This is a genomic window from Pyruvatibacter sp. HU-CL02332 (assembly GCF_040362765.1).
GTDB lineage: Bacteria > Pseudomonadota > Alphaproteobacteria > CGMCC-115125 > CGMCC-115125 > Pyruvatibacter.
Window position 1 is genome coordinate 965,951 of record NZ_BAABWK010000002.1, and the last position, 57,671, is coordinate 1,023,621.

Genomic DNA, 57,671 nt, shown 5'->3' on the forward strand with positions numbered 1-57,671 from the left:
CCGCTGACAGATCGAGCAGAAAACGCGTCCCACCCTCACCGTGAAGGGTGATCCGTCGACGGTGACGGTCCTCATAGTTCAGCACTACCGTGTCAACGATGTCACCGGCCCAATCAGACACAACGGACAAACCACGCAGCATCATTACCTCAGAACAAAAAGTAGCGTTGCGCCATGGGAAGGACTTCGGCGGGTTCGCAGGTTATCAAATCACCATCAACCCGGACCTCGTAGGTTTCAGGATCCACATCGATATTGGGCATCAGATCATTGTGGACCATATCAGCCTTGCCGACGCTGCGGGTGTTCTCAACGGCGACCATACCCTTTGCCGTACCAAGGCGGTCCTGCAGACCATCCTCAATGGCTGCGCCGGAAACAAATGTCACGCTGCTTTCAAGACGTGACTTTGCGAATGATCCAAACATCGGACGGTAGTGTACCGGCTGGGGCGTGGGAATTGATGCATTGGGATCGCCCATGGGCGCAGCTGCAATCGTGCCGCCGACAATAACCAGCGCCGGTTTGACGCCGAAGAAAGCCGGGTCCCACAAGACGAGGTCGGCTCTCTTTCCAGGTTCAATTGACCCGACATGTTTTGAAAGCCCCTGAGCGCGCGCCGGATTGATTGTGTATTTCGAGATGTAGCGCTTCACTCGCATATTGTCGCTTGTCGCACTGTCTTCAGGCAGCGCACCACGCTGTCGCTTCATCTTGTCAGCGGTTTGCCAGGTGCGGATCAATACCTCGCCAACACGGCCCATGGCCTGACTGTCGGACGAGATGATTGAGAATGCCCCCATGTCATGGAGGATGTCTTCGGCAGCAATCGTCTCACGCCGAATGCGGCTTTCCGCAAAGGCAATATCCTCAGGGATAGACGGGTCGAGGTGATGACACACCATGAGCATGTCGAGATGTTCATCAAGGGTATTGATCGTGAACGGACGCGTGGGGTTGGTGGAGGATGGAATGACGTTCGGCAAGCCACAGACCTTGATGATGTCCGGGGCGTGGCCACCCCCTGCCCCCTCGGTGTGATAAGCGTGGATTGTGCGGTTCTTGAAGGCGGCAATGGTATCTTCAACAAAACCACTCTCATTCAAGGTATCCGTATGGATCATCACCTGAATATCGAAGCGGTCGGCGACCGACAGGCAGCAATCAATTGCCGCCGGTGTTGTGCCCCAGTCTTCATGGAGCTTTAGCGAACAAGCGCCTCCCCGAATCTGCTCTTCCAGCGCTAATGGAAGTGATGAATTTCCCTTGCCAGAAAAGCCGAGATTTACCGGAAACCCGTCTGCGGCCTGAATCATGCGGCCCGTATGCCATGCGCCTGGCGTGGCGGTGGTAGCGTTTGTCCCGGTTGCTGGTCCAGTGCCGCCACCAAGCATGGTGGTGACACCTGACATGAGGGACTCTTCAATCTGCTGTGGGCAGATGAAGTGAATGTGAGCGTCTATGCCACCAGCGGTGAGAATTTTTCCCTCACCGGCAATAACCTCCGTAGACGGACCAATAATAATATCGACATTGTCTTGTGTATCAGGGTTACCGGCCTTGCCGATGCGTTCAATCTTCCCATTGCGCAAACCCACATCGGCTTTCACAATGCCCCAGTGATCGACAACAACGGCATTTGTGACGACTGTATCTACAGCACCTTCGGACCGTCCAAGTTGCGATTGCCCCATACCGTCGCGAATGACTTTGCCGCCGCCGAACTTGACCTCGTCTCCGTAGGTCGTGAAGTCTTTTTCAACTTCGATAAAGAGCTCAGTGTCAGCAAGCCGCACCCTGTCTCCGGTCGTTGGACCGAACATGTCTGCATATTGCGCCCCGGAAAATCTGACCGCCATTATGTGCCCTCCACAGGCCCCATGACTTTCTGCTGAAAGCCGTAAATGTGGCGACGCCCTCCGAAATTCACCAGCGTGACGTCGCGTTTCTGGCCCGGCTCGAAACGCACTGCTGATCCGGCCGCAATATCAAGCCGCATGCCCAGTGCCTTGTCCCGGTCGAATACCAATGCATTGTTGGTTTCAAAAAAATGATAGTGGGATCCGACCTGGATCGGCCGATCGCCTGAGTTTTTTACCACCAGATCAACTGTTGGTTTGCCATCATTGAGAACAATGTCCCTGTCGGCGGCTATGCATTCGCCCGGTTTCATACATCATCTCTTTTGGCTTGATTGCGTGCGGCCACAATGCCGATACCAGCCCCAAGAACCGTGCTGGCGATAATCAATCCAACAACGACCTCGATGGCGAAATTTCCATCAGAAACGCCGTGGGGATGCGCGTGGGGTGTGGCTCCCACATGTGCCAAGGCGCTGGTGGTGGCGGCACACAGTGCGGCGGTTCCGAGCGTTGTTCCAAGAGTTCGAAATCTGATGCGATGTGACATCTATCTGCTTCCTCGTTTGGCTACTGGCTTAAAGCCGGAATCGTTAGCGAATGGGTTTGTGAACGGTTACGAGTTTGACGCCGTCAGGGAATGTCGCCTCGACCTGAATGTCATGGAGCATGTCAGCGATGCCCTCCATCACTTGATCCTTCGACAGCACATGCGCTCCGGCCTCCATGAGGTCTGCGACACTGCGCCCGTCGCGGGCACCCTCAACAACAGTGTCAGAAATCAATGCCACCGCCTCCGGGTAATTCAACTTCACGCCGCGCTTGAGGCGCCGCTCGGCCACCTGGGCTGCCATTGCGATCAGGAGTTTGTCTTTTTCTCGTGGCGTTAGGTTCATCGTTTCCTTCTCTTCCTCAGATAGACCAGACCGCTGGCATTCTCGTGTTCCGGAACCGATCGAGCACGTGATGAATCCCTTTTGTCAGGTCATATCCGTCTCTGGCAGCAAATCGCGCGATCAGCATACCGTTCCAGGCGCTTGCGGCGGCCCGGCCTGGAAAGTCGGACAACAAGTCGCGCAGCTCTTCGAGCCGGGCTTCTGCATCGGTTGCGACATAGCGTAAAGTCGCCATTGCACGATTGGGCCCAAGAGCTGCCGGGTGGCCCAGTGTCTGAGACACATTGCCTGCAACAGCAAAGGTGTCCGTATGGATGAGATCACCATCGCGACGGATTTCCCAACAATCTGTCAGATCGCCACGTTGGACGCTTTCTCCCATCGCTTCGCGACCAAAAATGAAAGCCTCGATCCCAAGAAACGTCGCCGTGCCCGACAGCGCAACACTGGTCCGCCGACGCAAATGCCCCCCGTCAAAAACGATTGTTGGCTGACCCAGCCACTCAAGGGCTGCGCCGTCGCTGACGTCCAGCGTGACATTGACCACAGCGGGAGTGCCAAGGGATCGATAAATCTTTTCGCACGCCTGCGTGGTGAGAACAGCTTCCGCTCCTGGTTGAACAAAAGCGGCAAAGCTGAGCTTGTCACCACCCGTGAGCCCGCCACCGAGATTGATCATCACAGCTTCCAGCGGGGCGCCGTCGCGCGCATTGGGAAAACGGATCTTGAGCGAGCCGCTTTGGTAAATGTCTGAAGGTACCGTCGAGGTGCCATCCAACCGGCACTTTAAGACGCCTTCGCCCTTGCATCGCTGGAACTGCGCCTGAAGACGAGTTTCCCCACCAGCATCCTCGGCTACCGGAGGCAAGGACCGCGTTGCGGTGCCGCTCTCGGGATCGTCTCCTGTCGGCTCATACAGTGAGGAGTTTTCGTACACTTTCTGTCCCCATATCATCCTGCACACCGGACGCGACCACGCGCCCTCTGTCCAGGACTATGAAAGTGTCGGCTAGCTCTTGGGCAAAATCAAAATATTGCTCAACGAGAAGGATAGCCATGTTCTGCTCATCACGCAGATAGGTAATCGCGCGGCCGATATCCTTGATGACGGAAGGCTGAATACCCTCGGTTGGTTCGTCCAACACCATGACATCCGGCCCCATAACCATGGCGCGAGCAATAGCCAATTGCTGTTGCTGGCCGCCAGACAAGTCACCGCCACGACGCGACAACATGCTTTTTAGAACGGGGAACAGCTCAAAGACATCCTCCGAGACAGTGGTGTTTCTGCCTGTGGCAAACGCAATCTCGAGATTTTCTTTGACCGTAAGCAACGGAAATATCTCCCGTCCCTGCGGCACATAGGCGATCCCCATTCTGGCCCGTGCAGACGCTGTTGCATTGGATATCTTCTTTCCCCTTAGCGTAATGGTGCCGCTCTTGACGCGCTGTTGTCCGACAATGCCGCGCAGAAGAGTGGTTTTTCCCACGCCGTTGCGCCCCATGACGCAGGTTACTTTGCCCGCTTCGGCAGAAAGGTCCACATCCCAAAGAATTTGGGCAGCGCCATAACTGAGATTGAGTCTGCTGATGTTGAGCAATTTATCTCCCCAGATAAACTTCAATGACGCGCTCATCGGAGCTGACATGATCGAGCGAGCCTTCCGCCAGCACAGACCCTTCGTGCAGCACGGTCACGCGCACGTCGAGATCACGAACAAACGTCATGTCGTGCTCCACGACCACGACGGTGCGTGTCTCATTTATCTTTCGCAGCAACTGAGCCGTCTGGGCCGTCTCGGCGTCGGTCATCCCAGCGACCGGCTCATCCACCAGCAGTAACGCGGGGTCCTGTGCCAGAAGCATCCCGATCTCCAGCCACTGTTTTTGACCGTGGGATAGCTCAGATGCCATGACCTGTCCGACATCCTTAAGATGGGTGGTCTCCAGGATCTCTGAAATCCGTTCCCGCTTTTCCACAGTGGGTCTTGCGAAAAGGCGTGAGATCACGTCCCGCCGGTCTTTAAGGGCGAGCAGCAGATTGTCAAAGACGGTGTGGCAGTCAAAGACCGTTGGTTTTTGAAACTTGCGACCTACGCCGAGGTTCGCAATCTGCGATTCACTCAACCCGGTCAGGTCATGACGATCCTTGAAGTAGGCGGTTCCGGAATCGGGCCGGGTCTTGCCGGTGATAACATCCATCATAGTTGTCTTGCCGGCACCATTTGGACCGATGATGGCGCGCATTTCGCCCTCGGCGATTGCCAGCGACAGATCATTGAGGGCCTTGAACCCGTCAAAGCTCACACTAATGGCATCAAGATTGAGGAGATGCGGGGTGGTGGATGTTGTCATGCACCTGCTCCCGGTGCTTGCTTGGTTTCCACAACATCCTGGTCACCGTCTTCTGTATCCCTGACCTCAGTTGCCCCATGGGCCTTTGCATTGCGCGCGGGGAAGAAAGATCTCGCAGCGCCGACAATACCGTGCGGCAAAAACAATGTGACCAGGATGAAGAGAGCACCAAGAGCGAACAACCAAATCTCAGGCATTGCCCCGGTGAACCAGGTCTTGAAACCGTTGACAACAATCGCACCGATAATGGGCCCCACCAATGTGCCCCGGCCACCGACAGCAACCCAGATTACGGCTTCAATTGAATTGGCCGGCGAGAATTCACTTGGGTTGATGATACCCACCTGCGGTACGTACAAGGCGCCAGCTACGCCCGCCATACATGCAGAGACCACCCATACGAACAGTTTGTAGTTTTCAGCGCTGTAACCAAGAAAGCGCGTGCGGCTTTCAGCGTCGCGCACCGCCAGCAACACCTTACCAGCCTGGGAGTTCACAATGGCCCTGCAGATAGTCAGGCAAGCAGCAAGAGCCGCGGCTGTTGCGATGAATAGCCCCACGCGCGTTCCGTCGGACTGTATGTCAAATCCGAGGATTTCCTTGAAATCCGTCAGGCCATTGTTGCCGCCAAGGCCAAGTTCGTTGCGGAAGAATGCGAGAAGAAGCGCAAATGTCATCGCTTGCGTGATGATCGACAGATAAACGCCCGTCACCCGCGCGCGGAAAGCGAAAACGCCAAACGCGAAGGCGAGCAACCCCGGCACAAACAGTACCATCAGCATGGCAAACGGGAATATATCGAAGCCCTGCCAGTACCATGGCAGCTCCTGCCAATTCAGGAACACCATGAAGTCAGGAAGAATTGGATCGCCATACACCCCACGTGGCCCGATCATCCGCATGAGGTACATCCCCATGGCGTAGCCACCGAGCGCGAAAAAGGCTCCGTGTCCCAGGGACAAAATTCCGCAGTAGCCCCACACTAGGTCGAGAGCCAAAGCCAGCAAAGCATAGCAAAGATACTTGCCGATCAAAGTGACGGAGTAAGTGGAGAGATGGAAGATTGAATCTTCCGGTACGAGCAGGTTGCACAGTGGAACCAGAATGCAAGCAATCAGGAGCGCGATGTAGACGCCACTTGCAAGGCCCCAGGAGATACCGCTGAGTCTGCGAATGATCATGAGTCCACAAACCGTCCCTTAAGTGCGAAGAGCCCTCGAGGACGCCACTGGATAAACAGGATGATAAAGATCAGGATCAATATCTTGGCTGCAACCGCGCCGGCGAAAGGCTCAAACAATTTGTTTGCTACTCCGAGGGACATCGCCCCAACGAATGTGCCCCACAAATTGCCCACGCCCCCAAACACAACCACCATGAAACTGTCGATGATATAGGCCTGACCCAGGTTGGGGCTGACATTGTCGATTTGCGACAGGGCAACGCCGGCTATGCCCGCAACGCCGGAGCCAAGGCCGAAGGTTAGTGCGTCCACCCAACTGGTTTTGACGCCCATGGATTCAGCCATTTGCCGGTTTTGAGTGACCGCACGCATCTGAGAGCCAAATCGCGTACGCCGGATGAAGGTCAAAAGCACTCCCATCACGATGAGAGAAAAGACAATGATCCAAAGACGCGATTCCGTGATCGTCAGCTGACCCACTTCGAATGAGCCGGACATCCAGCTCGGCGCCTGGACCGGTTTGTTGGTCGGACCAAAAATGCTGCGAATGAGCTGCTGCAAGATCAAGGACAGGCCCCAAGTCGCCAGCAGCGTTTCCAATGGGCGGCCATACAGAAACCGGATAATAGTCCGCTCGATTAGCATGCCTGCGGAGCCGGATACGATGAAGGCTGCGGGGATTGCGAGAAGCAACGATATTTCAAGCAAACCGGGCGCAACCGACATCAACACCTGCTGAACAACAAAGGCGGTGTACGCCCCCAGCATGATCATTTCGCCATGGGCCATATTGATGACGCCCATCACACCAAAAGTAACGGCCAAACCAAAAGCTGCCAGGAGCAGAACCGAGCCAAGAGAAATGCCGAAGTACACATCCTGCGCCAACTGCCAGTACGACAGTGTCCGCTCTATAGCCTCAATGGCCTCGAGCCTTGCCGTTTCCATTGTCGGATCGTCTTGTGGGCCAAGGCGCAACAGAGAGTCGAGTGCCGTGCGATCGCCGCGGTCTTTGAGTACAGCCATGGCATCCATAACTGCAGCTGGATCTTCTGGTGGGCTGGCCAAAATCATGACTGCTCGCGCTTGTTGGAGCGCGTTGGCAATCTTTGGATCCTGTTCAGCCGCGATCGCTTCTTCGATAAATGGCAGGGTCTCAGGATTTGCGCCTGTAAAGGCGTTCTCGGCAGCCGCCAGGCGGATATCTGGGTCTCCTGAAGTCAGCGATATCCGGGCGATCAGATCACGGAGTACACGTCGCAATTTGTTGTTCACGCGTACTTTTTTGAGATCACCAGGGACAGCCTGCAGGACTTCACCTGTTGAGGCTGATCTAATCTCACCATCTTTCCCATCCAGTGCAATCACGATGGGACCATCGGCGATGGCAAACAGTGTTCCCTCGGCTAGCGCTTTGAGGATCGGCAACCCCATTGGATGGTCGAGGGCTGCTATGCGCGCAACAATTTCAGCTTTCTTCGAAAACCCTGCAACACGCATTTCGTCCAACAGCTGCGGAAGAACCGGCTGGGGCTCAGACTCCAGAGGTCCGGTGATTTCTGTCTCTTGGAGTGGAGTGTCGATTGTTCCGACAGGATCACCCAGCGCGCCCTGGCTAAAAGCCGGCTGCGTCAATGCTGCAGCAATTCCTACGGTGGCCAGCCACAACATGGCGCTTCGCAGTATGATCAACTGCCTTGGCATCACGTGCGCCCACTGGCGAGTTGGGTAGATGTTCATTTTTGGTGCCGGCATCCATTGTTGAATCTTATTCCGCCGACGGACGGAAACGAAATGGCAAGCATGTCAGGGATCTAGCGACATGCCTGCCATCCGCTTAGAGGGGTCGCTGTCGGCGCGAAACAGGTAAAGCGACGAACAGCGACCCTCGATTGGCCTATGCCTTTACGTCAGTGCATTTCTGCAAGACCAAGGCACTTTTCTGTCGTGGTGTCGAAGTTCCCGCAGTTGAGCTCAACCCAGTCGGACTTCAGGTCCTTGGAACCTGGAAGGAAATCCGTCCATGCGTCGCCCGGCACGAGACCTTCGGTTTGCCAAACAACATCGAACTGGCCGTCAGCCTGAATTTCGCCGATGAGGACTGGCTTCGTGATGTGATGGTTTGGGAGCATCACTGACATACCACCTGTGAGGTTAGGCACTTCGATACCCGGCATGGCTGCAATTACTGCATCAACATCTGCAGTGCCTGCTGCTTCCACAGCCTTCACCCACATGTTGAAACCAATGTAGTGGGCTTCCATCGGGTCATTGCTGACGCGATCAGGGTTCTCGGTGAACTCTTTCCATGTCGAGATGAACTCGGCGTTCTCAGGAGAGTCAACGGACTGGAAGTAGTTCCAAGCCGCGAGGTGACCGACCAGCGGGCCTGTATCAAGACCTGCCAACTCTTCTTCACCCACAGAGAATGCAACCACCGGGATGTCTTCAGCCTTGATACCCTGATTGGCCAACTCCTTGTAGAAAGGTACGTTTGCATCGCCATTGATGGTTGAAACCACGGCTGTCTTTTTGCCGGCTGACCCAAACTCGCGAATGTCAGAAACAATCGTCTGCCAGTCAGAATGACCAAATGGCGTGTAGTTGATGAGGATATCTTCTTCAGCAACACCCTTGTCCTTGAGATACGCCTCAAGGATTTTGTTGGTCGTACGCGGATACACATAGTCCGTGCCGGCCAGAACCCAACGTTCGACGCTCTCTTCTTCCATGAGATAGTCAACCGCAGGGATTGCCTGCTGGTTCGGAGCCGCGCCGGTGTAGAACACGTTGCGGGAGCTCTCTTCACCTTCGTACTGCACTGGATAGAAAAGGATGCCGTTCAGCTCCTCAACCACCGGGAGAACGGATTTGCGAGATACCGATGTCCATGCGCCAAAGACGACAGACACTTCATCTTCGGACAGAAGCCCGCGCATTTTTTCAGCGAACAGAGGCCAGTTGGAAGCAGGGTCAACCACCACTGGTTCGAGCTGGCGACCAAGGACACCGCCCTTGGCATTTTGCTGCTCGATCAGCATCAGCATGGCGTCTTTGAGAGTCGTCTCACTGATCGCCATAGTGCCGGACAGGGAATGCAGAATACCAACCTTGATTGGGTCTTCTGCATAAGCAGCGCTTGAGGCCATCGTCAATGCGAGGCCGGCAATCGCGCCTTTCACAATCTTCATAGATAAACTCCGATACTTGTACTGGATAAACGGCCGAGCGACTTAAAAGGCCATCGAGATGCCGACAGAACCGGTGAGGAACGTGTCATCAGGGTTGCCTGGAATGGCGTCATTGTCGGTTGTGTAACCGACCAGATCGAAATTCATCGACCAGGAGCCGTAATCGTCAGCGATAAAGGAGAGTGGGACACCGACGGATGCGCCAAGGTAAGAGTAGGCATAGCCACCTTCAGTGCCGCCCTGGAAATCATCGTCAAGGAAGATCCCGACGCCAGCCGGGATGCTGACTGAAACTGTTTCCGTCAGATCGAAACCAGGGGAAACGCCCAGCACAAGAGCTGAACCTTCAGCCTGAGCACCGTTGCCGGCTGTACGAATGTGCCATGTCAGCGACGGGCTCATTGCCCAAGCGCCCAGCAGATCGGAGTCATCATAGGACAAGCCGAAATCGAGAATTTCTTCGATGTCGCCCGCATATGCCCAGGACTGGTACGTCGCTGAAACGGTTACGGTCTCGATTGTGTATGCCGCACCGACCCAGAAATCGACTTCCTGAAGCGTGCCGCCAATCGCGCTGTTGGCGTTGTCATTGATGTCCGCCCAGACGCCGGTGTAGACGCTGAGTTCATCAGTTGCCTGAACACTTATGTCTGCAAAGGCAAATGTGGTGGAGCGATCACCGAAGAATTCGGTGCCGCCGGCCCAAACGTCTGCGCCGTATGAAATGAAGTGTGAGTTGTAGCTGACACCAACGTTGCCGGACACTTTATCGGCGGCCATTGATGATGTTGCGGCCATTACGCCAAGTGCACCGCTGCAGAGAGCGACGCCAAGTTTGCTGATCTGTTTAGTCATGGAAATCCCCCAAGGAATTGAGTCAAAACGGGCCGGGGAATCACCTGTTTTCAAGCCAGTTCATGCCCCGCACGTCAAAGCTCACATCCATGGTGCGGCGCAACAATACGTCATTGTGCGTATGTTCCGCCCTTGGGAGGCGTGGAGGATGGTAAACGGTCCACACTGTGGCGCTTTTGCACTTGCTCATGTGAGACCCGCAGATATGCAGGTACAAATCTGAGGCGGAGTGTGGATGTTAGGTCCTACACTTGGCTGGCACCGCATCATGTCGCTGCCGCAACATCACGTCCTTTGAAAGACAGCGTCATTGGCAATTCCAAAGCAGAAAGTTGTTCCCCAGAGGCGCAGCTACAACCAATGGGTCGTCAATGAGACTCTGGAAGACTTCGCCTTGCGCTTTACCGCGCGAAAGGCCCGGGGTGGATCCATTTTTCGGGTCACCAACACTGCCCTAGGGACCGTTTCGTTTCTGGTCCTGGAAGCGATTGGTGCATCCATTACGCTTGCCTATGGCTTTACCAACGCTGTGACCGCCATCCTGGTGGTTGGCCTGGTTATCTTCCTGCTTGGGTTGCCACTGAGTTATCATGCGTCGCGCAATGGGTTGGACATTGATCTCCTCACCCGCGGAGCCGGATTTGGCTATGTCGGCTCGACCATCACATCACTGATTTATGCGTCATTTACCTTCATCTTCTTTGCTCTAGAAGCCGCCATCATGGCGCTGGCGCTAGAGATGTGGCTTGGCGTGCCCACTTACCTGGGGTACCTCGTGACTGCCCTTGTCGTGTTGCCCTTGGTGACTCACGGCTTTACGTACCTCAGTAAATTCCAGACCTGGACGCAGCCCGTTTGGCTCGGTCTGCAGATTATTGCAGTGATTTCGGTGGTGAATTCCGATGCGCTGGCCTTTGCCGACTGGGCGGTCTTTGCTGGCGAGCTTGGTGATTCAGATGCGCCCTTCAACCTTCTTTTGTTCGGCAGTGCGTGCAGTCTCATTTTTCCGCTCGTCGCTCAGAATGCGGAACAAGTTGACTACCAGCGGTTCATGCCGGAACAGACGCGCAAAAACCGCCTGGCTTGGTTGGCATCCGTCGTGGCCGCGGGACCTGGTTGGGTTATCCCGGGTGTGCTCAAGATGCTGCTCGGATCTTTTTTCGCTGTCCTTCTCCTCAACATCGGCTTTTCGCTCGAACAAGCAGGACAGCCGACCGAGATGTACCTGTATGCTTTTACTCAGGCATTCGGGGACACAGGTTTCACAATCGGCGTTGCGGCTGTGTTCGTCATCCTGTCGCAACTGAAGATAAACGTGACCAACGCCTATGCCGGGTCTATCGCGTGGTCGAACTTTTTCGCCCGTCTTACACACAGCCACCCTGGTCGCGTTGTTTGGCTGTTCTTCAATGTTTCATTGGCGTTGATGCTCATGGAGCTTGGAATCTACCAGACATTTGAACGGACATTGGGCCTGTACGCCAATATTCCCCTGGCGTGGATGGCAACCGTGGCCGCAGACCTTGCGATCAACAAACCGCTTGGACTTTCGCCAAAGAAGATCGAGTTCAGGAGGGCATACCTACCCAACTTCAACCCGGTTGGTCCGGTGAGCATGACCATCGCCTCCGTCATCGGCATTGGCATTTATGCCGGGATTGCAGGCATAGAAAACCGGCCTTACGCGACCTTCGCGTCACTGCTCATACCTTTCTTTCTGGTGCCACTCATCGCATGGCTGACCAAGGGAAAATACTATCTCGCTCGCCCTGTCATAGAGGTCGCAGGCCCTGGTGAAGAAACTGAGTGCTGCATCTGTCAAAATGCATTTGAGTCTCAGGACATGGCGTCCTGCCCTGTTTATGCAGCGCCCATATGCTCGCTATGCTGTGGGCTGGATGCAAGATGCCACGACGCATGTAAAGACGATGGCGATACGCGGCCTGAATCTACTATTCTACTTCGTATGTCGCGTTACCTCGCCCAATTCACCGGCAACATATTGAACGCGCGCCTGCTGAAGTATCTGGGCGCACTGGCCATCGGCGTCGCTCTCGCTGCCATGCTGCTCAGCCTCGCATACCTGCATCTGCTCGACTCACCGGGTCTGGACAGGGACACTATCGAAGCGACCCTTATTGCCTGTTTCTTCATTATCGTCTTCGTCATCGCGATCGCGATTTGGCCGTTTCTTCTTGCAAAGGAAAGCAGTCTGGCGACGCGGCTGGAAAGCCAGGCTCAAACAGAGCTTCTCTACAAAGAAATCAGGGCTCGTCGCGAGACTGACGCTGAACTGCAGCTCGCCAAGGAACTTGCCGAGGCCCGCAATGAAGCGAAGACAAAATACGTTCAAGGCACCAGCCATGAGCTAAGAACGCCACTGAATGCGATACTGGGGTATGCGCAGCTTCTAGAAACAAAACCCGATCTGCCTCGAGAGCTGGAGCATGGATTGAGCGTCATCCGACGTAGTGGCGCGCATCTTTCAAGCCTAGTCGATGGCTTGCTCGATATTTCCATGATCGAAGCGGGAAAATTCAAAACCTACAGCGATGAAGTTCCGATCCGCGAGTTTCTGGATCAACTGGTGGATATGTTCACGTTGCAGGCGCGCGACAAAGGCCTCTCCTTCATTTTTGAGCAGCCCGAGCACATGGCGCGGATCGTACGCGTGGATGAAAAACGACTTCGGCAGGTGCTGATCAATCTGGTATCCAATGCCATTCGATACACCCACACTGGCAGTGTGACACTGCGATTGAGTTACTCCGGTGAAGTGGCTCGCTTCGACATCATCGATACCGGTGTTGGCATCGTTAACGAAGACCTTGAGCGCATTTTTGTACCCTTTGAGCGTCTGGAGTCGCCTCAGCGACCAGCAACGAAGGGGTCAGGTCTTGGACTGACGATTACCAAGTTGCTTGTCGAGGCAATGGGCGGCGAGATTACCGTTACTAGTCAACCCGGTACCGGAAGTTGCTTCACCATACGGATTTTCCTGCCGGCGGTGACCCACCCCACAAAGGCTGAGACGAAAGTCCGGACGCCAATTGTTGGGTATGAAGGCCCTCGTCGGACCATCCTGATTGTAGATGACGACACCCACCACCTTGATTTTATGCGCGACGCCCTTAGCCAGGCCGGACTGTTTGTTCTTACAGAGGATAGCGGCGAAGGCTGCATCGTTACCGCCAGCACATGCAGTCCAGACGCTGTTTTACTCGATATCTCGCTGCCCGGCATCGATGGTTGGACGGTCGCGAGAGAGTTGCGCAAGAACGCGGATCCGAACATCAAGATCATCATGGTCTCGGCCAATGCACGAAATGATCCCAAGCGGGCGGAGGAATCTGAATTCCACAATGCCTATTTGATGAAACCGGTGCACTTGCCGACCTTGATGAATCAACTTAAGTCCATCTTCGGCTTCAAGTGGATCTATCAACCTCCTCCCGGAGATGATGAGGCAGAACCTGAAGCAATTGCCCCAGTAGCAACGAGAGTCATCCCGGCAGATGACATCGAACGTCTGTTGGAACTGGCAAAAATAGGCCACGCGAGGGGCATATTGGACGCGCTCGATGCTATATCAGCACGCCATCCGGAAGCTGACATGTCTCTCAATCAGATGCGCGTGATCGCGGAAAGTTGTGACTTTGAAACGCTTCAAATTGAACTCGAGAAGCTGATCGCAAATGATTAGCAGTCCCGATGATCGCCCTGTTTTTCTCGTTGTTGATGACGACACTGATTCACTGAGTCTTCTGAGTGACGTCCTCGAAGGCGCGGGCATTTCGGCCTTGGTAGCGCCGAGCGGAACCGCCGCCCTCGCCATTCTCAGCAGGATTGTGCCTGACGGCATTCTGATGGATGCGGTCATGCCGGGTCTTGATGGTTTTGAGACGTGTCGGCAGATCAAGCAGAATCCAGAATGGGCCGGTATTCCACTGATCTTCATGACCGGCCTCAAGGATACAGAAAACATCGTTCGTGGCTTCACGGCAGGTGGTATTGACTACATCACCAAGCCATTTCGTATTGAAGAGCTAACCGCCAGACTCCTGTCGCACATTGCGCAGTCTCGGATGGCCAAATCCACTCGGCACGCTCTGGATTTCACAGGATCGCCACTATTGGCTGTTTCGGCCAACGGCATCCCATCGTGGTGGAATGCCCCTGCGGATGAGCTTCTGAGACAGCTGCTGCCAGGTCAGGCAATTGCTGCCGGCTCGGAAATATCCGGCCTCAGCGATATGTTGATTTCAGCTGGTGTACTTGAGGGCACCACAGCAACAATCGAGGGCATCAGCGGGAAGACGCTGATTGCAAAACTCCTCGGCACCGTTGAGCGCGATGAGTTCCTCATTGAGTTGAGCATTCAGCATTCTAGTGAGGACACCGATCACCCAATTGCGACGCTAAGGGAGAGCTTCGGCCTTACAAAAAGAGAGGCAGAGGTCTTGCTATGGGTCACCCGCGGCAAGGCCAACCGCGACATAGCGGAAATCATGAGCTGCAGTCCTAGAACCATCAACAAGCACCTTGAACAGGTCTTCAGCAAGATGAATGTGGAAAACAGAACAGCAGCGGCAATAGCGGCAGTGTCCAAAATCTAGCCTCGAAATCCTGATCAGCTTGTAAGTCCCAACAATACGCCTGCAGCCAAAAGCTGGATGCTAAATCCGGTGCGCTCGCTCGGTGCATGGCGCTAGAAGTGAACCTCGCAAAATTCTAACAGGAACCTGTTTAGAGGAACCCTCCCTGCAGAGCCTGATTATGAATCGGGCATTTGGATGGATGGGTGACCAGTCAATAGGCAATGGCGTGTACGGAACAATACAAACCGTTAGAAAACGGGTGTTTGTTTGTTGGCACGCTTCTTGAGTTGTTAAGTTCGATAGCAGCTAGGGTTCCGGCCGGTGGTGATCTTGTGGATCTGCCGGTGTCTGGTCCGAGAGCTGCGGCCCTACCGGTCAACAGCGGTTGGGTACACGGCGGGACAAAAGCCCGGGAGGTCTAACGCGTTTGGCAAAACAGCGTCCGGCCCGCCGTGACCTCCAAACTCCAAGACCTACAATGGAGTATTGGCTATGAAGAATTTTTCACGACTACTGATTGCCCTCACAACATCTGCGAGTCTGATGTTCGCAGGCGCCTCGGCTGCGCTAGCGGAGGAAAAAACAGAGTTCAAGCTGGCGTGGTCGATCTATGTTGGTTGGATGCCCTGGGGATGGGCTGCCGACCAGGGAATCGTCGACAAGTGGGCTGACAAGTACGACATCAAAATCGAGGTTGTTCAGTTCAACGATTATATCGAGTCCATAAATCAGTACACGGCTGGTGCCTTTGACGGCGTTACCGCCACAAACATGGACATTCTGGCTATCCCGTCTGTAGGCGGCGTGGACACAACGGCCCTGATCGTGGGTGACTTCTCCAACGGGAATGATGCCCTCATTCTCAAGGACGCAGATACGCTGGAAGCAGTTGTCGGTCAGAAGGTCAATCTGGTTGAGCTGTCGGTTTCTCACTATCTGCTTGCACGAGCGCTTGAGAGCATTGGCAAGGCTGAAAAAGATATCAGCGTCGTCAACACTTCTGACGCCGACATGATTGCTGCCTATCAGACCGATGATGTGACAGCTGTAGTGACCTGGAACCCGTTGGTTGCAGAAATTCTGGAAACGCCCGGCGCCAACAAGGTTTTTGACTCATCCGACATTCCGGGTGAAATCATGGACCTCACGGCTGTGAACACGGAGACTCTGGCGGACAACCCTGCGTTCGGCAAAGCTCTCGCAGGCGCTTGGTATGAGACTATGTCCATCATGCTGTCGGACACACCAGAAGGCGAGGCCGCACGGACGGCCATGGGTGAAGCATCCGGCACTGATCTTGCCGGCTACGACATGCAGCTTGCATCCACAGAAATGTTTGCAACGCCCTCAGACGCTGTGACGTTCACAACATCCAAGGATGTCGAGGCAACCATGCAGGCGGTTCGCATGTTCCTCTTTGAACGTGGCCTCCTCGGTGACGGTGCTGATAGCCCTGACATCGTAGGAATCGGCTTTCCTGACGGGTCAATCCTCGGCGACGAAGAAAATGTGAAGTTCCGTTTCAATGCCGACTACATGGCCATGGCAGCCGACGGCACTCTCTAACGCAACCTGCATGAGCCTTCCGCATCACAACTAGACACTGGAAAGCAGGCACTCGCATGCCCTCTACCCGACGCGAACGGCTCATCAACCGACACCCTGGACCGGCGGCCGGGCGACTACTGGCACTTGCACCCTTCGTGCTCTTGTTGCTCGCCTATGCCGTCGGTTCAGAAATCAGACTTGCCGACAACCCGAATGACAAACTGCTGCCAAGCTTCAGCGCAATTGCAGATGCGGTGCAGCGGATGGCCTTTGAGCCAGACAGGAGAACCGGCAGTTACCTCTTGTGGGAAGACACAGTAGCCAGCCTCTCGCGCCTCGGTGCAGGCGTGCTTCTGGCAACCTTCATGGGTGCTGTTGTTGGCATTGCCGTCGGCCTTATCCCATATGCTCGTCACACCATGTCTGCCTTCATTGCCGTGTTCGCAATGATCCCACCTCTTGCTGTCTTGCCCATTCTGTTCATTACCTTCGGCCTGGGTGAGCTCTCCAAAGTTGTTTTGATTGTATTTGGAATAGCCCCATACATGACGCGCGACATTGCCCTTCGCGTTTCTGAACTTCCTGCCGAACAGATCGTCAAGGCGCAGACCCTTGGGGCGTCGACCTGGCACATCGCATGGCGGATTGTGCTCCCTCAGATGCTGCCACGCATTATTGATACGTTGCGCCTGTCGCTAGGTGCGGCATGGCTTTTCCTTATTGCCGCAGAAGCGATCGCGGCTCAAAGCGGCCTTGGATACCGCATCTTTCTCCTACGGCGATATCTGGCCATGGACGTGATCCTTCCTTACGTCTTCTGGATCACATTCCTTGCCGTTGGCTTTGACTACGCATTGCGCAAATACCAGGGCTGGGCTCATCCCTGGTTCGCAAGCCAAAGGGCACAAGCATGACCGAAGTCAGTGTCCAGGATGTCTGGATGGAGTATGGCGACCAGATTGTTCTGGAGCGCATCAACTTTGACGTGCCGGCCCACTCGTTCATTTCACTTGTGGGTCCGTCTGGATGTGGCAAGTCGACATTTCTACGGCTCTTGCTCAGTCAGGAAAGAGCAACACGTGGAGCCATACTCATTGACGGCAACCCCATTGCTCCCAACCCAGAGCCTGACAGAGGCGTTGTGTTCCAGAAATACTCCGTGTTTCCACATCTGACAGCTGTCGAAAACGTAATGCTCGGGCTTGAGATTGAGCGCGGCGGCATCTTTGCTCGATTGCATGGGCGTGCGCGGCGCACAGCGCGTGCAGAAGCAATGGAAATGCTTGAGGGCGTTGGACTTGGAGACTCGGCCAAGAAGTATCCCTCTGCGCTTTCAGGTGGCATGCAGCAACGCCTTGCCATTGCTCAAGCGCTTATAATGAAGCCTCGGGTCCTGCTGCTGGACGAACCTTTCGGCGCTCTTGATCCAGGTATCCGGTCTGAAGTACATGACTTGATGTTGCGGCTTTGGTGGGACACCAAAATGACCGTGTTCATGGTCACTCACGATTTGAGTGAGGCCTTTTACCTTGGCACGCGGGTCATCGCCTTTGACCGCAAACGCAAAAGAGAAGAGGAACTGGAGCGCTACGGCGCGACGATTGCCTTTGATACCCTGACCGACCCCGCCCCCTTTATCGCCAAGCTCAAGGCTCAGGAGGCAGCGGCAGGATGAAAGTCTGTTCTCGCCGGGACGACCCGGCGGTTGGCGCAATGCCACCTCACGAGACATGGCCCAGGACGACCTGGTGTGAAACGAACGGCTTAACAAGCCGGCTTCGACCAGATGGAGGTGTCTATGAGACCCCGAAGCGAGACGCATCAAAGTGAAATCATCCTCAGTGAAACCATGCAGGGCGGCGCCCATTGGTCACTGACTATCAGGGCGGGCTTCACGCTGCGCCTAACGGATAGTGAAGGCGGCGCCAATGTCGGCATGCTTTTCTACAATCCGGCAAATCCGCTGGAACGCTACAACGCACCTGACACTCTCAAATGTCAGCACACCTTCAAGCTGACCAAAGGCAATTGCCTCTATTCAGATATGGGTCGGATTTTCTGCTCCATCGTCGAAGACACACATGGTTGGCACGACACCGTCTGCGGCAACAGCACGCGCGCGGGTCTGGAGGGTCGCTACGGCGCGATGACGTACCAGGAGTACCGAAACGAGCGTGCTCAGAACGGTCTGGACAGTTTTCTTGTTGAAGGTGCGAAATACGGATTGGGCAAAAAGGATCTTGCTGCAAACGTAAATTGGTTCAGCACGGTCAAGACCGATGCTGACGGCACACTTGGATTTGTTCAAGACGGTGGGACAACTGGTGCCCATGTAGAACTGCGCTTTGAGATGGATACACTGGTGCTGCTTCATACCTGCCCTCACCCCTTGGATCCGTCGCCGACCTACGCTCCCAAACCCGTACGTGTCGAGCTCTTTGAAGCGCAACCTGTCGCCGACGATGATTTCTGCAGGACATCGCGCCCGGAAAACGGACGGGGTTTTGAAAATACGGAGCTGTATCGCCGCGGGTCAATCGGCTCTTCACCGTCGATGGGTGGGAATTGAGATCATGATCAAGGAAAGCCCATTCCACTCCGACAAGGCACTCTACCGCGAGATCGTGGAGGCAGGCGCATACTGGATGCATGTGGTCGAAAAGGGCCAGGTGCTCAGAATTCTCGATCTTGAGGGAAACCAGGCAGCGGACACCCTGTTTTACAATGCCACTGATCCAACGGAGCGCTATAGCGCAATTGATACCATCCGCGAGCAGGGCAACGTCTACCTCACTGCCGGGACGAAACTTCTTTCAACCGAAAACAATGTGATGCTGGAAATAACGGCTGACACGTGCGGGCAGCACGACACGTTGGGCGGAGCTTGCGCAACGGAATCCAATACCGTGCGCTATGCCCATGACACCAAGTACATGCATGCGTGTCGAGACAGCTGGCTTCTGGCCGTCGCTGAAAATGATGGGTACGACATGTCAAAACGTGACATCACGCATAACATCAACTTCTTCATGAATGTGCCGGTAACGCCCGAAGGTGGCCTGACTTTCGAGGATGGCATCAGTGCGCCAGGAAAATACGTGGAAATGCGCGCTGAGATGGATGTGCTTGTGCTCGTTTCCAACTGCCCGCAATTGAATAATCCCTGCAACGCGTACAACCCGACCCCGATCGAAATGCTGATCTGGGACGGGGCGTCGGCGTGACGCGCGGCTACAAGGGAGAGTCCAGAAAAATGTTTAACACTGTTCTTGTCGCCAATAGAGGCGAGATAGCCTGCCGCATCATCCGAACCCTGAAGGTTATGGGTGTGAAGTCGGTTGCCATCTACTCAGAAGCAGACCGACACTCTTTGCATGTTCAGCAAGCGGACGAGGCCTATTGCGTAGGTCCCGCCGCGGTGTCTGAAAGCTACCTCAACATCCCAAAGATCCTCTCCATCTGCCGAGAGGCTTCGGTGGACGCTGTCCATCCCGGCTATGGGTTCTTGAGCGAGAATGCCGACTTTGCGGAGCGGCTTGGGGAAGATGGCATTGTGTTCATTGGCCCAAGACCAGACCACCTGCGCGAGTTTGGGACCAAGCATACAGCTCGCGCTCTTGCTCAGGAGGCAGGTGTACCTCTCCTGCCCGGCACAGAACTGCTTCTCAGTCTGCGTGAAGCGCTTACAGCAGCCGACGACATTGGATATCCGGTGATGCTCAAGAGCACGGCCGGCGGTGGCGGCATCGGCCTGCAGCTTTGCCAGTCCAGCACTGAACTCGAAAAGGCGTTCGAGTCAGTCCGCCGCATGGGCGAAGCCAATTTCGGAAATGCCGGTGTGTTTCTGGAAAAATTTGTAAGCGATGCCCGCCATATAGAGGTTCAGATATTTGGTGATGGCGAGGGCAATGTCGTTACCCTCGGCGAGCGCGACTGCTCGCTGCAACGGCGCAACCAGAAGGTTGTAGAAGAGACTCCCGCGCCGGGCATCTCTGACGAGCAACGCATTGCCCTTGCAGATGCTGCCTACAGTCTTGGTTCTTCAGTTTCCTATGCCTCCGCGGGAACGGTCGAATTCATCTATGACATCCGCGAGAAGCAATTCTACTTCCTCGAAGTCAACACGCGGTTGCAGGTCGAACATGGTGTCACTGAAGAAGTCTTTGGGATTGACCTGGTCGAGTGGATGGTGCGGTTGGCTGGCGGCGATTTAGCACCACTCGCCGAAAAGTCTCTGACCGCATCAGGGGCAGCTATGGAGGTGCGCATCAATGCGGAAGACCCCGGTCGCAACTTCATGCCCAGCGCAGGTCGGCTGACGGAGGTTGGTTTTGGTCCCAACACCCGCGTGGATGGGTGGATCGAGACGGGCACAGTGGTGACGTCTCACTATGATTCGCTGCTTGCTAAGCTCATCGTCAAAGGCAAAGACAGAACCGATGCACTGGTGAAGCTACAACAGGCGCTCGAGGATACATCGCTCTATGGAATAGAAACCAACCTGGACTATCTGGGCACCATCGCCGCATCGAGCATGTTCGCCGACGCCAACGTCTCAACACGGGTGCTAGGAGAGTTCGACTATCAACCAAGACGAATTGAGGTGATAGCCGCCGGCGCGCAATCGAGTGTTCAGGACCTTCCCGGTCGCGTCGGGTATTGGGCCGTTGGGGTTCCGCCAAGCGGGCCAATGGATGACTTATCGTTCCGCCTCGCCAACCGACTTGTGGGCAACGAAGAATCTGCTGCCGGGCTTGAGTTTGCCGTCACCGGCCCAACATTGCGATTTGCCTCTGCCGCAACCATTGCTCTTGCCGGCGCGAACATGTCGGCGAAACTTGATGGCGTTGAAATACCCAATTGGGAAGCGGTGGAGGTTGCGGCCGGTCAAACCCTGACACTCGGTGCCATTGTTGGCGCTGGCAACCGGACGTATCTCGCTATTCGCAATGGGATTGATGCACCGTCCTATCTGGGAAGCCGATCCACTTTCATTTTGGGTGGCTTTGGTGGCCATGCGACAGGACAGCTGCGGACCGGTGACATCATTCGGTTGAATCGCGATGGCGCGACCGCCGCAACGCTGCCGCCGATCATCCCGAGCAACCGCCCCGCCCTTACGAAGGAATGGGAGCTCGGTGTCCTCTATGGCCCCCATGGCGCGCCGGACTTCTTTACTGAGTCCGACATCGAAACGCTGTTTGAAACATCCTATGAGGTTCATTTCAACAGCGCACGAACGGGCGTCCGTCTGATTGGACCTAAACCCGAATGGGCCAGAGAGGATGGAGGCGAAGCTGGGCTGCATCCCTCCAACATCCACGACAATGCGTATGCCGTTGGAACCATCGATTTCACCGGAGACATGCCGATTATTCTGGGGCCTGACGGCCCAAGTCTTGGAGGCTTCGTCTGTCCGGTCACTCTGGCAAACGCAGAACTCTGGAAAATGGGTCAATTGCACCCGGGTGACCGCGTCCGCTTTGTACCTCTGACAGCTGACGAGGCAGTTGCCCTTGATGAGAAACGAAAGCATTTTGTCGAGCGGCCTACAGTGGCAGCGCCTGAAATCATCTCGCACACAGCGTCTCGTGGGCACAGCGCCCAACAACCGGCAATTTTGGGAAAGGGGGAAACCAACGGCATTGAAGTGGTGTATCGGCGCGCGGGCGACGCTTATCTTCTCATAGAGTTCGGGCCGCTTGTTCTGGATCTGCGGTTGCGATTGCAGGTGACGGCTTTGATGGCGTGGCTCGAAGAGGCCGCGCCTGACGGCATCATTGATCTCACCCCGGGTATCCGATCCCTTCAGGTCCATTATGACCCAACATGCTTGTCGACAAGCCAGCTGCTTGACTTCCTCAAGCAGGCCGAGGGTGAAATGGCTCGCGCAGAAGATCTGACGGTGCCGAGCCGCGTGGTCCATCTGCCGTTGAGCTGGCGTGACGAACAAACTGAACTCGCCATGCAGAAGTACCAAGAGCTTGTTCGCGCGGATGCACCCTGGTGCCCGTCAAATGTCGAGTTCATTCGCCGCATCAACGGTTTGGCTGATGAGCAGGCGGTCAAAGACATTGTGTTTGATGCCGACTATCTGGTCCTTGGCCTAGGTGACGTGTATTTGGGCGCACCAGTGGCAACGCCGATAGATCCACGACATCGTCTTGTAACGACAAAGTACAATCCGGCGCGCACATGGACGCCCGAAAACGCTGTCGGCATCGGTGGGGCATACATGTGCATCTACGGCATGGAGGGGCCCGGTGGGTATCAGCTCTTTGGCCGAACGTTGCAGGTATGGAGCACGTGGCAGCAACGCGGCAACTTCCAACAGGGCAAACCATGGCTGCTTAGATTTTTTGACCGGATCAAATTCTTCCCTGTATCGCCTGAAGAGTTGCTGGAAGCACGGGATGCGTTTCCACATGGCGCCTATGAGATTGAAGTGGAGGACGGTTCATTCAATCTGGCAACTCATGAGGCAGCGCTTGCCACCGATCAGGATGCTATCCACGCCTTCAAAGATACTCAGCAAAGAGCGTTCGAAGCGGAACGACAAAGGTGGCGCGATCAGGGGATTGACCAAGTCGCCATCGAGGAAGCGTTCGCGGTGGATGAGCCAGACATTGTCGTTCCCGATGGTGGGTTCGCCATTGAGGCATCTCTGCCCGGCAACGTGTGGAAGGTCCTCGTAAAACCGGGCCAGTCCGTCGAGGTGGGAGATCCGGTTGTCATTCTTGAAAGCATGAAGATGGAAGTCGAGATAGTGTCTCCTCAAGCTGGTCTGGTTCACGATATTCTCTGCAAAGCTGGACAAACCGTCGATCCAGGCCAGACCGTCATGGTAATGTCGGTTGATGTTGGAGCAGTCCAGCATGCTTGATCTTCAGATTAGCGTTCTTCAGGAAGCATATGCGTCAGGTACCACTACGCCTGAACAAGTGGTTGCCGAAGTCTATCGTCGGATAGAAGCCTGCTCTGATCAGGCTGTTTGGATTTCCTTGATCCCGCCTGAAGACGCTGCCGCAGCCGCGCAAGCCCTCTCAAAAGACGGTGACCAAAGAGAGGAGATGCCCCTTTTTGGTGTTCCTTTCGCGATCAAGGACAACATTGACTGCGCAGAGCTGCCGACAACCGCAGGCTGCCCCTCCTACGCTTACACGCCCGGGGACGACGCCACCGCAGTGGCGCGGTTGCGGGCAGCAGGCGCAATTCTGATCGGCAAGACGAACCTCGACCAGTTTGCCACCGGCCTGGTTGGAACCCGATCTCCTTACGGTAGTCCGCATTCTCCCTTCAGTGAGGAGTACATCTCCGGCGGCTCCAGTAGTGGCTCGGCCGTGGCAGTTGCACGGGGGCTTGTGTCGTTTGCACTTGGCACTGACACCGCTGGGTCCGGTCGAGTTCCTGCATCTTTCAACAACATCGTGGGTTACAAACCAACGCGTGGCATTGGAAGCACCAAGGGTGTCGTGCCTGCGTGCCGAACCCTCGATTGCGTGAGCGTTTTCGCTGCGACCTGCGGCGATGCGGCCGTGGTCAAGAAAGTCATTGAAGGTTTCGACGCAGGTGACCCCTATTCGCGCGTGCTTGATGTGCGCCCACTTCACGGAGCCGAGTTTAGCTTTGGCGTCCTGGACGAGGGAAGCCGCAACTTCATGGCAGATGAAGGGGCTGAAGCTTTGTATGATGGTGCCATCAAGGCATTGAAGCGCCTGGGCGGCGTGCCCGTCGAATTTGACTACACACCCTTTCGCAAAGCCGCTGAGTTGCTCTATGCGGGCCCATGGGTCGCTGAAAGATATGCCGCAATAGGCCGACATATCGATGGCAAAAATGAGAATGATGAACCGAGGAGTGATCTCGCAGGTGACATTGACCCAGTTGTCGCGGGAATCGTCCGTGGCGGACTTTCATCTTCGGCGGTAGATGCATTCCTTGGTCAATATCTGCTGGCAGACCTTCGCCGGACAATTGACCAGACATGGAACCAAGTCGATGTACTGTTGTTGCCGACAACACCGACGACCTATCGCAAAGACGAAATCGCTGCTGACCCTGTGAGTCTAAATGCAAATCTTGGTCTCTATACAAACTTTGTGAACCTGACAGATTGCGCCGCCGTTGCGGTGCCGGTCGGGTTCAGGAATGGTTTGCCTGCAGGCGCAACACTCGTTGGGCCAGCGTTTACAGATGAAGGCCTGCTATCACTAGGGGACAAGTTGCACCGCTCCGCATCACATGAGCCGCGCGTCGGCGCCACTGATGTTCCTCTGAGCCCGTCCCTTGCAGGCGGCAGCCAAGGTATCGAACTTGCGGTTGTCGGTGCACATCTTGTTGGACAACCGCTCAACTGGCAGCTCACGTCACGCGGCGCGAAACTGAAGGAAGCTACCCACACTACTGGCAACTACAATCTGTTCGCCCTGGCAAATACCAAACCCGCCAAGCCCGGACTCGCCCGGTCGGTTCGAGGCGGCGTGGCTATTGAGGTAGAAGTCTGGCTGCTTTCCGATGAGGCATTCGGAAGTTTTACCGCCGAAGTGCCTGCGCCTTTGGCAATCGGAAATGTTGAGCTTGCGGACGGGAGATGGGTAAAGGGTTTCGTATGCGAACCCTGGGCATTGGTCGACGCAGACGACATATCGAAGTTTGGTGGCTGGCGCGCGTACCTCGCAGACTCTCAATGATTTGCGGCAGATATCCAGCGTCACATCTCGAACAAGACGCTGCTCGGGCGGGGCCGGAAGGTCAATGTGGACCGGGATGGAACTGGCTGAGTTTGCAGGATTCACACTGCACTGCGTCACTTTAGAACCGGTCTCCACTTTAGTGTCCTGCAGATTGCGCAAATGCCTCAACTGATGAGTCGCATGCTTTACACGGTGTAGCTAGGCGGAATCGAACCACTCGATCTCGCCCTCTAAACGAGATAGCCATCGGGCCGGAAGCAGCAACACCAACTCAACGGCAAACGAACGCGCCAAGGATTCTTTGGCAGGAAGTTGATGCACAACTCAGCAAGGACCAGAGCCTGGCGATCATCGCGATAAGGGGGCGGCTCGCACTACATATACCTGAGCCGATATCGAGTGCTTCTGATGGCCGGAACTTGGTCGAAACAACGGCTAAATCAGGCGTTTGTGGCGCCAACGAAATCGAAGACTCATCAGTCTCCGATTGAACTGTCATTTCCGAACTAGTCTCCGGCGGAACAAAACCGGTCTCTGGCGCGGAAACCTGCCAAAAACGGATATCGCGAAATCGGTTTGAGAGACACTAAGCGAGTTCGAATCCTGTCAGCCCCAATTCGGCCAATATATTAGTCTCTATACTGACTAACAATCCACAACCAATTGATTTCAATAAGAATTTTTGTTTCGGAGTTGGCGGCGGGAGGAGACTTAAGAGGCTGGCTGGGGCGGCAGGATTCGAACCTGCGCATGGCGGCATCAAAAGCCGCTGCCTTACCACTTGGCGACGCCCCAGCAGACGCTTCGCTTTGAAGCGCGAATGGGGGAACATAAAGAGCGCTTATGCCCCGTGCAATGCCCATTTGGATGTCATTTTGGCCGCCCCTTTGGTGCCAGACAGCTGACGATGAGTATCGGCCTTCAGGGGGCCTATATCGGGCTTGCCTGAGGTCGCTCCATGCCGCTATAACGCCGCCTTCGCGTGGTCACGGAGTGTGGCGCAGCCCGGTAGCGCACCTCGTTCGGGACGAGGGGGTCGCAAGTTCGAATCTTGCCACTCCGACCAGTGAAACGGCGACCTACCCTATATTCTCAGCAGCACAGAGCCAGTTATGCGGCAGATGTGTCGACGTGGTTTTCCTGCTGGATGTGAAGCGGGAAAGCGATTGATACTTTTGTGCCTTCGCCCACGATGCTCTCAAGCTTGAAATCACCGGACATTATTTCTGTCAGGGACTTCGCAAGTGGAAGCCCCAGGCCGGTACCGTCTTGCTGGCGGGTCATTGCATTGGCCACTTGGCCAAATGGCGCCAACACATTTGGCAGGTCCTCTTCGGGAATACCAATCCCGGTATCACTCACAGCGATGCACCAGCGGTCCATATCGTTTGCAACCTGAACGCTTACGCTGCCTCCAGGCTCTGTGAACTTCACCCCATTGGAGATAAGATTGAGCAGTATCTGCTGGAGCGCACGAGGGTCAGCCATCACGGTGGCGTCTTCCGGAACATCGGAAACTCTGAATTCGACCTGCCGCTGATCAGCCTGAGGCGCAATCATGGAAGCAGTCTCGTTCAAAGCTTCACTGAGACGTACCGGTTCTGGAAAGACTTCGAACTTGTTCGCCTCGATCTTTGAGAGATCAAGAATATCATTGACGAGCTTCAACAAGAAACCACCGCTGCTGTGAATGTGCTGGGCGTATTCTCCGTATCGCTTGTCTCCCAGATCACCAAAAATGCGGTGCTCCATGAGTTCTGAGAAACCAAGAATAGCGTTGAGTGGTGTTCGAAGTTCATGGCTCATATTCGCCAGGAACTGGCTTTTCGCCCGGTTAGCGCCATCAGCCTGCAGCGCAGCCTTTTCTGCTCGAATGCTCGTTGCCTTGAGCAGCTCTTGCTGGCGCTCCAGGCGTTGAATGGCCCTGATACGTCGCAATTCGTTTGCCGCTCGATGGCGAATCTGAGTCATACGGATCGCGTAGGCGAGTGATGCCAGCAATGCGCTAAAGAAGAAGTGGAAGCTGTAGTGGGCAATCATGTCACTGCCGGTGTTGGGACCCATCAATGCGTAGGAGACGCCAGCCATGCAGAGCAGGATGATGCCCACAAGGGTCATCGTAGAATGAACGACAAGACCGGCGGCAATCACTACCAATGAAAGCGTCGTGGCGATTGACGCATCAGGGTGCACGACCGCATGCACGATGGTCACAACCGAGAGTATCGTCATGACGATCGCTTCGAAGCTGCGGGTCCGTTCTGCTGCGGCGCCAATCCACGTTGAACACATCCGCATACAGAAGAACGAGCAAGAAGCCGCGAGTGAAACCGCAAACATCACCAAGTTTGCGGGATGCGGGAGGAAGAACAGGTGCATACCCATCATCACGGCATAGAACACGCCCACGCCCGTTGTCAGGTAGCGCAGGGCCTGATGGCCTTGTTCATGCTTTAGGCGCTCAATGGCCGCTGAGGGCCGGCGGCGCAAAAACCGCAACATGGGTGGACATCCTTGGAGCTCGTGAAGCCCCAATGTGACCTGCCGTTGCTTAATATGGAGTAAGGCCGACGCCTTTCGATTTACCGAAAACCGGCGCGTTTGCTGATTGCAGTGCTTAATTCCTGATCATTTTTGCCGCCGCCGCATAGCTTTGACCCAGATCAAGGACAAAAATGACGCCTGCGTCATGATTTACCCATCACACCAACGGCTGCGTGCCGCGCTTGTGCCGGGAGGATTTCATGGCCGAGACCCAAAAAGACCAGATCACAAAAGACGAAATCTACAACACTGTGGAGCCGGATGACTTTGCAGCGATGATTGAATGCGACCGCTATCTTGAGCGGGCAAGTGCATTCGACAAAATTATCTCGGCGACGCATGACCATTTCTGGGACCCGATGGACAAACGGTACATCGACTTCTCCGAGCCGTTCGATGTTGAGAACGAATTCATGGTCGATCCTGAAATGACTGTTGGGTATGGGACGGCTGTCTGGGACAAGCTGTCGCCAAAGGATCGTGTGAAGCTGACCAACCTCGACACGCATTGGTCGCTTTCAAACATTCTGCACGGTGAGCAAGGTGCCATGGCACTGTCAGCATCGCTGTGTCATATCCTGCGGGACCCCGGCGCACAGGAATACGCGGCCAATCAGGCGCGCGAAGAAGCGCGGCACGTAACAGCTTTCATCGAGATTGTTCGCTCTCGGTTTGGCAAGCCGATGCCTGCTGGCCCTGTACTGCGCGACACGTTGACCGAGCTCGTAAACTCCAAGCTCGCCTGGAAGAAAATCGTCGGCATGCAGCTCCTCATAGAGGGCCTGGCAATGGGTGCCTTTGCGACATTCTACAATCGTGGCCGCGACCCCCTGATTGTGCGCCTCGCACAGCTGGCCATGACGGATGAAGCGTTCCACCACAAGTTCGGCAAGATCTGGGCGGACCGCACCATTCCTCATCTCAATGAGGAAGAGCACAACAAGATCGAAGACTGGGCATGGCAGGTGTTTTCAAACCTGCTCTACAATCTCGCATCGCCTGACCAGAAGAAGCACATCTATGTGCAGGTCGGACTCGACTGGGAGTGGGTTCAAGGCGCCTTCATGGAAGGCATGACGGATGAGAAGGTGCGTGAAAACATGCAGCAATCGTCCAACATCTTCCGTGTGCTTGTGAAGACTCTGCTCATGTGCGGGATCATCACCAAGCGTACCGCCGGTAACTATGCAGCTTACATCGATATGAAACAGCTGCAGATGGAAGGTGATGAGATGGTTGGTGACTCGATTGCAGCGCACGGCATCGAGCAGCTCAAGAAGATCAACTCAAAGAATGAGGCGCTTCGTGCCCTTTCAGGACAAGCGGCCGACTAGGTGGTCACAGATCCAGCGGTTTTGCAGGGCCGTGTCTCTCCAAGGACGGCCCCGCAGATCACGCTATTCCCTCAGCGGTTTTGTCAGGCGATGACCCTAGCCCAGTCTGGCAGTTCTCAAGAGGGGACACGCGGCTCCAGCATCGTTTCGGCGGTGCTGGGGTCGTTGTCGTTTTGACGGGCATATGTGTGCGCCCTAGTGGCCCGTAAACTTTGGAGCCCGTTTCTGCACGAAATGGTCCACGCCTTCCTTGAAGTCGTCAGTTGCAAAACTCTTCTGCATTTCGCTGTCGCCGGTCGTGATGGCCTCACTCAAGGACTGGAACTTCGCCTTCCACACCTGTGCCTTCATGACGGCCACGGAGCGCGGGCTGACGGTATCGGCCATTTCCTGAGCGTAGGCGACTGCTTCATTGACGAGTTCCTGGGTCGGCACCGTCTTGTTGAGCAAGCCAATGGTTTTGGCCTCCTGCGCATCCACGCGCCGTGCTGAAAACAACAAATCCATGGCGGCCGAGTGTCCTGCCAACTCAGGCAAGAGCCATGAAATGCCGTGCTCTGCAATGAGGCCGCGTTTTGCGAACGACGTTGTGTAGAACATGTCCTCGGCACCGATGCGCATGTCACACCAAAGGGCAAATACCATTCCAAGTCCGGCACATGGACCGTTGATTGCCGCGATTATGGGTTTGGGTATTTGAGGCATGTACCCAAAACGCCCGCCCATATTGTCAGAGATGTCGGGGCCTAGAGAGCGATCCCAATCATAGGTTTCACCCTCATTGCCCTGCGCCAACTCGCGCTTCTCTCCAGCGTCAGGGTCAATGCTCTGCAGGAGATTCATATCTGCGCCGGCACAAAACCCCCGGCCGGCGCCCGTCACGACGATAGCACGCACAGCGTCATCATTTGCGCATGCCGCGAGCGCCTTGCGCATGGAGTTTTGCATCGCGGCAGTCCATGCATTGAGCTTGTCCGGGCGGTCCAGGGTAATGACCGCAACCGCACCGCGGGTCTCAAGGCTGATATCCTCAAACTCATCTGACGACATGTCTGCAACTGCACTCATTTTTGATCTCCCAGGGCGGGTTTCTTGTTGGCGCCCGCTTTCGTTTATGCTTCCAGGCAATTGCGCCTCACCCAGCACCAGAAGGCAAGCCCATGTCGCAGTATGAAACCATCATTGCAGAAACACCCGTGGAGCGTGTCCGGCTGATAAAGCTCAACAGGCCACGTCAACTCAACGCCTATTCAACGCGCATGTGCGAGGAACTCTGCATAGAAATTGATGCCTATCTGAAGGATGATGCTCTACGTGCGCTAGTCCTCACCGGCGAGGGCCGCGGGTTCTGCGCAGGAGGGGATGTCTCCAGCGCGGATGAAGACCGGGATGATCTGATGCAACAACAGCTGTCCCATGGTCGAGAGATGCGTGATGGAATGCACAGAGTCATTCAGGCTTTGCATCATCTGGACAAACCGGTGATCGCGGCAATCAACGGGCCGGCGGTGGCCGGCGGACTGGCACTGGCCTTGGCATGTGACATTCGCATCGCGGACGAAGACGCGAAACTTGGAGATACCTCGGGCCGATTTGCCTTGTTGCCGGATGAAGGGGGCGCATGGCTGTTCCCGCGTGCCATGGGTCTGGATCGTGCTTTGAAAATGACCATGCTCGCTGAGACCTACCCTGCCCGCGAGGCTCAGACGCTGGGCCTGGTGACGGAAGTGGTTGCCCGTGGTGAAGCGCTGAACCAATCACTCGATCTGGCGCAACGCATTGCCGCACAATCACCGCTCGCCGTGAGGTTGGCCAAAGGCATGATGACGACGTCCATGGATATGACGCTTGAGCAATCACAGCGTGAAGCGGCTCTTGCTGTCATGGTCGCCAACCCGTCGAAAGACGTTGCGGAAGGCGTCAGGGCGTTTTTCAAAAAGGAAACGCCCATTTTCACAGGGCACTAGTCCGGCTCTCTTATGCCACTCGAAATAAGACCGACGATTTCATCTGCGAATGACTGTGTAAGCGGTGCGTGAACCGTCAGTAAACGGAAGAATATCGGTCCGTAGATCAGATCCAGAGTTGTCTCAATAGGCAGGTCTGCCCGGACTTCGCCAGACATTTGTGCACGCGCCAGGATCGCGCGCCCCTCTTCACGACCTGTCATGACCACCTGATTGCGGAAGGCCTTGAACATCTCGCTATCGCGCTCCGCTGTGGCAAGCATCAGCGCCGTTTGTTTTCCACGTGTTGTTGAAAACCGCGCGATGAGGCCACGAACGTGGGTGCGCAGGTCTGCCAACGCTGACTGGCTTTCCACGACACCAGGTGCATCCGGCATACGGGCCATAAGGGCGGCCATGGCCAACTCGCGGGCATTTGCCCAATAGCGATAGATCGTCGGCTTACCCACTTTTGCCCGAGCGGCAACGGCCTCAATGGTCAATCGCGCTGGACCAGCATCATCCAGCAATTCGCGGGCGGCCTTCAGGATAGCTGCCTCGGCCTGTGCGCTTCTTGGTCGCCCTCGCCTTTTCTGCTCCGCCATACTTTTCATCTTGCTTATTTATGAAACGGTACGTAACGTTTTATAACATGATGGAGGAACCAATGCCAGAGATACCCCTGAACTTTGCCCTGTCGCCGTACATTTCCGTCAAAGGTGCCAGCGATGCCATTGCCTTTTACACCGCGGCTTTTGGCGCGGAAGAACAGTTTCGACTGGAAGAACCCGACGGTGGGCGGATCGGCCATTCGGAAATACGGATTGGTGGGAACACCATCATGATTGCCGACGAATACCCGGATTTTGGCGCCCTTAGCCCGGACTCACTGGGCGGCTCGCCTGTGAAACTGCACCTCTATGTGGAGGATGTGGACAAGGTGTTTGCAACCGCCCTTGATGCTGGCGCCACAGAGCTGCGCGCTCTGAAGGATGAGTTTTACGGCGACAGAACCGGAACAATCATGGATCCGTTTGGGCATACCTGGATGCTTGCCAGCAAGAGAGAGGAAGTGAGCCCCGAAGAAATGCAGAAACGTTGGCAGCAGATGATGGGCGGCTGAGGCCAAACAGGTTAGGCTTCTGGCGAAATACGTACAGCCAAAGAAACCTGCCGGAGAGAAACCCATGCGCGTTGAAATGCCTTCAAACGGAACAGATTGGGACACGCTGTCCGCCCAGATGAACGAGATGGCCACCGGCGACGTGAAATGGCGCGACGGCAAGACGGCAGTCTATGTCTTCAATGCTGGTGAGGACGTCTCAAAGGTTCAAAAAGAGGCCTATACGCGCTTCATGTCCGAGAACGGACTTGGGCCGATGGCTTTTCCAAGCCTCAAGCGTATGGAAGAAGAAATCATCCAGATGGGCCTGAGCCTTCTCCAGGCTCCGGAAGATGGCGCAGGGAACGTGACCTCAGGGGGCACTGACTCCATCACCATGGCCATCAAGACAGCACGTGACTATGCGCGCGCCACAGGCCGGCTTGCTGCTGGCAATCAACCCAACATTGTATTGCCATGGTCTGGCCACCCAGCCTTCGACAAGGCTGCTTTGATGATGGACATCGAGTTGCGGCGTATTCCGGTTACGGATGATTTTCTGGCTGACCCTCAGGCCATGTCAGATGCGGTTGATGCCGACACCATCATGATGGTGGGATCTGCTCCCTGCTTTCCATATGGACTGATTGATCCGATTGCCGAGTTGGGCACAGTCGCTGAAGCCCACAATGTGTGGCTCCATGTGGATGCGTGCGTCGGTGGGTTCTTTGCGCCGTTTGCCCGCATGAATGGTGCTGACCTTCCTGCCTTTGATTTTGCGGTACCACAGGTTCATTCCATATCGGCTGACCTGCACAAATATGGCTACTGCGCCAAAGGTGCATCGACCGTCATGTTCCGGTCGGAGGACCTCAGAGAGCACATGATCTTCGACACCAATGACTGGCCCGGCGGGCGCATGATAACTCCAACGCTTGCAGGTACACGACCAGGTGGCGCCATTGCGGCCGCATGGGCTGTGATGAACTACCTTGGCGTTGATGGCTATCGCGCCAAACAGGGCCTTGTCGTGGAGACCCGCGAAAAGATTGAGGCCGGTGCCCGCGATCTTGGGTTTGAAATCATCGGGAAACCGCAACTGGGCCTTGTTGGGTACACACATCCAGAGCGGGATATGTTCGCCATCTGGGGCAAGCTGTTTGAGCGTGGCTGGTTCACATCCATCGTGACGAAACCACACGGCATCCACCTGATGCTTTCGCCCAAACATGCTGAAGTGGCCGACACCTATCTGGCAGATCTAGCATGGGCGACAGAGCAGGTACGCGGCGCAAATGGGCCAAAAGATCAAAAAGAGATCCGCTATGGCGGCTGACCTTTGGTCAGATATGCTGCGACGCACAATTTCCGTTAACCCTGCTATGCGTTGAGGTATGGCTGGTGCCCCTATTTGGCAATCAACCCACCACCCCTCTTCATAACATACTGATTTTAATGGAATAATTGCCGTTATGAACATTTTTCATATTGTTCACTGTTTCACAAAGTCGTCGCACTTGCGGTATTGCCGTTTGAGAAGATTGGGCCCATCTTCCTCTCAGGCAAACAAATGATGCGGCGCACAACGGCTTAAAAAGCCACGTGTGGATTTGGTGGCCAATAAAAACGAGCTGTTCAAAACAGCCAATAAATCCGGCCATACCGGATTGGAAACGCGACCTGAAGGCATTGTAAGCGGCTGGGCATGTGTATTCCGGAAGGAATAGTCTCATGAGTGCGAATACAAATATGGCCTCCTCTTCCCTCAATGCAGCATCGGCCAGCGCTAATTCAGGGTCGGCCTTCGAACGTACGGTACGTAAGGTCAAGAACATCAAAGCTGGCGACCTGTTCATCAATGGTTTGTGGGCGGCATTTGCCATCTATGGTCTCGTTGCAACGACCAACGTCTTCCTGACCTACTAGGTCGAAAGACGCGATCAACTAAAGTCGGGTGGCAGATTGCGTCACCGCAGAAACAAGAACGGCCCGGCACGCCTTAGACAGGCGTAACCGGGCCGTTTTCAGTTCAGCATCTCTATCAGGTCTCAATTCGCCTATTAGGCGGTTGCTGATGGGCGCGCCGCAACCCGGTCATACCAGGCTTTGACGTTTGGGCAGCTGTCGGGAATGGGCTGTCCTACTGACGCACCAAACTCCAGGAAGGCGTACAGCAAGCAATCCGCGATGGTGAAGGTATCGCCAGTCAACCAGGTTTTGCCGTCGAGCTGGCCGTTGAACCATTCCTGTCCGTTGGCTGCCATGGCTTTCAAACCATCTGCCATTTCCGGGCGACAGAGAAGACGAGACTCAAACATCGCGAGACCTTCCGCAAAACGGAAGCCGTTGGCCAACGGTTCGCAGACATACAGGTCGGCTCGACGCATCCACATGCGTGTCTCCGCACGCGCCTGCGGTGTTGTACCAACCAGGTCTGACGACCCGTTCACGTCGTCGAGATACTCACAGATCGCTGTGATCTCAGCGAGATAAGATCCATCATCAAGTTCGAGGCAAGGCAACTGACCACGTGGATTGCGCGTTGAGTAGTCGCCCTGACGGTTCTCACCCGCCATAATATCCACTTCCTCAAGAGGAACGCTAAGGCCGCGCTCGGCAAGGTACATACGCACCATTTTCGGATTTGGGCCGATGGAGTTGTAGAGTTTCATGTGAGCGTTTCCTATGGAGTTTTCAGGCTGATTTTTATTTTGACGCACGCACCATAGTGTTTCTGACGCCATTCATCCACACAGCCATCTCTCGCCTATGCAACGCTTGCGTTTGATGGAGCGGCTTGCCATTTAGGAAGTATCCACGGTCGTCTGACTGTGGCGATTGACCTTCGGGGGCGACATTGCGATCTGTCATACGCGCACTCATGATCACGCTTGGATGGCTGCTGCTTATTCCGGGCCTAGTCTTTGTAGTCCTCCCTCCTCCCTTTGCGTTTGGCATCTTCATGGTGCTGCCGGGCATCGCCATTCTTGTTGCTTACTCCAAGGGTATGCGCAGACTCATACAAGCCATTCGCGCACGTTTCAGGCCTGTGGACGGCGCGCTGAAAGCAATTGAGACGCGCGTGCCCGACCTCCTCGGCCGCAGTTTAAAGCGCACGAACCCATCAGCCATTGGACGTGCCTTACGCCAGAAAGGGCGACAGAAACGGCGGCATAAACTAGGGCACTCTGATAAAGTGATCTCAAATCCATCTGAAACGGACACACCTCCGCATGGCTGATCTACCACTCAACAGACAGTTCGACCCTCAATATGGCAAGATGATCGAGGTAACGCCTCTGGTCCGTCGTGTTGTTGCGCCCAATGAAAGCGCGTTCACCTTCAAAGGCACCGGTACATATGTGATCGGTCGCGGCAATGTTGCCGTGATCGACCCAGGTCCACTTGACCATGGTCATGTGCAGGCCATTCTTGATGGGCTTGAGGGGGAAACGATTACCCACATTCTCATTACCCACACACACAATGACCATTCACCGGCTGCGGCTCCCCTGAAGGAAAAGACCGGCGCACCCACTTATGGTTTTGGCCCTCATGGAATGGGCGCCGGAGCGGGTGTTGCTGAAGGCGCACGCATGGATGAAGGCGGCGACATGGCCTTTACGCCTGACCATGTCATCAAGGACGGCGATGTAATTGAGGGTGACGGCTGGACCGCCGAATGCGTGTTCACGCCCGGTCATACCTCCAACCATATGTGCTTTGGCCTGCGCGAGGAAAAGGCACTGTTTACAGGCGACCACGTGATGGGCTGGTCAACGGCTGTGATCGCACCGCCTGACGGTGACATGGCGCAGTACATGGCCAGCCTGCGCAAACTGCTTGAACGGGACGACGAGGTCTATTACCCGACGCATGGAGCGCCGGTGACAAAGCCGCATTCACTTGTGCGCGGTTACATTACGCACCGCAAAGCGCGCGAGGCCCAAATTCTCAATCGGCTTCAAGCTGGTGACCGCACGATTACAGACATGGTGCCTGTCATGTATGCGGAAACGGACAAGCGCCTTCACCCTGCGGCAGCTCGGTCCGTTTTTGCCCACATGAAGCAGATGGCAGAAGAAGGCCGGGTCCACACAAACGGTGTCCCGGCCATCAATGGTGAGTACTGGTTGGACTAGGTCTTCTGGTTACGACCCAAGCTTGCCCTGCAATGCCTGCATGTACGCATCGATGCGGGCAGCATTTTTGCCAAGGTCCGAAATGCCGATGCGGCTGACTGACCGCATATCAACCAGTGTGCGCTCGGGACCGTCGTCGGCAATGCGGATGACGATGTCGTCCTTGAAGCCAAACAGCAACGTGGTGTCGGTCGCTTCTATGCGACCGGGTTCGCCATTCTCGGGCTCGTCGGCATCAGCAACGTCCCAGCCTTGCGCATTTGCTACATCGAGCGCAGCTTCAAACACGGTGGCAATGTCGTCAGCCACTACGAGCGTCTGAAGTTGCGGGTACGCTTCGCGCTGGAGATCAGCGAGATTTGCCGGATTGGCGCGGTCCAATGGATTGCTGTCGTCGCCACGCAAAGCCACGGCAGAAACAAACTCAGGCGGGTTTTCAAGGTCAGTCGTGATGTCGTGAATTTGCGGTGCAGAACCGTTGGTCAGGGCATTGCTGATTGGAAATGCGAGGATGGCGACACCAAGAACGGCAGCCAAGGCCGCCTGTCCCATTCCCGGCTTGCCCATCAGGCCGCGGATGATACCGATCAGGCCCAGAACCACGCCAACCGCTACAATCAGAAGACCGCCGGCAGCGCCAAAGAACCCCAATCGGCCATCCACTATCCCCAGGCGACCAATCAGCATTGCAAGAACTGAAACCACTACACCGGCTATGACCAGTCGTACAGCAAGGCTCGCAAGCCGCGAACGTGTGTTGTCACTCATTATCCACGTATCAGGACCTAACGTCCTGCCCCCTTCGCGCTGCCCCAGCGCTTGTTGTCGGCGTGTTCCGGCCCAGCCTAAATGCTGAGCCGGCGAGAGGCGTAGCTACTCAGCTGCGCCCTTTTTGAGATCGGATGTTGGTAGCACGTAGTCCTTGAAGGTCTTGCGCAGTGCCAGCTTCTGGATCTTGCCTGTGGCGGTGTGCGGGATTTCATCCACGAAGGCCACGTCATCCGGCATCCACCACTTGGCAATCTTGCCTTCCATGTAGCCGAGAATGTCTTCCTTGGTCGGCGATTTTCCTTCGGCAGGAATGATGATCAGCAATGGACGTTCGTCCCACTTGGGATGAACCACACCAATCACAGCAGCTTCCTGTACGTCGGGGTGACCTACGGCAACATTCTCAAGTTCGATCGACGAAATCCATTCGCCGCCGGACTTGATAACGTCCTTGGCGCGATCCGTGATGTTCATGAAGCCTTCGGCATCGATGGTTGCGACGTCACCGGTGTCAAACCAGCCGTCCTCATCCAGAATGTTGCCGCCCTCACCCTTGAGGTATGAACCGGAGATAGCAGGACCGCGCACCATCAGGTGGCCAAATGCCACGCCATCACGGGGAAGCTCCTTGCCGTCGTCATCGGTGATTTTCATTTCCACCGAATAGATCGGACGTCCCTGCTTCACTTTGATGTCGATCTGCTTATCAAGCGGCAGATCTTCCATGCCAGCCTTCAGCGACCCAAGTGTGCCCATGGGCGACAGCTCGGTCATGCCCCAGGCATGGAACACCTGCACATCGAACTCTTTCTCAAACGCTTCAATCATGAAGCGCGGTGCGGCAGAGCCACCGATGACAACGCGATTAAGTGCAGGCAGTTTCTTGCCCTCAGCCTGCAGGTACTGCAGCAGCATCAGCCAGACGGTTGGTACAGCAGCGGTGATGCTGACCTTTTCGGTATCGAGCAACTCAAAGATGCTCTCGCCATCCATGTTAGCGCCAGGCATCACCAGCTTGGCACCGGAAGCTGGAGCAGCGAATGCAATGCCCCAGGCATTGGCGTGGAACATGGGCACCACAGGCAGTACATTGTCGACTGAACGCATGCCGATGGCATCGGGATTGTTCACGGCCATGGAGTGCAGCACATTCGAGCGATGTGAATAGAGAACGCCCTTCGGGTTCCCCGTTGTGCCGGACGTATAGCAAAGTCCGCATGCGTCGTTTTCATCAACCTGTGCCCAGGTGAAGTCATCTGAGTTGGCGTTGATCAGAGTTTCATAGCAATGCGCATTCTTGAGCTTGGTCTCAGGCATCTTGTCTTCATCACACATGATGATGACGTGCTCGAGCTTCGGAAGTTGATCTTCGATGCCTTCGATGATCGGCACGAAAGTCAGATCGACGAAAATGATCCGGTCTTCGGCATGGTTGGCAATGTAAACCAACTGCTCCGGGAACAGGCGTGGGTTAAGTGTATGGCAAACGGCGCCCATGCCCATGATGCCGTACCAGGCTTCAAGGTGGCGGTCCGTGTTCCATGCCATGGTGGCAATCACGTCGCCCTGCTTCATACCAAGGCCGGTCAGCGCATTTGCAATCTTCTTGGACCGCGAATGCACCTGCTTGTAGGTCGAGCGACGGATCGGACCTTCAACAGACCGCGTCACAATTTCCCGGTCGCCGTGATACAGCGCTGCGTGATCAATGATTGAGTGGACCAGAAGCGGCCAGTCCTGCATCAAACCCTTCATGGGGTAGTCTCCCTGTTTTCCGGCCTCGCGTGGCTATGCCCGCGCGCCTTAATTGATTGCATGGTCTTTTTGAGTGCCGCATGGTGGCGGCCCGACATTTGGCCGTACTTTAGGCGAGGCGGGCCTGAGGCTCAACGCGGCAATCACCTTGGATTGCACAAAATAGCTAAGGGCTTTGCACAAAGTTCAGCGGCAAAAACATATATGAATCAAGAGGAAGACCGCCGATGAGCGATATTACCTTCGCGCCGGCCCATGTTCTGGCCGCCATGATCAGACGACGCGAGATTTCATCGGTAGAGCTGCTGGATCATCTCATCAGCCGCTACAACACCCACAACCCGGCTCTCAACGCGATAGTTGCCACGGATTTCGAGCGGGCACTGGCGCAGGCCGAAGAGGCGGACCACGCCCTCTCACGTGGTGACATCTGGGGCCCGTATCATGGCGTGCCGATGACCATTAAAGATGCGCTGGAAACAGAGGGGCTGGTTACCACTGGGGGTGCCACGGATTTTGCCTCTCATATTCCAGATCGGGATGCTGACGCTGTTGCTCGCATCAAGGCCGCGGGCGCAATTGTCTTTGGCAAAACCAACGTGCCGTTCTTCTCTGGTGATCTGCAGAGCTACAACGAGGTGTACGGAACGACCAACAACCCCTGGGATGTGACGCGCGGCCCAGGGGGGTCATCCGGCGGCGCTGCGGCGGCACTGGCTGCCGGCCTGACACCCCTTGAAATCGGCTCAGACATCGGTGGGTCAATCCGCACGCCATCGCATCTGTGCGGTGTCTTTGGTCACAAGCCGAGTTTCAACCTCGTGTCAAAACGTGGCCATGTGCCCGGCGTGCCTGGCGCACTCTTCACCGGTGACCTTTCTGTTGTTGGCCCAATGGGACGCTCGGCGCGCGATCTTGAGATTGCTCTTTCGATGATCATGGGCCCGGATGATTTTGACAGCGTTGGCATGGCACCAGCTCTCCCGGAGCCACGTGCGCGAGACCCACGCGAACTTACCATCTCCACCTGGTTTGATGATCCCTACTGCCCGGTTGAATCCGAGAACGTCAAAATCATGGAGCGCGCCGCTGACGCTCTTGAGCAGGCCGGTGCAACAATCCATCGCGATGCCCGCCCGGATCTCTCCTTTGGCGAGGCCTTTGAAGTCTATGCGACGCTGCTGAACGGAGGGACTACCCGAGGCTTCCCGCCGCGTGTTCTTGAACGCCTACGCGAAACAGCCAAGACGCTGGACCCTGACGACAAATCCCATCAGGCCATGCAGGCGCGTGGGGCCACACTCAGCTATCATGAATGGCTGGTGTGGAAAGAAGTCCAGGCGCAGATGCGCGCCAAGTGGGCTCGCTTCTTTGAAACCTATGATGCCGTACTCATGGCTGTCGCGCCGGTTTCAGCCTTCCCGCATGATCAACAATCCAATTTTCACAACCGCACACTGACAGTGAATGGGCAGGACCGCCCCTATCTTGATCTTGTGAGCTGGTCAGGGTTGCCGCTTGTTTCCTATCTTCCAGGAACCGCGGTTCCGGTTGGCCGGACAGACGCTGGGTTGCCCGTTGGCATTCAGGTCGTTGGTCCCTATCTGGAAGACTTCACCACAATTGCCATCGGCAGCATGCTTGAGCGCGAGCTTGGCGGGTTTGTGGCACCGCCCAACTTTGCCTGATTGCCAGCATCGTGGCCGGAACGTTTTGGAGAGTATGAGACGTGGATATCTATCACGGATTTTTTAACCTCACCGATGGTCAATCCGACATAGAATTTGCGGACGACCTTGCAGGCTTCATGTCTTATCTCAAAGCCGAAGGCAGGATTGAGGGCTGGCGGCTGATGCGCCGTAAACTCGGCCTCGGCCCCAAAGAGATGGGTGAGTTCCATTTGATGATTGAGGTTACGGGCCTTGCTCAACTGGATGACGCCTTCACCCATGTATCCGGCCGTGCGGGCGACGTCGAAGGAAAGCATGCAGCAGTCAATCAGAAGATCGCTGGCATTACATTTGCGCTCTATCGCGATTTTCCCGACCAACACCGCACGCGCGGTGAAGAGAAGTTTTAGGATCTAGGCGTCCGCGGGAAATCCTGCCCACAAGGCTGAAACTGTCTCATCAAACTTTCCGCGTGTGCTCGCGTCTGGCACCACGCAATGAGGCTCGTTGGCCTCAATGGAGGCAATTGCACGAGCTGCCACATGCTCGACGGTCATTCCTTCATCCCGCCAGTAAGCCCCCGCTTCTTCGGGCTGATGGCGGGCACCACCGAAGCGCTCAGGGCGCGAGCGTGCCGCATCCCATATCCGCGTGTTCACAAGTCCTGGATAGATCGTTGTCACGCCAATGCCCTTGGGCTCCAGTTCTGCCCGCACTCCCTCGGCAAGACCGGCCATGGCCTTCTTGCTGCCACCATAGGCGGCAAGGCCTTCATCCAGTGGGGCAAGGCATGCTGACGACGCAGTGAAGGCTACATGGCGCGGACCCTCGGTTTCAATCATGGCAGGCGCAAATGCGCGGGCGGTGTTGATTGGTCCGAGCACATTCACATTTAGCAGCCAGTCGACCGCACGTTCGGACGCGCCAACATAGCCGCCGCCAATGCCCACGCCAGCATTGATGATAAGGAGTGCGACAGCCCCAAGATCATCCTCAATCTTTTGAGCAGCATCGGAGAGGCTTTTGCGGTCCGTCACGTCAGCTGCCACAGCCAACGATTTGACGCCTAGACCCTGAACGGCATCAGCCGTTGCCTGGGCCTTCTCCTCCAGAACATCAAGCACGGCAACATTGACGCCTGCCCGACCAAGCTCCAGCGCGAAGGCCGCACCGATACCATCTGCGCCCCCGGTGATGACGGCGGTCAGCCCTTTGAAACGCGACATGGACAGCTCTCCTGCTTGCATGACCTTTGGTCACATATGGGATCGAGATTACCACAGACAAGCTTTTGACTTGTCGCGGTGCAGCGTTGCTAACTATGTCCGACTCTCACACATGAGATGAGGAACGGGACATGGACCTTACCAACGCGCAGATGCGCGACATTGAAACTCTTATCCACCCCTATACCAACCTGGATGCCTTTCGACAGACAGGGCCTGTCGTCATGGAGCGTGGTGAGGGCATCCATGTGTGGGATACCAACGGCAAGCAGTACATCGAGGGCTTGTCTGGTCTGTGGTGCACGTCCCTTGGCTACAATGAACAGGAGTTGGTTGATGCTGCCATGGAGCAGTTCAGCACTCTGCCCTTCACGCATACCTTTGCCGGCAAGAGCCATGAGCGCGCGATTGAGCTTGCGGAGATGCTCAAGGAAATAGCGCCGCATGATGCCTCTAAAGTCCTGTTCTGCGGGTCCGGCTCGGAAGCCAATGATCAACAGATCAAGCTGGTCTGGTACTACAACAATGCGCTGGGACGCACGGCCAAGAAGAAAATCATTTCGCGCAAACGGGCCTATCACGGGGTAACCGTCGCGACCGCCAGCCTTACAGGCCTGCCTGCGAACCAGATGGATTTTGACCTGCCTATTGACCGCATCCATCACGTTAATTGCCCGTTCGCTTATCGAGAGGCGGAGCCTGGCGAAACAGATGACCAGTTTACAGATCGCCTGGCCGTCGAGCTGGATGAGTATATTCAGCGTGAAGGTCCCGACACTGTTGCCGCCTTCATCGCGGAACCGATTCAGGGCGCAGGTGGTGTGCTCCTGCCAGCGGAAGGCTACTTCCCCAAAATTCAGAAGGTGCTCAACAAGTACGATGTGTATCTGATTGCAGATGAAGTCATCTGCGGGTTCGGGCGTACCGGTGAAATGTTCGGGTCGCAGACCTTCGACATGAAGCCTGACACGATCTCTGTCGCGAAGGCTCTCTCATCTGCCTATCTGCCAATTGGCGCAATTACGGTTGGCGAGGATATGTACCAGGCGATGCTGGATGAAAGCCGGAAGATCGGCGTGTTTGGCCACGGCTTCACCTACACAGCTCACCCCGTATGCGCTGCCGTCGCCATCAAGACGCTGGAGATCTACAAGAAACGCAACATTGTCGGCCACGTGCAAAGGGTTGCTCCTGTCTTTGAAGGGCGATTTGCAAAGCTGGCGGATCATCCGCTTGTTGGTGATGCGCGTGCGAAAGGTCTTATCGGCGCCGTCGAGATTGTTGCAGACAAGAGTACAAAGCGCGCTTTCGATGCTTCCTTGAAGGTCGGTGCTGCGTGCCAGGCATTTGCTGAATCAGAAGGCCTCATCACCCGCGCACTTGGTGGTGACATCGTGGCTCTATGCCCGCCCCTCATCATCAAGGAAGACGAGATCAATGAGGTGTTTGACCGGCTCGAGCGCGCGATTGATGCCACTGAACACTGGGTCACCAAGGAAGGCCTGCGATCCGCATGATGGTCAGACGTGTTGTCCGCCATTGATGTGAATTTCTGCGCCGGTGACGTAACTGGATTGCTCCGAGCACAGATAAAAGATCGTCTCAGCCACTTCTGATGGCTGACCCAGCCGACGCAGCGGAAGTTCTTCGACCAACTTGTCGGTGCCGGGCGACAAGATAGAGGTATCGATTTCGCCGGGAGCAATCGCATTGACGCGCACGCCAAGCGGGCCAAAGTCCGCTGCCATTTCGCGCGTGAGTGACGACAGAGCAGCTTTTGATGTCGCGTAGGCGGACCCGGCAAACGGATGCACACGGCTGCCGGCAATTGATGTGACATTCACCACCGCCCCGGACGCTGCCTTGAGTTCTTCAACAAGGCCCCGCGCCAGACTGACTGGCGCGAAGAGATTGACATGGAAGACGTGCAACCAGTCGGACAGGTCGGTGTTCATCGTGCCCAGTCGACCACCATCGGGGCCTTTGGGGCTGATGCCGGCATTGTTCACCAGTGCATCAAGTCGGCTGCCCTGATCTTCGAGACGGGTGCGCATCTCAGCGACAGCACGTTCGGTATCGGCGGGGTCTGACAGGTCAACCTGGATATGATCCTCGGGGCCAGCCTCCCATGGGCAATTCTCAGGGAACGCATGACGTGAGCATGTGATCACCCGCCAGCCAGCCTGCGAAAACCGCATGACCGTTGCGTGGCCGATGCCACGGCTGGCGCCTGTGAGAATGAGCGTGCGTTTACGGGTGTCCGGTTCCATGGCTGCAGCCTAAGCGTTTGCGGGCGTCGGCGCCATGGGACTTTCAGGCTGCATAGCTTCGGGCACATCTTCATGTCCGGCAGGATCCTGGTGGATCAGGATTTCAGCATCAGGGAACTCTGTCGCAATGGCGAGTTCGACCGTGTCCGCAATGTCATGGGCCTGCCGCAGAGGCATGTCGCCTGGAATTTCCAGATGAAACTGGATGAAAACTGTGCGTCCGGCAGTTCTGGTTCGCAAATCATGGATGGTGTGCACCTGCGGATGGGACAGCGCGATTTCTTCGATGCGCAGCCGATCCTCGTGCGGCAATTCCTTGTCCATCAACTCACTTGTGGAACGGGAGACAATTTCCCACGCGGCTCGGCCGATCCAGACGGCAAGCGCCAATGCAATAACCGGGTCGGCCCAAGGTACGTTGAACAATCCAGCGATGATCAAGGCGGCGATGACACCCAGGTTCAGCACAACGTCGCTAGCGTAGTGCAAACTGTCCGCGGCAATAGCTAGCGAGCCTGTAAGCCGCTGGACGTAACGCTGATAGGTCACAAGCGCCAACGTAAAGCCCAATGAAACAACAATGATGGCTATTCCCAATGCCGATTCAGTGACCGGTGCCGGGTCAAGCAGACGGCCAATGCTCTCCACCGCCAGGAACAGAGCAGACGCACCGATAAGCGCAGCCTGTCCAAGACCGGCCAACGCCTCGGCTTTGCCATGGCCAAAACGATGCTGACGGTCGGCCGGTGTCAGGGCTACGCGAACCGCAATGAGGTTCACGAGAGACGCAGCGCCATCAAGCAAGGAATCAAGGAAGGTCGCGAGCAGTGCCATGGAGCCTGTTGCCCAAACCGCCCAAGCCTTCATGGAGATCAGCACCAGCGCAACAGCAACGGATGCGTAGGTCGCACGCTTCATAAGCGTGGCAGCTCGCTCCGGCGTTACATGACGGCGATAGGATGCTGGTGCTTCGGTGGATTTCATGGGCGGGTTCTATCACAGGCAGATGCGAGGCTTAAGCCTTTGATTTCAAATCATTTTTTTGAGATGCATTTGCATCTGGCGGGGCGATCCCGGGCGATCTAGGGATACAGACGCTCGGTCGTCCAATCCCAGCCATTCCCCGTTACATCTCCCTGGCGGTGAAACACCAATCGGTCATGCAGGCGAAACGGCCGATCACGCCAGAACTCGATCTGCTGCGGCATGATGCGGAAGCCAGACCAGTACGGTGGACGAGGTACCTCGCCGATAGCGTGCTTGGCCGTGTAACGGGCGACTTCTTTTTCAAGTTCAAAGCGGCCTTCAAGTGGACGGGACTGCTGAGACGCCCATGCCCCTATGCGGCTATCGCGCGCGCGGGACTGAAAATACGTATCCGCCTCCTGATCACTGACCTGAGCAATGGGGCCGCGCACACGAATTTGTCGACGCATGCTTTTCCAGTGGAAACACACTGCTGCCTTGCCACTTGCCAAAAGTTCACGGCCTTTTGCGCTTTCAAGGTTGGTGTAGAAAACGAAGCCACCACGATCCGCTCCCTTCAGCAGCACCATTCTGACGTCAGGCAACCCATCTTCGTCGACGGTTGCCAGGGCCATGGCATTGGGATCATTTCGTTCACTCTTTCCAGCAGCCTCCAACCACTCCTCGAAAAGAACTAATGGATCCTGCGACGTGAAAACGTCCGGTGTGTCGTCGAGTGTTGCGTCCGTCATGTGATCGACCCAGAATTATTTGGCTGGTACATCAGTGTCCTAATTTGGACAGAGAGTATTCTATCATCGCATATAGGCTGTGGCGTTCACTATGTCCTGCATGGCAGCTACGCATTCGGCGGTCTTTGTTCGATGGCAATACGAGGATTCGAATTCCAGTGCTTATGTCCCGTCCACAATCCTTTCTGCTGGTTTTTGCAATAGTTTCCTCGACATTTGCCGCACCTGCCGGGAGTTTCGCGCAGAACATTGAGGGTGCCGATGGAACTCCGGAGGCATCACCCACCGTGGCCGTCACCACGGATACTGCGCCTGCTTCGAGCAATGGCAGCTCTACCAACGACACGTCCACTGCGGCCAATGAGGTTCTGGCAAAGCAGTTTCGTCAGGGGGTGAGCGCTTACGATGCGAAGAAATATGGTCGCGCCTTTGAACTGTGGCTACCTCTCGCTCAGAACGGTGACCTAGCTGCTCAGCGCAATGTGGCTCACCTGCTACGGCGCGGGCTTGGCGTGGCGCAGGACCTTCCCCGAGCCCGCAAATTCTATGAGCAATCAGCAGAATTTGGGTTCGTGACTGCACAAACCAACCTTGCCGTCATGTTGCTGGAAGGGGAAGGCGGCGAGCCGAAGCCGGAAGAGGCTGCCTACTGGCTGGATCGCGCCGCGCGCGGCGGGCACCCGATTGCCCAGTTCCATCTGGCAAGATTGTATGAAACAGGCACGGGTGTTGAACCTAACCCCGGCCGTGCCTTGGGGTGGTACGCACTGGCTTCCAGATCAGGCCACCAACCGTCTCTGGATCGCCTTGCTGAGCTGGTCATGATTTTGCCCGGCCCCAGCAACAACACGGAAACGGCTCGCGAAATCGCTGATGCTCCATCTTCTGACAACGATGCGCCTGCAACGGCAGAAGCGCGTGATGAACCGGATCCAGTCAACACATCAACGCCGAACCCAGATGTGGAAGGTGCTGAACTGCCTATCGGAAAACAGCCAACACCGGTCACGACGCCAGCACCTAAAGCCCCATTGGAAACGACAGAGCCGGAAGCCTCGACGCAAACCGCGGAAGATGTGGTGCCCCTTAAACTGGAAGAAGCCCTATCGGCATACTCCGCACGCAGATATCAAGATGCGCAATTGCGGTTTGAAGCTCTGGCTTACAGGGGAAACAGCGAAGCTCAGTATCGGCTTGGGCGCATGCGCAATCGTGGCGAGGGTGAACCCAGAGACCCTGTGGCCGCGCTTGCGTGGTGGACAGTTGCGGCCGAAACCGGCCACGCCAAATCAGAAAAAGCCGCCAGCGACCTGAACCGGGAACTAGGGCCACGCCGGCGCGCAGAGGCTGAACGCGAAGCGGCTCAGTTCAAGGCACTTATCTCGCAGCTGACCTCGAACAATTAGCCGGATTTTCGTGCATTAACCCTATGGTATGGCCCGCTGCGGCAAAGTGGTCTCTGAATTTTCGATCATTTCCAGGCGAACAAGTCATATGCGCGACCCGCATCAGGTTTTAGGTGTTGCCAAAGGCGCTGACGCCGACACCGTCAAACGAGCCTATCGTCGGCTGGCGAAGCAGTATCACCCAGATACAGCTGGCAGAGACACGCGCACCCATTCGCGCTTTCAGGAAATTACCGACGCCTATCGCGCCATCAGAGCGCTTGAAGCAAGTGAGGAACGGATCGTCGCGAGTGCGGCTGAGGCCACACGTGCCTATGAGCAGCCACGTCCGGAGCCGGAAACCGACGGGTCCGAATCTGGCAGACCTCAGTCAAAACCAGACACTTTCTCGCGCTCGCATCAGCAAGCTTCCGGTAAGCAGGATGCTGATGAAACTCAGTCTGGTGATGACCGGAAAACGCCAGGACGGGCCGCAGAGTTTTTCGAGAATTTGCGACAAGCTGGCATCAAGCCTTTCAAGCGACGCGGCGATGATCTCGCGTGCTCGCTGCACTTGCCGTTTCTGGATGCTGCCAAGGGGGGAAGCCACCGAGTTACCTTGCCGAATGACCGTACAGTGGACGTATCACTGCCCCCGGGCATTGAAGATGGCAAACAGGTCCGGCTTCGCGGCCTTGGTATTGAAGGGTCCGCTGGCGGCAGCGCCGGCGACGCGCTGATAACGGTCGATATTGAGCCCCATCCCTATTTCAGCCGTGAGGGCTACGATATCCGCCTCGCTCTGCCAATTTCCATCGCGGAGGCGGTGGATGGGGCGAAAGTGCAGGTTCCGACAGTCTCAGGCCGTGTCTGGGTGACCATTCCTGCCGGGTCGAATTCAGGCACAGTTCTGCGTTTGGCGGGCAAAGGACTGGCGAATCCTGATGGCGTGCATGGACACCAGCTGATTGAGCTGATCGTCATGCTTCCTGATACGCCGGATGCTGATTTGGCTGACTTTGTACGGCGGTGGCCGGGGGCAAAATCCCATGATCCACGCGCTGCTTTTGGCCTGAACTAGGGCTCACAGCGGCTTCAGGCCCCACCCTCGCCATATTTGCTTACATTCCGTGATTTGCTTGTGCTGGTCAGCCCTTGCCGGATCGGCTATGGCATTGGTTCAATTTATACAAATGGCGCGTTTCCGCGATTTTGCGGGAAAGCCCACAAGAGCAAAAAAGACGAGGTCTAGATGAGCGGGACGGGGCTGATGGCGGGAAAACGCGGCCTGATTATGGGGGTCGCCAATGATCGCTCCATCGCATGGGGCATCGCCAAGGCTGCAGCAGATGCAGGCGCCGAGCTGGCTTTCACCTATCAGGGTGATGCCCTGAAGAAGCGGGTAGCCCCGCTGGCAGAAGGTGTTGGTGCCAATCTTGTTCTGCCGTGCGATGTGACCGATGCGGCATCCATGGACTCTGTCTTTGAGACCATCGAGAAGGAATGGGGCAAACTGGACTTTGTGGTTCACGCCATTGCCTTTGCAGACAAGGAAGAGCTCAAGGGCCGGTATGTTGATACCAGCCTCGACAACTTCCTGATGAGCATGAATATCTCCTGCTACTCCTTCACGGCGATTGCGCAACGTGCGGAAAAGCTGATGACCGATGGCGGCTCGATGGTGACCCTCACCTATTACGGCGCTGAAAAAGTCATGCCGCATTACAACGTGATGGGCGTTGCCAAGGCAGCACTTGAAGCGAGTGTTCGCTATATGGCCGAAGATCTCGGCAAGAAGGCCATCCGGGTCAACGCGCTTTCCGCTGGACCGATCAAGACCCTTGCTGCCAGCGGCATTGGCGACTTCCGCTATATTCTCAAGTGGAACGAGTACAACGCACCATTGCGCCGGACTGTGACGATTGATGAAGTTGGTCAGTCAGCTCTGTATCTTCTGTCCGACATGGGCCGCGCTGTAACCGGCGAAGTGCATCATGTGGATGGCGGCTACCATGTCGTCGGGATGAAGGCAGAGGACGCCCCGGACATCGACGTAACCTGACGCGCATGCGCAGGCTGCCTGTTCAGACGAAGTACCCATGAGCCACAACACATTTGGACATCTGTTTCGCGTAACGACCTGGGGCGAATCCCACGGGCCGGCGCTTGGCTGTGTTGTTGATGGATGCCCATCGGGTATTCCGCTTACGGAAGAAGACATCCAGGTGTGGATGGAAAAGCGTAAGCCGGGGCAGAACAAATACACCACCCAAAGGCGCGAGCCGGATCAGGTCCGCATTCTTTCAGGCGTTTTTCCAAATGCCGACGGCGTGCAGGTGACAACAGGCACGCCAATCAGCTTGATGATCGAGAACGTCGATCAGCGCTCCAAAGACTATGGAGACATCAAGGACAAGTTCAGACCCGGTCATGCGGACTACGCCTATTATGCCAAATACGGCATTCGCGATTATCGCGGTGGCGGGCGGCAGTCTGCGCGTGAAACGGCTGCCCGCGTCGCAGCTGGCGCCATTGCACGCAAGGTTCTTGAAAGTGTCCTTGGTGACGTCACCATTCGCGGTGCCCTTGTCCAGATGGGTCCCCACAAGGTGCCCAAATCCCGCACCAAATGGGACTGGGACATCATCAATGACAATCCATTCTGGTGCCCGCACGCTGAAACAGCAGACAAATGGGCGGACTATCTCGATGGCATTCGCAAGGCGGGGTCATCATGCGGGGCTGTGATCGAAGTTCAGGCGTCGGGCATTCCTGCCGGCTTGGGTGCGCCGATCTATGGCAAGGTGGATGCCGAACTCGCCGGTGCCCTAATGAGCATCAATGCCGTGAAAGGCGTTGAGATTGGCGATGGCATGGAAGCCGCCAAACTGACCGGCGAAAAGAATGCTGACCAGATGCGCATGAAGAATGGCGAACCCATCTTCAAGTCCAATCATGCCGGTGGCGTGCAAGGCGGTATCTCCACGGGTCAGGACATTGTTGCCCGCTTCGCGGTGAAGCCTACGTCATCCATCCTCACGCCGCGCGATACCGTTGACCTGTCTGGCGACGAAACTGACATCGTAACCAAAGGACGGCATGATCCGTGTGTCGGCATTCGTGCCGTACCAGTGGGTGAAGCCATGATGGCGTGCGTGCTCGCAGACCAGTTACTTCGGCATCGCGCTCAGACCGGGCGCCATGACGGCTTGCCGCTTGGTGACTAAGACACGTTCAATCCATCAATCAAGGATCCACGGCCATGAGCGGAACTGACCCTTTCGAGGACAACGCCCCCAAGGCAGCGGCTCTCGCCACCACCTATCAACGCCAGGCCGGTGAGATGATGGTGTATGGCGGCACGTTTTTCGGGCTGTTTTTTCTGCTTGGCGGCGTCATGTCGGGCACGCTTGCCTTGTTTGCGCTCGCCGCAGCCATGCTAGGCGCGGCCTTCTACTTCTATCCGATGATCCGCACTGAAAAGGCGCAGCTGCGCGTCGAGGCGAAAGGCTTCTTTCTCGATGGGCTAGGCTGGCTGCCATGGACAGGCATTCGGGACGTACGGATGTATGACCGATCAGTCCGCACCATCCGCAATGCGCATCTGGAACTGACGCTTGCGGCCCCCGTAGAAGAGATTTTGCTGTCGGACGACAAGCCGGATTCCATCCGTGTGCTGATGGCAAAAACCTGGACCCTCAAGCGCAGTAAGGACGGCGCCGCCAATTCCATGATCGTGATCCGTCTTGAATCGCTAAGAGCAACTCCGGAAGAGATTCTGGCCGCCATGCGACGCTATCTTCCAGGCGCATAGGGCGCGCTAGCGTTTCTCAAACACCATGACCTTGGACAGGAAGGCAGGCGTCTCGCTCAGCTGGTCGAGCCCTGTCTTTTCAAACAGGCCGGTAAAGTCTTCCTTGGTGTAGGACGCGAAATATGGCTCATGGAATGCCCATGGGAAGAAATCCAGCAGCATGTCGAGTGAGGCCTTGTCACCTTTTTGCAGGGCGTCTGTGAAAATCAATCGCCCGCCCGGCTTGAGCACACGGGCAATTTCTGACCCCACCACCCGCCTGATTTTTGGGGGCAGCTCATGAAAAAGGTAGATGCAAGTCACGACATCCTGGCTCGCATCCGCAACCGGCAGTTTTTCAGCGTTTGCATTGAGGTACGACACATTGCGCCACTTGCTCAGTGTACGGCGCGCCTTTGCCAGATAGTTGGGTGACAGATCAACAGCCGTCAGATTCAACCGGGGATAATTGTCACACACAAATGTGAGAAACCGCCCCGTTCCGCAGGCAACATCAAGAGCATTCACTTCACGCTGGTCGCGCCCTTGCAGCGCTTGTGCCAGCGGCACCAAGGCTTGACGCCGCATGGCATCCGCTGTCCCGGTGAACAGGACTTCGACTTGGGTGTCGTAGATGTCTGCTGATGCATCATCCAGCCAGCCACCGGTCTGGTAGTGGAAGTTTTGAAGGTAGTATCGCGGAAAGCGGTTGCGTCGCTCCTCATTCAAGACTTCTGAATGGGCCTTTGCGCGACGGCGACCATCCACCTTGGGAACATCGGCCAGATAAGCCCTTGCCTTGCTGATGCCCTTCAGCACACGAGGCGCCATGTCATGGGGAGCGGCGTAAACGCCTCGCTCCACATTCCGCCAGTCCGCCGCAAACAGGTCTGCGACTGCTTTCAGAAGCTGCCTGCGGTCAGGTGCTTTGGATGATGAGCGACGGGGCCTGCCGGACTCATCGCTTAGCGGACCGACCATGCGGCGCGTAACAACTGACTGCCCCAGATACCAAGCAACACGGACGCCCTGGCTCAAGCCATAGGCAAGCCGCAGGGCTGGTTTGGTGTTTGGTCGGGAGTGCGTTTCGCTCATACAGGTAAATCTAGGCCCGTTCGAACAGTGCGACCACCTCTATGTGGGCGGACCACCGGAATTGATCAACTGGCGTTACGGCCCCGATCTTGTAGCCCCCATCGATCAAGATACGCGCATCACGCGCAAAGGTGGCCGGATTGCATGACACGGACACGACAGCCGGTACTTTGGACTTTGCCAATTGCTCCGCCTGAGCCTGACCGCCAGCTCGCGGGGGATCCAGAACCGCCAGATCATAGTTTTTGAGGTCCAAAGCAAAAACCGGGCGGCGAAAAAGATCTCGCCGTTCAGCAACCAGCGGCTTCAGGCCCTGGAGGTTTCTGGTCGCCTGGTCCAGAGCGGCAATTGCCGCGGGATCGCTGTCAAAAGCATCGACTTTTGCCAGCCGCGCCAGTGGCAGCGAAAACGCACCACACCCTGAGAACAAGTCAATCACGCGCTTGAGGCGTTTTCGACCCTTCGCAGCCTCGATGATGTGTTGGCGCAGTGTGTCTTCTGCATGCGCCACTGCCTGCAAAAATCCCCCAGCAGGAGGCACGCACTCCAACCCGTCGAACGAAATGACCGGGGATCGCCATTCGGCCACCTGCTCGTTGTTCCACGACAGGCGAGCAAGACCGGCGGCCTGCCCTGCATTGGAGAGCTTGGACAGAAGTTGGCCTGTCAGCGCCTTGCCCGGCATGTCCACAGCAACGTCCAGGCCGTTCTGTGTCGTCGTGACGGCAACCTTGGCTTCACCACGGCGTGTCAGCCCGTCTTCCAACATCGCCGCAATGCCCGGCAGTGCCTTGGTGAGCGAGGGATCTGCGATTTCACATTCGGACACGTCAACAATGTGCTGCGATGCTTTTTCGTGGAACCCGATCACCACTCCTGCGCCACCCCGCCGGGCGGCAAAGGTTACCCGCCGCCGCGAGCGGGCGGGCGATGTGATGGTAGGCTTCACGTCTGTCTCGATGCCGCGATGGGCCAGCGCGGCAATGACCTGGCTGCGCTTCCAGTCAGCAACATAGGCATAGTCTATGTGTTGAAGGGAACATCCGCCGCATTGACCAGCCTTGGGGCATGGCGGTGTAACGCGATGGGCAGAGGGTTCGTGCACAGCCACGATGCGACCGCGTGAGCCCGATATATCAAGGCTCACGACATCTCCCGGCACACCGCCTTCGACGTAAACCTGGTCGCCATCAATGTCAGCGACCGCATCACCCTTGTGTGCGAGGTCAGCAATTGTGGCGCGCGTTACAGCTTCAGCCATCCTTGCGTGCTCCCAGTAGAAATTCGACATTGCCGCTTCCCCCGGCAATCGGGCTTTCAACGCAGCCTGTCACGGTCCAGCCGTTCATGGCTTCCACGGCAGCACTTACGGTCTCAATCGATTTTTCCCGCGCTGCACTGTCTTTCACGATGCCACCTTTGCCGATGGCCCCGCGCCCAACTTCAAACTGCGGCTTCACCAACACGACCAGACGTGCTGCATCACCGGCGAAGCTGCAGGCATGGGGCAATACTTTGGTTGCCGATATGAACGATACGTCGCACACGATCAGATCAACGGGAACAGGGATCTGATCGGGTGTCAGAGCGCGTGCATCCTGTCCTTCAAGCGAGACGACGCGGTCATCCGAGCGAAACTTGGGAGATAGCTGATCCCGTCCCACGTCGACCGCAAAAACCTGAGCGGCACCGCGCGTGAGCACAACGTCTGTGAACCCACCTGTGGACGCACCGACATCAAGCACAGTTTTGTCTTTAGAGGGAATGCCGAACTGATCGAGCGCATGTGCCAGTTTCAAACCCGCGCGTGAGACGTATGGGATAGCGGGATCTTCCAGCGTAATTTCAGTGTTGGCCTCAAACTCCTGGGCGGGTTTTGCAGCAGTCACCCCACGCACCAGCACCCGCCCTGCCTTGATTTCGGCCTGTGCGCGGGCGCGCGATGGGGCCAGCCCCCGCTCCACCATAAGCAGATCAAGCCTCACTGATATTCTCCGCAGTCAATCGTGGAGGTACAGTTGATGAATTCGTGTGGATCGCCTTGGCGAGCCTAGTCAACATCAAGGTTAGCCGCTGCGGACCCTTTGACAGCTCCAGATGACCCCAGCGTAATCTTCTCAACCTTCATTTCGGCTTCACGCAACTTGGCCTCACAATGGGCCTTGAGGGCAGTACCGCGTTCATAGACTTGGATCGATTTTTCGAGGTCCACGTCACCTGCTTCCAGCTCACTGACAATCGTCTCAAGCTCCTGAAGCGCGGCTTCGAAGGAGAGCTTCTTGATATCAGCGGGAATTTTGTCAGCCATCTGGGATTCCTAGCAGGGTGTCGTTCAGCTATGCAGCCATAAGTGCCTTCACGTGTGCGCGCGAGGCGCTGGCGAGGGCGTTTAGATCATACCCCCCTTCCAGTAGCGATACGACACGCCCACCGCAACACTTGGATGCAATGTTGCAGAGCTCCCTGGTCACCCACCCATAGTCATCATCTTCCAGATCCATCTGCGCCAGGGGATCACGCCGATGGCCGTCAAACCCTGCTGAAATGATCATCAGATCCGGGTCAAACGCCTCAAGGGCTGGAAAAATACGGTTGGCATAGGCATCGCGAAAGTCTGATCCGGCGGCATGGGCCGGCAGGGGCGCATTTACGATATTGTTGTCGACACCCGTCGTACTCGCTGATCCGGTGCCAGGATAAAGCGGGTGCTGGTGCGTGGAGGCGTACATGAGAGAGCCATTGGTCAGGAAGGCTGCCTCGGTGCCATTGCCGTGGTGCACATCAAAATCCACCACCGCGACGCGGGACAGGCCATGCTGCTCCTGCGCGTGCCGCGACGCAATTGCTGCATTTGAGAAGAAGCAAAAACCCATGGCGCGGTCTGGCTCCGCATGGTGGCCGGGAGGGCGTGTCGCGCAGAACGCGTTTTTGACGCTCTTGCTGACCACCATGTCCACTGCCTGAATGGCAGCACCGGCGGAGAGAAGAGCAGCGTCAAAGCTGCGCGCTGACATCACGGTGTCTTCGTCCACAAAATGGTAGCCATCCTCAGGCACGCTCCCTTTCATGGCATCAATATGGGACTGCGGGTGCACGAGCAAAAGATGATCTGAGGTGGCGGCAACAGCCTGATGGCGTTGCAGGGCCTCAAATTCTCTGCCTTCCAGTCCACCAAGGACTGCTTGCAGGCGCGCCGGGCTTTCCGGGTGCCGAGCGGGTGGTTGATGCAGCGCACAATCGCTGTGGGTGATCAATGCAGTTGTCATAGTGCCATTGTGCCCCACCTGCCCGCCGCTGCAAACTCGAACCAGAGGCGAATCAAACAGGCCTCTTTTTTGGGGGAGGGCTGCGATATGGCAGCGGAAGATCACGCGGTTGACATGGATCCGCAACAAGACGATGGCGGCCTCGTTTGTGCCTACCTGATTGATGGTAAAGGTGGCGCCCGGCCAATTGGCTGGAGCGAGGTTATTGGCTGGACGCCCGCTGACGGGGAGATTTGGGTCCATCTTGACTACACCCAGGCTTCGGCCGTCACCTATTTGCGGGACCAGTGCGGCATCAATCCCATTGCGTCTGATGCATTGGTCGCCGAGGACTCACGCCCAAGGGCCATTCCCTTTGACGAGGCTGTGTTGGTGACCCTGCGCGGAGTGAATCTCAACCCAGGTCAGAGACCAGAAGACATGATCTCAATCCGGTGCTGGATTGAAAAAGGACGGCTGATCACCACCCGTCACCGACGTCTTCAGAGCATTGATGCCCTGCGTGAGCGTCTAGCCGGTGCGACAAAACCCAAAAACGTGAATGAGCTCTTCCATTTGCTTGCAGACCGACTTTCAGCGCGTGTCGATGATGCCGTCAGCCTGATTGATGAAACGGTCGATAGTCTTGAGGAGGCGGCTTTGGAAGATGCTACTGCGTCAGGCCGCGGACTTGAAAGAGAACTGGGTCAAATGCGCCGCCGCGCCATCACACTTCGGCGCTTTCTGGCTCCACAGCGCGAGGCCCTTGGTTCACTGCAATCCGGCATTGGTCCGTTTACTGATCGCCAGCGGGCACACCTGCGTGAGATCGCAGACCACAATTTGCGCATTCTGGAAGACCTTGATGCCACCCGGGAGCGCGCAGCGGTTGTTCAAGAAGAGCTGATGCATCGCGCGTCTGATCAGATGAACCGCAACATGTACATGCTGTCAGTCATTGCTGCGATCATGCTGCCACTTGGCTTCATAACCGGCTTGCTCGGCATCAATGTTGGCGGACTGCCCTTGGCCCATAGTGGAAACGGATTCTGGATTGTCGTTGGATCGCTAGTCGTGCTGGTGGCGATTCAGGTCTACATCTTCCGTCGACGTAAATGGCTGTAGCAGAACTGAGCTCCTAGCCAACACGCTCATAGCGCGCAATGCCATCCTCACCCAGGAAACGCCGGGCCAATCCACGTTCGATCAGACAATTCAGGTGCGCGATACTTTCACCGGTTGCCATATGGACCAGATCGTCAGTGATTGGTCTTCGGAACAAAGCACCGAACACCTCGTTTGGGCGCTTGGGCTCGCCGATCAATTCTTCGAGCTTACCCAGATCGGTTTCGTGTTCATCGATCAAGTCCTGGAGCCGAACCTTGAGACCATAAAAGGGCTCGTTGTGTGCTGGACCAACGAGCGTGTCGGCTGGCAACTGGTCACGGATACGCGCGCAACTTTCCAACCAGTCAGACAGCGGGTCTGCCTGAGGTTCAGTGGGATGAACGCTGATATTTGACGAAATGCGCGGAAGCACCTGATCCCCGGACAGGAGGACGGCAGCGTCAGGGCACCACAGGCACATATGCTCCGGGGCATGACCGCGCCCCTCTACGGTCTGCCAGATGCGTCCGCCGATCTCGAGCTGTTGGCCGCCAACAAGACGCCGAAAGCTCTGCGGCATGGTTGACACATCACGCCCGAAACCACCAAACCGTCGTCGATAGGTTTCAATCTGGGCGTCGTTAAAACCGGCCTCCCGATAGAACCGTACGCCCTCATCCGGGGCATCGGTGCCGGTATCAAGCACAAGATTGCAGCACATCAGATAGTCGGTACGCGACATCCACAGTTCGACACCGAAACGACGGCACAACCAACCGGCAAGACCCACGTGATCGGGATGCAGATGGGTGACGATGACCTTGGTAACCGGTCGCCCACCCATGACACCCGCAAAGTGCTGCTCCCAAAGATCGCGGACTTTGGATGTATTCACACCCGTATCGACGATCACCCAGCCATCTCCGTCTTCAATGAGATACAGGTTGATGTGGTCCAGCGAATAGGGGAGCGGCATCCGCAGCCAGTGAATGCCTGGAGAAATCTCAATCGTCTCTCCAGGCGCTGGAAACTCTTTCAGGCCGTGGGGGTAAGTGATTTCTGTCGGCGTCTGCGTTGGCTTTTGGGGTGCTGCGGTATTGGACATTGTTGCTCCTGTTCACCAATGGGGTACGTGACGCTGACGTAAGCGTCAACGCTCCCGCATTGGTCTAGGAGGCGAGCAAATCCGTGCTGAGAGCGTAAAGGCCTGCTGCCCCCGACGTCACGGGCGCCTTTAGGCCCGCTGCCTGAGGCAGGATATTTGTTGCGTAGAACGCGGCCATCTCGACTCGACCAGCGAGATAACTGTCTTCACCAGCCTTGGGATGGGCTGCGAGCGCACCCTTGGCGAGATAGGCGCCGCCGGCCACGGTCCCGATCATTTTGAGGT

At 56.2% G+C, this 57,671-nt stretch carries 53 protein-coding genes, 2 tRNA genes and 1 riboswitch (2 of these 56 running past the window's edge); of the genes, 25 read left to right on the plus strand and 30 right to left on the minus strand.

Annotated features, from left to right (window positions below):
- The 12 genes from ABXH05_RS15180 to ABXH05_RS15235 all read right to left on the minus strand — a co-directional run.
- On the minus strand, positions 1-142 hold the 5' end (the start) of the coding sequence (locus ABXH05_RS15180; protein ID WP_353561986.1) for an urease accessory protein UreE. The gene continues 374 nt to the left of window position 1, outside the view; only the first 142 of its 516 coding nucleotides appear in the window; it begins with the start codon at positions 140-142; the stop codon falls past the left edge of the window.
- 7 nt (positions 143-149) lie between these two features.
- Entirely contained in the window at positions 150-1,859 is a 1,710-nt protein-coding gene (gene ureC, locus ABXH05_RS15185; RefSeq protein WP_353561988.1) for an urease subunit alpha, read from the minus strand.
- On the minus strand, positions 1,859-2,173 hold the full coding sequence (locus ABXH05_RS15190; RefSeq protein WP_353561990.1) for an urease subunit beta: 315 nt from the start codon (positions 2,171-2,173) through the stop codon (positions 1,859-1,861). The genes ureC and ABXH05_RS15190 overlap by 1 nt, the downstream gene beginning before the upstream one ends.
- Positions 2,170-2,409: a hypothetical protein gene (locus ABXH05_RS15195; RefSeq protein WP_353561992.1), complete on the minus strand. Its 240-nt coding sequence runs from the start codon at positions 2,407-2,409 to the stop codon at positions 2,170-2,172. Before ABXH05_RS15195 ends, ABXH05_RS15190 begins: the two co-directional genes overlap by 4 nt.
- A 43-nt stretch (positions 2,410-2,452) precedes the next feature.
- Positions 2,453-2,755: an urease subunit gamma gene (locus ABXH05_RS15200; RefSeq protein WP_353561994.1), complete on the minus strand. Its 303-nt coding sequence runs from the start codon at positions 2,753-2,755 to the stop codon at positions 2,453-2,455.
- Positions 2,756-2,771: 16 nt separating this feature from the next.
- Entirely contained in the window at positions 2,772-3,692 is a 921-nt protein-coding gene (locus ABXH05_RS15205; protein WP_353561996.1) for an urease accessory protein UreD, read from the minus strand.
- Positions 3,667-4,356 carry an urea ABC transporter ATP-binding subunit UrtE gene (gene urtE, locus ABXH05_RS15210; protein WP_353562433.1) on the minus strand — a complete coding sequence of 230 codons (690 nt, stop codon included), beginning with the start codon at positions 4,354-4,356 and terminating at the stop codon, positions 3,667-3,669. The genes ABXH05_RS15205 and urtE overlap by 26 nt, the downstream gene beginning before the upstream one ends.
- A gap of 1 nt (position 4,357) precedes the next feature.
- Positions 4,358-5,110, minus strand: a complete 753-nt coding sequence (gene urtD / locus ABXH05_RS15215; RefSeq protein ID WP_353561997.1) for an urea ABC transporter ATP-binding protein UrtD — start codon at positions 5,108-5,110, stop codon at positions 4,358-4,360.
- Positions 5,107-6,291 (minus strand): urea ABC transporter permease subunit UrtC, encoded by a 1,185-nt coding sequence (gene urtC / locus ABXH05_RS15220; RefSeq protein WP_353561999.1) that lies wholly within the window; start codon positions 6,289-6,291, stop codon positions 5,107-5,109. The genes urtD and urtC overlap by 4 nt, the downstream gene beginning before the upstream one ends.
- On the minus strand, positions 6,288-7,964 hold the full coding sequence (gene urtB / locus ABXH05_RS15225; protein WP_353562001.1) for an urea ABC transporter permease subunit UrtB: 1,677 nt from the start codon (positions 7,962-7,964) through the stop codon (positions 6,288-6,290). The genes urtC and urtB overlap by 4 nt, the downstream gene beginning before the upstream one ends.
- 239 nt (positions 7,965-8,203) lie before the next feature.
- Positions 8,204-9,484, minus strand: a complete 1,281-nt coding sequence (urtA, locus tag ABXH05_RS15230) for an urea ABC transporter substrate-binding protein (RefSeq protein WP_353562003.1) — start codon at positions 9,482-9,484, stop codon at positions 8,204-8,206.
- A gap of 42 nt (positions 9,485-9,526) precedes the next feature.
- A complete protein-coding gene (locus ABXH05_RS15235) occupies positions 9,527-10,339 on the minus strand; it encodes a hypothetical protein (RefSeq protein ID WP_353562005.1) in 813 nt (270 codons plus the stop codon).
- Positions 10,340-10,733: 394 nt separating this feature from the next.
- Between ABXH05_RS15235 and ABXH05_RS15240 the strand changes: the two genes are divergently transcribed.
- The 9 genes from ABXH05_RS15240 to atzF all read left to right on the plus strand — a co-directional run bounded on the left by ABXH05_RS15240 (position 10,734) and on the right by atzF (position 25,175).
- Entirely contained in the window at positions 10,734-14,042 is a 3,309-nt protein-coding gene (locus ABXH05_RS15240) for a hybrid sensor histidine kinase/response regulator (protein ID WP_353562007.1), read from the plus strand.
- Positions 14,035-14,955: a response regulator gene (locus ABXH05_RS15245; protein WP_353562009.1), complete on the plus strand. Its 921-nt coding sequence runs from the start codon at positions 14,035-14,037 to the stop codon at positions 14,953-14,955. Before ABXH05_RS15240 ends, ABXH05_RS15245 begins: the two co-directional genes overlap by 8 nt.
- A 277-nt stretch (positions 14,956-15,232) precedes the next feature.
- Positions 15,233-15,355, plus strand: a riboswitch (guanidine-I (ykkC/yxkD leader).
- Positions 15,356-15,429: 74 nt separating this feature from the next.
- Complete coding sequence (locus ABXH05_RS15250) at positions 15,430-16,503, plus strand: putative urea ABC transporter substrate-binding protein (RefSeq protein ID WP_353562011.1); 1,074 nt, start codon at positions 15,430-15,432, stop codon at positions 16,501-16,503.
- 56 nt (positions 16,504-16,559) lie between these two features.
- Positions 16,560-17,399: an ABC transporter permease gene (locus ABXH05_RS15255; protein ID WP_353562013.1), complete on the plus strand. Its 840-nt coding sequence runs from the start codon at positions 16,560-16,562 to the stop codon at positions 17,397-17,399.
- Positions 17,396-18,160: an ABC transporter ATP-binding protein gene (locus tag ABXH05_RS15260; protein WP_353562015.1), complete on the plus strand. Its 765-nt coding sequence runs from the start codon at positions 17,396-17,398 to the stop codon at positions 18,158-18,160. The genes ABXH05_RS15255 and ABXH05_RS15260 overlap by 4 nt, the downstream gene beginning before the upstream one ends.
- A 123-nt stretch (positions 18,161-18,283) precedes the next feature.
- Positions 18,284-19,054, plus strand: a complete 771-nt coding sequence (locus tag ABXH05_RS15265; protein ID WP_353562016.1) for an urea amidolyase associated protein UAAP1 — start codon at positions 18,284-18,286, stop codon at positions 19,052-19,054.
- 4 nt (positions 19,055-19,058) lie between these two features.
- Positions 19,059-19,709: an urea amidolyase associated protein UAAP2 gene (locus ABXH05_RS15270; protein ID WP_353562018.1), complete on the plus strand. Its 651-nt coding sequence runs from the start codon at positions 19,059-19,061 to the stop codon at positions 19,707-19,709.
- Positions 19,710-19,738: 29 nt separating this feature from the next.
- Positions 19,739-23,368 carry an urea carboxylase gene (uca, locus tag ABXH05_RS15275; protein ID WP_353562020.1) on the plus strand — a complete coding sequence of 1,210 codons (3,630 nt, stop codon included), beginning with the start codon at positions 19,739-19,741 and terminating at the stop codon, positions 23,366-23,368.
- The gene (atzF, locus tag ABXH05_RS15280; protein WP_353562022.1) at positions 23,361-25,175 is read left to right on the plus strand and encodes an allophanate hydrolase; all 1,815 of its coding nucleotides are present in this window, start codon (positions 23,361-23,363) and stop codon (positions 25,173-25,175) included. Before uca ends, atzF begins: the two co-directional genes overlap by 8 nt.
- 723 nt (positions 25,176-25,898) lie before the next feature.
- On the opposite strand, the gene ABXH05_RS15285 is transcribed toward atzF, so the two are convergent.
- Positions 25,899-25,973, minus strand: a tRNA-Gln gene (locus tag ABXH05_RS15285).
- Between the two features lie 194 nt (positions 25,974-26,167).
- Between ABXH05_RS15285 and ABXH05_RS15290 the strand changes: the two genes are divergently transcribed.
- Positions 26,168-26,244: transfer RNA gene (locus ABXH05_RS15290), tRNA-Pro, on the plus strand.
- A gap of 44 nt (positions 26,245-26,288) precedes the next feature.
- Here ABXH05_RS15290 and ABXH05_RS15295 read toward each other — a convergent pair.
- The gene (locus ABXH05_RS15295; RefSeq protein ID WP_353562024.1) at positions 26,289-27,680 is read right to left on the minus strand and encodes a sensor histidine kinase; all 1,392 of its coding nucleotides are present in this window, start codon (positions 27,678-27,680) and stop codon (positions 26,289-26,291) included.
- Between the two features lie 242 nt (positions 27,681-27,922).
- On the opposite strand from ABXH05_RS15295, the gene ABXH05_RS15300 reads away from it, so the two are divergent.
- Positions 27,923-29,056, plus strand: a complete 1,134-nt coding sequence (locus ABXH05_RS15300; protein WP_348139327.1) for a ferritin-like domain-containing protein — start codon at positions 27,923-27,925, stop codon at positions 29,054-29,056.
- A 195-nt stretch (positions 29,057-29,251) separates the two neighbouring features.
- Here the strand turns inward: ABXH05_RS15300 and ABXH05_RS15305 are convergent, their stop codons facing one another.
- Positions 29,252-30,124: an enoyl-CoA hydratase gene (locus ABXH05_RS15305; protein WP_353562026.1), complete on the minus strand. Its 873-nt coding sequence runs from the start codon at positions 30,122-30,124 to the stop codon at positions 29,252-29,254.
- A 92-nt stretch (positions 30,125-30,216) separates the two neighbouring features.
- Here ABXH05_RS15305 and ABXH05_RS15310 point away from each other — a divergent pair, with 92 nt between their 5' ends.
- Positions 30,217-31,023 (plus strand): enoyl-CoA hydratase/isomerase family protein, encoded by an 807-nt coding sequence (locus ABXH05_RS15310; RefSeq protein WP_353562028.1) that lies wholly within the window; start codon positions 30,217-30,219, stop codon positions 31,021-31,023.
- On the opposite strand, the gene ABXH05_RS15315 is transcribed toward ABXH05_RS15310, so the two are convergent.
- Positions 31,020-31,607 carry a TetR/AcrR family transcriptional regulator gene (locus ABXH05_RS15315; protein WP_353562030.1) on the minus strand — a complete coding sequence of 196 codons (588 nt, stop codon included), beginning with the start codon at positions 31,605-31,607 and terminating at the stop codon, positions 31,020-31,022. The two genes, ABXH05_RS15310 and ABXH05_RS15315, sit on opposite strands and share 4 nt — an antisense overlap.
- A gap of 62 nt (positions 31,608-31,669) precedes the next feature.
- Between ABXH05_RS15315 and ABXH05_RS15320 the strand changes: the two genes are divergently transcribed.
- From ABXH05_RS15320 to ABXH05_RS15330, 3 genes are all read left to right on the plus strand, one after another.
- Complete coding sequence (locus tag ABXH05_RS15320; RefSeq protein ID WP_353562031.1) at positions 31,670-32,125, plus strand: VOC family protein; 456 nt, start codon at positions 31,670-31,672, stop codon at positions 32,123-32,125.
- 64 nt (positions 32,126-32,189) lie between these two features.
- Positions 32,190-33,440: a pyridoxal phosphate-dependent decarboxylase family protein gene (locus tag ABXH05_RS15325; RefSeq protein ID WP_353562033.1), complete on the plus strand. Its 1,251-nt coding sequence runs from the start codon at positions 32,190-32,192 to the stop codon at positions 33,438-33,440.
- 395 nt (positions 33,441-33,835) lie between these two features.
- Positions 33,836-34,030 carry a hypothetical protein gene (locus ABXH05_RS15330; protein ID WP_353562035.1) on the plus strand — a complete coding sequence of 65 codons (195 nt, stop codon included), beginning with the start codon at positions 33,836-33,838 and terminating at the stop codon, positions 34,028-34,030.
- A gap of 134 nt (positions 34,031-34,164) precedes the next feature.
- On the opposite strand, the gene ABXH05_RS15335 is transcribed toward ABXH05_RS15330, so the two are convergent.
- Positions 34,165-34,776, minus strand: coding sequence for a glutathione S-transferase family protein (locus ABXH05_RS15335; RefSeq protein ID WP_353562037.1), 612 nt, complete (start codon positions 34,774-34,776; stop codon positions 34,165-34,167).
- A gap of 561 nt (positions 34,777-35,337) precedes the next feature.
- On the opposite strand from ABXH05_RS15335, the gene ABXH05_RS15340 reads away from it, so the two are divergent.
- Positions 35,338-36,246 (plus strand): MBL fold metallo-hydrolase, encoded by a 909-nt coding sequence (locus tag ABXH05_RS15340; protein WP_353562039.1) that lies wholly within the window; start codon positions 35,338-35,340, stop codon positions 36,244-36,246.
- 9 nt (positions 36,247-36,255) lie between these two features.
- Here ABXH05_RS15340 and ABXH05_RS15345 read toward each other — a convergent pair whose 3' ends face one another.
- Positions 36,256-37,014: a DUF1499 domain-containing protein gene (locus ABXH05_RS15345; RefSeq protein WP_353562041.1), complete on the minus strand. Its 759-nt coding sequence runs from the start codon at positions 37,012-37,014 to the stop codon at positions 36,256-36,258.
- A 105-nt stretch (positions 37,015-37,119) separates the two neighbouring features.
- Positions 37,120-38,772: a 3-(methylthio)propionyl-CoA ligase gene (locus ABXH05_RS15350; protein WP_348139306.1), complete on the minus strand. Its 1,653-nt coding sequence runs from the start codon at positions 38,770-38,772 to the stop codon at positions 37,120-37,122.
- Between the two features lie 227 nt (positions 38,773-38,999).
- Here ABXH05_RS15350 and ABXH05_RS15355 point away from each other — a divergent pair, with 227 nt between their 5' ends.
- Positions 39,000-40,460, plus strand: a complete 1,461-nt coding sequence (locus tag ABXH05_RS15355) for an amidase (protein ID WP_353562043.1) — start codon at positions 39,000-39,002, stop codon at positions 40,458-40,460.
- A gap of 41 nt (positions 40,461-40,501) precedes the next feature.
- Positions 40,502-40,852, plus strand: coding sequence for a DUF6614 family protein (locus ABXH05_RS15360; RefSeq protein ID WP_353562045.1), 351 nt, complete (start codon positions 40,502-40,504; stop codon positions 40,850-40,852).
- A gap of 3 nt (positions 40,853-40,855) precedes the next feature.
- On the opposite strand, the gene ABXH05_RS15365 is transcribed toward ABXH05_RS15360, so the two are convergent.
- Positions 40,856-41,668, minus strand: coding sequence for an SDR family NAD(P)-dependent oxidoreductase (locus tag ABXH05_RS15365; protein WP_353562047.1), 813 nt, complete (start codon positions 41,666-41,668; stop codon positions 40,856-40,858).
- Positions 41,669-41,799: 131 nt separating this feature from the next.
- Between ABXH05_RS15365 and ABXH05_RS15370 the strand changes: the two genes are divergently transcribed.
- Positions 41,800-43,185, plus strand: coding sequence for an aminotransferase (locus tag ABXH05_RS15370; RefSeq protein ID WP_353562049.1), 1,386 nt, complete (start codon positions 41,800-41,802; stop codon positions 43,183-43,185).
- Positions 43,186-43,188: 3 nt separating this feature from the next.
- On the opposite strand, the gene ABXH05_RS15375 is transcribed toward ABXH05_RS15370, so the two are convergent.
- The 3 genes from ABXH05_RS15375 to pdxH form a co-directional block, all read right to left on the minus strand.
- The gene (locus ABXH05_RS15375) at positions 43,189-43,938 is read right to left on the minus strand and encodes an SDR family NAD(P)-dependent oxidoreductase (protein ID WP_353562051.1); all 750 of its coding nucleotides are present in this window, start codon (positions 43,936-43,938) and stop codon (positions 43,189-43,191) included.
- Positions 43,939-43,947: 9 nt separating this feature from the next.
- Positions 43,948-44,922: a cation diffusion facilitator family transporter gene (locus ABXH05_RS15380; protein WP_353562053.1), complete on the minus strand. Its 975-nt coding sequence runs from the start codon at positions 44,920-44,922 to the stop codon at positions 43,948-43,950.
- Positions 44,923-45,020: 98 nt separating this feature from the next.
- Positions 45,021-45,656, minus strand: coding sequence for a pyridoxamine 5'-phosphate oxidase (gene pdxH / locus ABXH05_RS15385; RefSeq protein ID WP_353562055.1), 636 nt, complete (start codon positions 45,654-45,656; stop codon positions 45,021-45,023).
- A gap of 164 nt (positions 45,657-45,820) precedes the next feature.
- Here pdxH and ABXH05_RS15390 point away from each other — a divergent pair, with 164 nt between their 5' ends.
- The 5 genes from ABXH05_RS15390 (at position 45,821) to ABXH05_RS15410 (ending at position 50,855) form a co-directional block, all read left to right on the plus strand.
- Positions 45,821-47,062 (plus strand): SEL1-like repeat protein, encoded by a 1,242-nt coding sequence (locus ABXH05_RS15390; RefSeq protein WP_353562435.1) that lies wholly within the window; start codon positions 45,821-45,823, stop codon positions 47,060-47,062.
- A gap of 88 nt (positions 47,063-47,150) precedes the next feature.
- On the plus strand, positions 47,151-48,122 hold the full coding sequence (locus ABXH05_RS15395; protein ID WP_353562057.1) for a DnaJ C-terminal domain-containing protein: 972 nt from the start codon (positions 47,151-47,153) through the stop codon (positions 48,120-48,122).
- Positions 48,123-48,293: 171 nt separating this feature from the next.
- Entirely contained in the window at positions 48,294-49,103 is an 810-nt protein-coding gene (gene fabI / locus ABXH05_RS15400; protein WP_353562059.1) for an enoyl-ACP reductase FabI, read from the plus strand.
- A gap of 37 nt (positions 49,104-49,140) precedes the next feature.
- The gene (aroC, locus tag ABXH05_RS15405; RefSeq protein ID WP_353562061.1) at positions 49,141-50,268 is read left to right on the plus strand and encodes a chorismate synthase; all 1,128 of its coding nucleotides are present in this window, start codon (positions 49,141-49,143) and stop codon (positions 50,266-50,268) included.
- Between the two features lie 35 nt (positions 50,269-50,303).
- Complete coding sequence (locus ABXH05_RS15410) at positions 50,304-50,855, plus strand: hypothetical protein (protein ID WP_353562062.1); 552 nt, start codon at positions 50,304-50,306, stop codon at positions 50,853-50,855.
- A gap of 6 nt (positions 50,856-50,861) precedes the next feature.
- On the opposite strand, the gene ABXH05_RS15415 is transcribed toward ABXH05_RS15410, so the two are convergent.
- The 5 genes from ABXH05_RS15415 to ABXH05_RS15435 all read right to left on the minus strand — a co-directional run bounded on the left by ABXH05_RS15415 (position 50,862) and on the right by ABXH05_RS15435 (position 55,195).
- Positions 50,862-51,929 carry a class I SAM-dependent methyltransferase gene (locus tag ABXH05_RS15415; protein WP_353562064.1) on the minus strand — a complete coding sequence of 356 codons (1,068 nt, stop codon included), beginning with the start codon at positions 51,927-51,929 and terminating at the stop codon, positions 50,862-50,864.
- A 10-nt stretch (positions 51,930-51,939) separates the two neighbouring features.
- Positions 51,940-53,190, minus strand: a complete 1,251-nt coding sequence (locus tag ABXH05_RS15420; RefSeq protein ID WP_353562066.1) for a class I SAM-dependent RNA methyltransferase — start codon at positions 53,188-53,190, stop codon at positions 51,940-51,942.
- On the minus strand, positions 53,183-53,914 hold the full coding sequence (locus ABXH05_RS15425) for a TlyA family RNA methyltransferase (protein ID WP_353562068.1): 732 nt from the start codon (positions 53,912-53,914) through the stop codon (positions 53,183-53,185). Before ABXH05_RS15425 ends, ABXH05_RS15420 begins: the two co-directional genes overlap by 8 nt.
- A 65-nt stretch (positions 53,915-53,979) precedes the next feature.
- Complete coding sequence (locus ABXH05_RS15430) at positions 53,980-54,237, minus strand: exodeoxyribonuclease VII small subunit (RefSeq protein ID WP_348139271.1); 258 nt, start codon at positions 54,235-54,237, stop codon at positions 53,980-53,982.
- A 28-nt stretch (positions 54,238-54,265) separates the two neighbouring features.
- Positions 54,266-55,195 (minus strand): histone deacetylase family protein, encoded by a 930-nt coding sequence (locus tag ABXH05_RS15435; protein ID WP_353562070.1) that lies wholly within the window; start codon positions 55,193-55,195, stop codon positions 54,266-54,268.
- An 87-nt stretch (positions 55,196-55,282) separates the two neighbouring features.
- Between ABXH05_RS15435 and ABXH05_RS15440 the strand changes: the two genes are divergently transcribed.
- Positions 55,283-56,299, plus strand: coding sequence for a zinc transporter ZntB (locus tag ABXH05_RS15440; protein WP_348139267.1), 1,017 nt, complete (start codon positions 55,283-55,285; stop codon positions 56,297-56,299).
- Between the two features lie 13 nt (positions 56,300-56,312).
- Here ABXH05_RS15440 and ABXH05_RS15445 read toward each other — a convergent pair whose 3' ends face one another.
- Complete coding sequence (locus ABXH05_RS15445; protein ID WP_353562072.1) at positions 56,313-57,386, minus strand: MBL fold metallo-hydrolase; 1,074 nt, start codon at positions 57,384-57,386, stop codon at positions 56,313-56,315.
- A gap of 64 nt (positions 57,387-57,450) precedes the next feature.
- Positions 57,451-57,671, minus strand: the final stretch of a protein-coding gene (locus ABXH05_RS15450; RefSeq protein WP_353562073.1) for an acyl-CoA dehydrogenase C-terminal domain-containing protein. It continues 1,576 nt past the right edge of the window; 221 of the gene's 1,797 nt are visible here — the last part of the coding sequence; its start codon lies beyond the right edge, outside the window; its stop codon occupies positions 57,451-57,453.

Bases quoted from the DNA above. Each gene is read 5' to 3' on its own strand.
- ABXH05_RS15415 (WP_353562064.1), bottom strand. From the start codon at position 51,929: ATGAGCGAAACGCACTCCCGACCAAACACCAAACCAGCCCTGCGGCTT.
- ABXH05_RS15245 (WP_353562009.1), top strand. From the start codon at position 14,035: ATGATTAGCAGTCCCGATGATCGCCCTGTTTTTCTCGTTGTTGATGAC.
- ABXH05_RS15420 (WP_353562066.1), bottom strand. From the start codon at position 53,190: ATGGCTGAAGCTGTAACGCGCGCCACAATTGCTGACCTCGCACACAAG.
- ABXH05_RS15315 (WP_353562030.1), bottom strand. From the start codon at position 31,607: ATGGCGGAGCAGAAAAGGCGAGGGCGACCAAGAAGCGCACAGGCCGAG.
- ABXH05_RS15235 (WP_353562005.1), bottom strand. From the start codon at position 10,339: ATGACTAAACAGATCAGCAAACTTGGCGTCGCTCTCTGCAGCGGTGCA.
- urtB (WP_353562001.1), bottom strand. From the start codon at position 7,964: ATGTTGTGGCTGGCCACCGTAGGAATTGCTGCAGCATTGACGCAGCCG.
- ABXH05_RS15355 (WP_353562043.1), top strand. From the start codon at position 39,000: ATGAGCGATATTACCTTCGCGCCGGCCCATGTTCTGGCCGCCATGATC.
- ABXH05_RS15265 (WP_353562016.1), top strand. From the start codon at position 18,284: ATGAGACCCCGAAGCGAGACGCATCAAAGTGAAATCATCCTCAGTGAA.
- ABXH05_RS15295 (WP_353562024.1), bottom strand. From the start codon at position 27,680: ATGTTGCGGTTTTTGCGCCGCCGGCCCTCAGCGGCCATTGAGCGCCTA.
- urtA (WP_353562003.1), bottom strand. From the start codon at position 9,484: ATGAAGATTGTGAAAGGCGCGATTGCCGGCCTCGCATTGACGATGGCC.
- ABXH05_RS15325 (WP_353562033.1), top strand. From the start codon at position 32,190: ATGCGCGTTGAAATGCCTTCAAACGGAACAGATTGGGACACGCTGTCC.
- ABXH05_RS15320 (WP_353562031.1), top strand. From the start codon at position 31,670: ATGCCAGAGATACCCCTGAACTTTGCCCTGTCGCCGTACATTTCCGTC.
- ABXH05_RS15375 (WP_353562051.1), bottom strand. From the start codon at position 43,938: ATGGAACCGGACACCCGTAAACGCACGCTCATTCTCACAGGCGCCAGC.
- ABXH05_RS15310 (WP_353562028.1), top strand. From the start codon at position 30,217: ATGTCGCAGTATGAAACCATCATTGCAGAAACACCCGTGGAGCGTGTC.
- ABXH05_RS15190 (WP_353561990.1), bottom strand. From the start codon at position 2,173: ATGAAACCGGGCGAATGCATAGCCGCCGACAGGGACATTGTTCTCAAT.
- ABXH05_RS15390 (WP_353562435.1), top strand. From the start codon at position 45,821: ATGTCCCGTCCACAATCCTTTCTGCTGGTTTTTGCAATAGTTTCCTCG.
- pdxH (WP_353562055.1), bottom strand. From the start codon at position 45,656: ATGACGGACGCAACACTCGACGACACACCGGACGTTTTCACGTCGCAG.
- ABXH05_RS15345 (WP_353562041.1), bottom strand. From the start codon at position 37,014: ATGAGTGACAACACACGTTCGCGGCTTGCGAGCCTTGCTGTACGACTG.
- ABXH05_RS15430 (WP_348139271.1), bottom strand. From the start codon at position 54,237: ATGGCTGACAAAATTCCCGCTGATATCAAGAAGCTCTCCTTCGAAGCC.
- ABXH05_RS15370 (WP_353562049.1), top strand. From the start codon at position 41,800: ATGGACCTTACCAACGCGCAGATGCGCGACATTGAAACTCTTATCCAC.
- ABXH05_RS15380 (WP_353562053.1), bottom strand. From the start codon at position 44,922: ATGAAATCCACCGAAGCACCAGCATCCTATCGCCGTCATGTAACGCCG.
- ABXH05_RS15300 (WP_348139327.1), top strand. From the start codon at position 27,923: ATGGCCGAGACCCAAAAAGACCAGATCACAAAAGACGAAATCTACAAC.
- ABXH05_RS15365 (WP_353562047.1), bottom strand. From the start codon at position 41,668: ATGTCGCGTTTCAAAGGGCTGACCGCCGTCATCACCGGGGGCGCAGAT.
- ABXH05_RS15200 (WP_353561994.1), bottom strand. From the start codon at position 2,755: ATGAACCTAACGCCACGAGAAAAAGACAAACTCCTGATCGCAATGGCA.
- ABXH05_RS15330 (WP_353562035.1), top strand. From the start codon at position 33,836: ATGAGTGCGAATACAAATATGGCCTCCTCTTCCCTCAATGCAGCATCG.
- ABXH05_RS15445 (WP_353562072.1), bottom strand. From the start codon at position 57,386: ATGTCCAATACCGCAGCACCCCAAAAGCCAACGCAGACGCCGACAGAA.
- ABXH05_RS15270 (WP_353562018.1), top strand. From the start codon at position 19,059: ATGATCAAGGAAAGCCCATTCCACTCCGACAAGGCACTCTACCGCGAG.
- ABXH05_RS15305 (WP_353562026.1), bottom strand. From the start codon at position 30,124: ATGAGTGCAGTTGCAGACATGTCGTCAGATGAGTTTGAGGATATCAGC.
- uca (WP_353562020.1), top strand. From the start codon at position 19,739: ATGTTTAACACTGTTCTTGTCGCCAATAGAGGCGAGATAGCCTGCCGC.
- ABXH05_RS15255 (WP_353562013.1), top strand. From the start codon at position 16,560: ATGCCCTCTACCCGACGCGAACGGCTCATCAACCGACACCCTGGACCG.
- urtC (WP_353561999.1), bottom strand. From the start codon at position 6,291: ATGATCATTCGCAGACTCAGCGGTATCTCCTGGGGCCTTGCAAGTGGC.
- ABXH05_RS15350 (WP_348139306.1), bottom strand. From the start codon at position 38,772: ATGAAGGGTTTGATGCAGGACTGGCCGCTTCTGGTCCACTCAATCATT.
- ABXH05_RS15250 (WP_353562011.1), top strand. From the start codon at position 15,430: ATGAAGAATTTTTCACGACTACTGATTGCCCTCACAACATCTGCGAGT.
- ABXH05_RS15335 (WP_353562037.1), bottom strand. From the start codon at position 34,776: ATGAAACTCTACAACTCCATCGGCCCAAATCCGAAAATGGTGCGTATG.
- fabI (WP_353562059.1), top strand. From the start codon at position 48,294: ATGAGCGGGACGGGGCTGATGGCGGGAAAACGCGGCCTGATTATGGGG.
- ABXH05_RS15195 (WP_353561992.1), bottom strand. From the start codon at position 2,409: ATGTCACATCGCATCAGATTTCGAACTCTTGGAACAACGCTCGGAACC.
- atzF (WP_353562022.1), top strand. From the start codon at position 23,361: ATGCTTGATCTTCAGATTAGCGTTCTTCAGGAAGCATATGCGTCAGGT.
- ureC (WP_353561988.1), bottom strand. From the start codon at position 1,859: ATGGCGGTCAGATTTTCCGGGGCGCAATATGCAGACATGTTCGGTCCA.
- urtD (WP_353561997.1), bottom strand. From the start codon at position 5,110: ATGACAACATCCACCACCCCGCATCTCCTCAATCTTGATGCCATTAGT.
- ABXH05_RS15395 (WP_353562057.1), top strand. From the start codon at position 47,151: ATGCGCGACCCGCATCAGGTTTTAGGTGTTGCCAAAGGCGCTGACGCC.
- ABXH05_RS15410 (WP_353562062.1), top strand. From the start codon at position 50,304: ATGAGCGGAACTGACCCTTTCGAGGACAACGCCCCCAAGGCAGCGGCT.
- ABXH05_RS15260 (WP_353562015.1), top strand. From the start codon at position 17,396: ATGACCGAAGTCAGTGTCCAGGATGTCTGGATGGAGTATGGCGACCAG.
- ABXH05_RS15440 (WP_348139267.1), top strand. From the start codon at position 55,283: ATGGCAGCGGAAGATCACGCGGTTGACATGGATCCGCAACAAGACGAT.
- aroC (WP_353562061.1), top strand. From the start codon at position 49,141: ATGAGCCACAACACATTTGGACATCTGTTTCGCGTAACGACCTGGGGC.
- ABXH05_RS15435 (WP_353562070.1), bottom strand. From the start codon at position 55,195: ATGACAACTGCATTGATCACCCACAGCGATTGTGCGCTGCATCAACCA.
- ABXH05_RS15340 (WP_353562039.1), top strand. From the start codon at position 35,338: ATGGCTGATCTACCACTCAACAGACAGTTCGACCCTCAATATGGCAAG.